This window comes from Erythrobacter sp. KY5 (genome assembly GCF_003264115.1).
In the GTDB taxonomy this organism is placed as follows: Bacteria; Pseudomonadota; Alphaproteobacteria; order Sphingomonadales; family Sphingomonadaceae; genus Erythrobacter.
Map to the genome: position 1 here is coordinate 1,951,136 of NZ_CP021912.1, position 57,198 is coordinate 2,008,333.

At 60.0% G+C, this 57,198-nt stretch carries 52 protein-coding genes and 1 tRNA gene (2 of these 53 only partly in view); 25 read left to right on the top strand and 28 right to left on the bottom strand.

Annotated elements, in window-relative coordinates:
* Together CD351_RS09205 and CD351_RS09210 are read left to right on the top strand one after the other, a co-directional pair.
* Nucleotides 1-3: the 3' end of an SLC13 family permease gene (locus tag CD351_RS09205; protein ID WP_111992379.1), read on the top strand. 1,797 nt of this gene lie to the left of the window's left edge; 3 of the gene's 1,800 nt are visible here — the last part of the coding sequence; the start codon falls outside the window, past its left edge; the stop codon is at nt 1-3.
* Between the two features lie 196 nt (nt 4-199).
* A complete protein-coding gene (locus tag CD351_RS09210; RefSeq protein WP_111992380.1) occupies nt 200-1,582 on the top strand; it encodes an amidohydrolase in 1,383 nt (460 codons plus the stop codon).
* 234 nt (nt 1,583-1,816) lie between these two features.
* Here CD351_RS09210 and CD351_RS09215 read toward each other — a convergent pair whose 3' ends face one another.
* Together CD351_RS09215 and CD351_RS09220 are read right to left on the bottom strand one after the other, a co-directional pair.
* Nucleotides 1,817-2,002, bottom strand: coding sequence for a hypothetical protein (locus CD351_RS09215; protein ID WP_111992381.1), 186 nt, complete (start codon nt 2,000-2,002; stop codon nt 1,817-1,819).
* Between the two features lie 160 nt (nt 2,003-2,162).
* The gene (locus CD351_RS09220; protein ID WP_111992382.1) at nt 2,163-3,761 is read right to left on the bottom strand and encodes an isocitrate lyase; all 1,599 of its coding nucleotides are present in this window, start codon (nt 3,759-3,761) and stop codon (nt 2,163-2,165) included.
* A 154-nt stretch (nt 3,762-3,915) separates the two neighbouring features.
* Here CD351_RS09220 and CD351_RS09225 point away from each other — a divergent pair, with 154 nt between their 5' ends.
* The 6 genes from CD351_RS09225 to CD351_RS09250 all read left to right on the top strand — a co-directional run bounded on the left by CD351_RS09225 (nt 3,916) and on the right by CD351_RS09250 (nt 12,766).
* Nucleotides 3,916-5,253, top strand: a complete 1,338-nt coding sequence (locus CD351_RS09225) for a short-chain fatty acyl-CoA regulator family protein (protein ID WP_111992383.1) — start codon at nt 3,916-3,918, stop codon at nt 5,251-5,253.
* 142 nt (nt 5,254-5,395) lie between these two features.
* Nucleotides 5,396-6,781, top strand: a complete 1,386-nt coding sequence (locus tag CD351_RS09230; protein ID WP_111992384.1) for a TIGR03013 family XrtA/PEP-CTERM system glycosyltransferase — start codon at nt 5,396-5,398, stop codon at nt 6,779-6,781.
* The gene (prsK, locus tag CD351_RS09235) at nt 6,781-8,931 is read left to right on the top strand and encodes an XrtA/PEP-CTERM system histidine kinase PrsK (protein WP_111992385.1); all 2,151 of its coding nucleotides are present in this window, start codon (nt 6,781-6,783) and stop codon (nt 8,929-8,931) included. The genes CD351_RS09230 and prsK overlap by 1 nt, the downstream gene beginning before the upstream one ends.
* The gene (gene prsR / locus CD351_RS09240) at nt 8,931-10,295 is read left to right on the top strand and encodes a PEP-CTERM-box response regulator transcription factor (protein ID WP_111992386.1); all 1,365 of its coding nucleotides are present in this window, start codon (nt 8,931-8,933) and stop codon (nt 10,293-10,295) included. Before prsK ends, prsR begins: the two co-directional genes overlap by 1 nt.
* Entirely contained in the window at nt 10,288-11,766 is a 1,479-nt protein-coding gene (locus tag CD351_RS09245; RefSeq protein ID WP_162627675.1) for a lipopolysaccharide assembly protein LapB, read from the top strand. Before prsR ends, CD351_RS09245 begins: the two co-directional genes overlap by 8 nt.
* A gap of 40 nt (nt 11,767-11,806) precedes the next feature.
* Nucleotides 11,807-12,766 carry a bile acid:sodium symporter family protein gene (locus CD351_RS09250; protein ID WP_111992388.1) on the top strand — a complete coding sequence of 320 codons (960 nt, stop codon included), beginning with the start codon at nt 11,807-11,809 and terminating at the stop codon, nt 12,764-12,766.
* Here CD351_RS09250 and panB read toward each other — a convergent pair.
* On the bottom strand, nt 12,763-13,635 hold the full coding sequence (panB, locus tag CD351_RS09255; RefSeq protein ID WP_111992389.1) for a 3-methyl-2-oxobutanoate hydroxymethyltransferase: 873 nt from the start codon (nt 13,633-13,635) through the stop codon (nt 12,763-12,765). The two genes, CD351_RS09250 and panB, sit on opposite strands and share 4 nt — an antisense overlap.
* 146 nt (nt 13,636-13,781) lie before the next feature.
* On the opposite strand from panB, the gene CD351_RS09260 reads away from it, so the two are divergent.
* The gene (locus CD351_RS09260) at nt 13,782-15,236 is read left to right on the top strand and encodes a sodium-dependent transporter (protein WP_111992390.1); all 1,455 of its coding nucleotides are present in this window, start codon (nt 13,782-13,784) and stop codon (nt 15,234-15,236) included.
* 66 nt (nt 15,237-15,302) lie between these two features.
* On the opposite strand, the gene CD351_RS09265 is transcribed toward CD351_RS09260, so the two are convergent.
* A complete protein-coding gene (locus CD351_RS09265; protein WP_111992391.1) occupies nt 15,303-15,788 on the bottom strand; it encodes a pyridoxamine 5'-phosphate oxidase family protein in 486 nt (161 codons plus the stop codon).
* A 261-nt stretch (nt 15,789-16,049) separates the two neighbouring features.
* Between CD351_RS09265 and CD351_RS09270 the strand changes: the two genes are divergently transcribed.
* The 7 genes from CD351_RS09270 (at nt 16,050) to CD351_RS09300 (ending at nt 25,849) form a co-directional block, all read left to right on the top strand.
* Nucleotides 16,050-16,838 carry an ImuA family protein gene (locus tag CD351_RS09270; RefSeq protein WP_174214311.1) on the top strand — a complete coding sequence of 263 codons (789 nt, stop codon included), beginning with the start codon at nt 16,050-16,052 and terminating at the stop codon, nt 16,836-16,838.
* Nucleotides 16,780-18,369, top strand: a complete 1,590-nt coding sequence (locus CD351_RS09275) for a DUF6504 family protein (protein ID WP_174214310.1) — start codon at nt 16,780-16,782, stop codon at nt 18,367-18,369. Before CD351_RS09270 ends, CD351_RS09275 begins: the two co-directional genes overlap by 59 nt.
* 71 nt (nt 18,370-18,440) lie before the next feature.
* Nucleotides 18,441-18,770 (top strand): PilZ domain-containing protein, encoded by a 330-nt coding sequence (locus tag CD351_RS09280; protein ID WP_111993682.1) that lies wholly within the window; start codon nt 18,441-18,443, stop codon nt 18,768-18,770.
* A 74-nt stretch (nt 18,771-18,844) separates the two neighbouring features.
* Nucleotides 18,845-20,083: a putative DNA modification/repair radical SAM protein gene (locus CD351_RS09285; RefSeq protein ID WP_111993683.1), complete on the top strand. Its 1,239-nt coding sequence runs from the start codon at nt 18,845-18,847 to the stop codon at nt 20,081-20,083.
* Nucleotides 20,083-21,519: a UdgX family uracil-DNA binding protein gene (locus CD351_RS09290; RefSeq protein WP_111992393.1), complete on the top strand. Its 1,437-nt coding sequence runs from the start codon at nt 20,083-20,085 to the stop codon at nt 21,517-21,519. The genes CD351_RS09285 and CD351_RS09290 overlap by 1 nt, the downstream gene beginning before the upstream one ends.
* A gap of 11 nt (nt 21,520-21,530) precedes the next feature.
* A complete protein-coding gene (locus CD351_RS09295; protein WP_111992394.1) occupies nt 21,531-25,106 on the top strand; it encodes an error-prone DNA polymerase in 3,576 nt (1,191 codons plus the stop codon).
* Between the two features lie 83 nt (nt 25,107-25,189).
* Nucleotides 25,190-25,849: an extensin family protein gene (locus CD351_RS09300; RefSeq protein ID WP_234027092.1), complete on the top strand. Its 660-nt coding sequence runs from the start codon at nt 25,190-25,192 to the stop codon at nt 25,847-25,849.
* Here CD351_RS09300 and phoB read toward each other — a convergent pair.
* From phoB to recJ, 8 genes are all read right to left on the bottom strand, one after another.
* Nucleotides 25,846-26,535, bottom strand: coding sequence for a phosphate regulon transcriptional regulator PhoB (gene phoB, locus CD351_RS09305; RefSeq protein ID WP_007164058.1), 690 nt, complete (start codon nt 26,533-26,535; stop codon nt 25,846-25,848). The two genes, CD351_RS09300 and phoB, sit on opposite strands and share 4 nt — an antisense overlap.
* A gap of 145 nt (nt 26,536-26,680) precedes the next feature.
* Complete coding sequence (gene phoU, locus CD351_RS09310; protein ID WP_111992396.1) at nt 26,681-27,349, bottom strand: phosphate signaling complex protein PhoU; 669 nt, start codon at nt 27,347-27,349, stop codon at nt 26,681-26,683.
* Entirely contained in the window at nt 27,349-28,095 is a 747-nt protein-coding gene (gene pstB, locus CD351_RS09315; RefSeq protein WP_234027295.1) for a phosphate ABC transporter ATP-binding protein PstB, read from the bottom strand. The genes phoU and pstB overlap by 1 nt, the downstream gene beginning before the upstream one ends.
* Before the next feature lie 41 nt (nt 28,096-28,136).
* Complete coding sequence (gene pstA / locus CD351_RS09320) at nt 28,137-29,402, bottom strand: phosphate ABC transporter permease PstA (protein WP_111992398.1); 1,266 nt, start codon at nt 29,400-29,402, stop codon at nt 28,137-28,139.
* The gene (pstC, locus tag CD351_RS09325; protein ID WP_111992399.1) at nt 29,395-30,780 is read right to left on the bottom strand and encodes a phosphate ABC transporter permease subunit PstC; all 1,386 of its coding nucleotides are present in this window, start codon (nt 30,778-30,780) and stop codon (nt 29,395-29,397) included. The genes pstA and pstC overlap by 8 nt, the downstream gene beginning before the upstream one ends.
* A 129-nt stretch (nt 30,781-30,909) precedes the next feature.
* Entirely contained in the window at nt 30,910-32,175 is a 1,266-nt protein-coding gene (locus tag CD351_RS09330) for an ATP-binding protein (RefSeq protein ID WP_111992400.1), read from the bottom strand.
* 101 nt (nt 32,176-32,276) lie between these two features.
* Nucleotides 32,277-32,351 (bottom strand) — tRNA-Glu (locus CD351_RS09335).
* Nucleotides 32,352-32,456: 105 nt separating this feature from the next.
* Nucleotides 32,457-34,256: a single-stranded-DNA-specific exonuclease RecJ gene (gene recJ, locus CD351_RS09340; RefSeq protein WP_111992401.1), complete on the bottom strand. Its 1,800-nt coding sequence runs from the start codon at nt 34,254-34,256 to the stop codon at nt 32,457-32,459.
* 83 nt (nt 34,257-34,339) lie between these two features.
* On the opposite strand from recJ, the gene CD351_RS09345 reads away from it, so the two are divergent.
* Nucleotides 34,340-34,822: a flavodoxin family protein gene (locus tag CD351_RS09345; protein WP_111993684.1), complete on the top strand. Its 483-nt coding sequence runs from the start codon at nt 34,340-34,342 to the stop codon at nt 34,820-34,822.
* 178 nt (nt 34,823-35,000) lie between these two features.
* Nucleotides 35,001-35,786 (top strand): hypothetical protein, encoded by a 786-nt coding sequence (locus tag CD351_RS09350; RefSeq protein ID WP_111992402.1) that lies wholly within the window; start codon nt 35,001-35,003, stop codon nt 35,784-35,786.
* Between the two features lie 38 nt (nt 35,787-35,824).
* Here CD351_RS09350 and CD351_RS15940 read toward each other — a convergent pair whose 3' ends face one another.
* Complete coding sequence (locus tag CD351_RS15940; protein WP_234027318.1) at nt 35,825-35,962, bottom strand: hypothetical protein; 138 nt, start codon at nt 35,960-35,962, stop codon at nt 35,825-35,827.
* Between CD351_RS15940 and CD351_RS09355 the strand changes: the two genes are divergently transcribed.
* On the top strand, nt 35,921-36,352 hold the full coding sequence (locus CD351_RS09355; RefSeq protein ID WP_234027093.1) for an AHH domain-containing protein: 432 nt from the start codon (nt 35,921-35,923) through the stop codon (nt 36,350-36,352). The genes CD351_RS15940 and CD351_RS09355 overlap by 42 nt on opposite strands.
* Nucleotides 36,353-36,367: 15 nt before the next feature.
* Here CD351_RS09355 and CD351_RS09360 read toward each other — a convergent pair whose 3' ends face one another.
* Both CD351_RS09360 and CD351_RS09365 read right to left on the bottom strand, forming a co-directional pair.
* Complete coding sequence (locus CD351_RS09360) at nt 36,368-37,372, bottom strand: nitronate monooxygenase family protein (protein ID WP_111992403.1); 1,005 nt, start codon at nt 37,370-37,372, stop codon at nt 36,368-36,370.
* Between the two features lie 49 nt (nt 37,373-37,421).
* Nucleotides 37,422-38,468, bottom strand: a complete 1,047-nt coding sequence (locus tag CD351_RS09365; RefSeq protein ID WP_111992404.1) for an amidohydrolase — start codon at nt 38,466-38,468, stop codon at nt 37,422-37,424.
* A 413-nt stretch (nt 38,469-38,881) separates the two neighbouring features.
* Between CD351_RS09365 and CD351_RS09370 the strand changes: the two genes are divergently transcribed.
* A complete protein-coding gene (locus CD351_RS09370; protein ID WP_111992405.1) occupies nt 38,882-39,073 on the top strand; it encodes a hypothetical protein in 192 nt (63 codons plus the stop codon).
* Between the two features lie 27 nt (nt 39,074-39,100).
* Here CD351_RS09370 and leuA read toward each other — a convergent pair whose 3' ends face one another.
* Nucleotides 39,101-40,774, bottom strand: a complete 1,674-nt coding sequence (gene leuA / locus CD351_RS09375; protein ID WP_111992406.1) for a 2-isopropylmalate synthase — start codon at nt 40,772-40,774, stop codon at nt 39,101-39,103.
* Between the two features lie 335 nt (nt 40,775-41,109).
* On the opposite strand from leuA, the gene CD351_RS09380 reads away from it, so the two are divergent.
* Nucleotides 41,110-41,667 carry a YHS domain-containing (seleno)protein gene (locus CD351_RS09380; RefSeq protein WP_162627676.1) on the top strand — a complete coding sequence of 186 codons (558 nt, stop codon included), beginning with the start codon at nt 41,110-41,112 and terminating at the stop codon, nt 41,665-41,667.
* Between the two features lie 76 nt (nt 41,668-41,743).
* Here CD351_RS09380 and CD351_RS09385 read toward each other — a convergent pair whose 3' ends face one another.
* From CD351_RS09385 to miaA, 8 genes are all read right to left on the bottom strand, one after another.
* Complete coding sequence (locus CD351_RS09385) at nt 41,744-42,175, bottom strand: hypothetical protein (protein WP_111992408.1); 432 nt, start codon at nt 42,173-42,175, stop codon at nt 41,744-41,746.
* 58 nt (nt 42,176-42,233) lie between these two features.
* A complete protein-coding gene (locus CD351_RS09390; protein WP_111993686.1) occupies nt 42,234-43,391 on the bottom strand; it encodes an alpha-hydroxy acid oxidase in 1,158 nt (385 codons plus the stop codon).
* A 383-nt stretch (nt 43,392-43,774) separates the two neighbouring features.
* The gene (locus CD351_RS09395; protein ID WP_111992409.1) at nt 43,775-44,176 is read right to left on the bottom strand and encodes a hypothetical protein; all 402 of its coding nucleotides are present in this window, start codon (nt 44,174-44,176) and stop codon (nt 43,775-43,777) included.
* A 44-nt stretch (nt 44,177-44,220) separates the two neighbouring features.
* Complete coding sequence (locus CD351_RS09400) at nt 44,221-44,817, bottom strand: DUF4329 domain-containing protein (protein WP_111992410.1); 597 nt, start codon at nt 44,815-44,817, stop codon at nt 44,221-44,223.
* 19 nt (nt 44,818-44,836) lie between these two features.
* Nucleotides 44,837-45,856 (bottom strand): ketol-acid reductoisomerase, encoded by a 1,020-nt coding sequence (ilvC, locus tag CD351_RS09405; protein WP_111992411.1) that lies wholly within the window; start codon nt 45,854-45,856, stop codon nt 44,837-44,839.
* Between the two features lie 61 nt (nt 45,857-45,917).
* Complete coding sequence (ilvN, locus tag CD351_RS09410; protein WP_111992412.1) at nt 45,918-46,433, bottom strand: acetolactate synthase small subunit; 516 nt, start codon at nt 46,431-46,433, stop codon at nt 45,918-45,920.
* Nucleotides 46,433-48,157 carry a biosynthetic-type acetolactate synthase large subunit gene (gene ilvB, locus CD351_RS09415; protein WP_234027296.1) on the bottom strand — a complete coding sequence of 575 codons (1,725 nt, stop codon included), beginning with the start codon at nt 48,155-48,157 and terminating at the stop codon, nt 46,433-46,435. The genes ilvN and ilvB overlap by 1 nt, the downstream gene beginning before the upstream one ends.
* 285 nt (nt 48,158-48,442) lie before the next feature.
* Entirely contained in the window at nt 48,443-49,402 is a 960-nt protein-coding gene (gene miaA, locus CD351_RS09420) for a tRNA (adenosine(37)-N6)-dimethylallyltransferase MiaA (RefSeq protein WP_111992414.1), read from the bottom strand.
* Here miaA and serB point away from each other — a divergent pair.
* From serB to CD351_RS09435, 3 genes are all read left to right on the top strand, one after another.
* On the top strand, nt 49,395-50,321 hold the full coding sequence (gene serB, locus CD351_RS09425) for a phosphoserine phosphatase SerB (protein WP_369880229.1): 927 nt from the start codon (nt 49,395-49,397) through the stop codon (nt 50,319-50,321). The genes miaA and serB overlap by 8 nt on opposite strands.
* Nucleotides 50,318-52,198: an acyltransferase family protein gene (locus CD351_RS09430; protein ID WP_162627677.1), complete on the top strand. Its 1,881-nt coding sequence runs from the start codon at nt 50,318-50,320 to the stop codon at nt 52,196-52,198. The genes serB and CD351_RS09430 overlap by 4 nt, the downstream gene beginning before the upstream one ends.
* 141 nt (nt 52,199-52,339) lie before the next feature.
* Entirely contained in the window at nt 52,340-53,164 is an 825-nt protein-coding gene (locus CD351_RS09435) for a Coq4 family protein (protein ID WP_111992417.1), read from the top strand.
* Between the two features lie 32 nt (nt 53,165-53,196).
* Here the strand turns inward: CD351_RS09435 and CD351_RS09440 are convergent, their stop codons facing one another.
* Nucleotides 53,197-53,883: a nitroreductase family protein gene (locus tag CD351_RS09440; protein ID WP_111992418.1), complete on the bottom strand. Its 687-nt coding sequence runs from the start codon at nt 53,881-53,883 to the stop codon at nt 53,197-53,199.
* An 86-nt stretch (nt 53,884-53,969) separates the two neighbouring features.
* Here CD351_RS09440 and CD351_RS09445 point away from each other — a divergent pair, with 86 nt between their 5' ends.
* Nucleotides 53,970-54,761 (top strand): Coq4 family protein, encoded by a 792-nt coding sequence (locus CD351_RS09445; RefSeq protein ID WP_111992419.1) that lies wholly within the window; start codon nt 53,970-53,972, stop codon nt 54,759-54,761.
* Here CD351_RS09445 and CD351_RS09450 read toward each other — a convergent pair.
* The 3 genes in view from CD351_RS09450 to purL are tightly spaced (at most 1 nt apart) and all read right to left on the bottom strand, a layout consistent with a single transcriptional unit that may run on beyond the window.
* On the bottom strand, nt 54,758-56,008 hold the full coding sequence (locus CD351_RS09450) for a TCR/Tet family MFS transporter (protein WP_111992420.1): 1,251 nt from the start codon (nt 56,006-56,008) through the stop codon (nt 54,758-54,760). The two genes, CD351_RS09445 and CD351_RS09450, sit on opposite strands and share 4 nt — an antisense overlap.
* Nucleotide 56,009: 1 nt before the next feature.
* Nucleotides 56,010-56,351, bottom strand: a complete 342-nt coding sequence (locus tag CD351_RS09455) for a DUF6122 family protein (protein WP_111992421.1) — start codon at nt 56,349-56,351, stop codon at nt 56,010-56,012.
* A protein-coding gene (gene purL, locus CD351_RS09460; protein ID WP_111992422.1) for a phosphoribosylformylglycinamidine synthase subunit PurL crosses the window boundary here: on the bottom strand, nt 56,336-57,198 show its 3' end. Its footprint extends 1,393 nt past the window's final position; 863 of the gene's 2,256 nt are visible here — the last part of the coding sequence; its start codon lies off the right edge, out of view; the stop codon is at nt 56,336-56,338. The genes CD351_RS09455 and purL overlap by 16 nt, the downstream gene beginning before the upstream one ends.

The following is a 57,198-nucleotide window of genomic DNA, read 5'->3' on the forward strand; positions in this document are numbered from 1 at the left end:
TAGGCGACCGGACTGAGTGGACCGCTTTCCTACCCGAAGGGAATATGGCAGCGTCGAGGCATGGTAATCGCACGCGCTCCGAGTGGTTTTTGGATGGTTTTTGGGGCCCACGCGGCGAGGCACAGTTTTTACCGCCAGGACCGTGTAACATGCGGTCCACTTCTCAACCAAGTGCCTCAAAACGCTTGGATTGTAGGAAATGGCTCAGAAGAGGGGAAAGACCGACATGATGAAGCATCTGATGGCAGGCGCAGCGATGGCAATGGCGCTATCGATGAGCGCGTCACCTGCGTTCGCCGAGGCCCATATGGAAGCGGGCGCGGACGAGCTTCGCACAGCCGTTATGGAAGACATGCCGGGCCTGTTTGAGCTCTACAAAGACCTCCACGCCAATCCCGAACTGAGCTTCCAGGAGTTCGAAACTGCAGCCAAACTGGCAGAGCGGGCGCGCGCACTCGGCTTTGAAGTGACCGAGGGTGTCGGGCAGACCGGCGTCGTTGCCGTCATGGAAAACGGGCCGGGTCCGGTCGTGATGCTGCGCGCGGACATGGACGGCCTACCGGTGGTTGAGCAGACCGGCTTGCCATATGCCTCGACGCGCACGGCTGTTCCGGCGACTGGCGTCGAAACCGGCGTCATGCACGCCTGCGGCCACGACACGCACATGGCCGCATGGGTCGGCGCGGCGCAGCTGCTGGCCGAGCGCAAGGATCAATGGTCGGGCACGCTCGTCATGATCCTCCAGCCGGCAGAGGAAACGGGCGAGGGCGCTCTCGCGATGCTGGAAGACGGCCTCTACGAACGCTTCCCCAAGCCTGACTACGTGCTCGCCTTCCACGATGCGGCACAGGCGCCTGCGGGCTTCATCGGCTATTCGAAGGGCTATGCGCTCGCCAATGTCGACAGCGTCGATGTGGTCATTCCCGGTATCGGTGGGCACGGAGCCTATCCGCACACCACGATCGACCCGGTGGTGATCGGCGCGCATGTGGTCACGCGGCTGCAAACGCTTGTGAGCCGCGAGATCAGCCCGCTGGACCCTGCCGTGGTGACGGTTGGCAGCTTCCGCGCTGGTTCCAAGCACAACATCATCAGCGATGAAGCGCGCTTGCAGATCACCGTGCGCAGCTACACCGACGAAGTGCGCGCTGCTCTGCTCGAAGGGATCGAACGGATCGCGCGAGGCGAAGCGATGGCGGCGGGCATGCCGGAAGACAAGCTTCCGACGGTGACGGTGCAGGATCCGTACACCCCCTCGACCTACAACACGCCCGAATTCACCGAGAACGTGATGGCAGGATTGAAAGAGCGCTTTGGCGACCGCGTGCGCGAAACGCCAAGCGTGATGGGCGGCGAGGACTTCGGCCAGTTCTACCGCGCCGATCCCGAGACGGTGGAATCGCTGATCTTCTGGGTTGGCGGTGTGCCGATGGACCAATACCTCGCCTCAGAGCGCGGCGAGGTCGAACTGCCAAGCCTGCATTCACCCTTCTGGGCGCCCGATGCCGAAGTGGTGATCGCCACCGCAACCGAAGCGCTTACGGCAGCAACGCTTGACCTGATGCCGAAGAGCGGAGGGTAGAGTTCGACCGGCTGCGCGAGCGGCCGCAAGGGCGACTGCCCGCCCGCATCGGGTGCAGCTCTGCTGCGCGTCTAGCGAAGACGCGCCCGCGGATGCGGGTGCGCAAGCTGAACGCATTACGGCCACCAAGCGGGACGAATCCCTCTCGGTGGCCGTGTTCTCCTCCCCAGGAGAATTGGTGAAGGTATTGAGTCGACCTAGCGCGCGCTGGCGCAAGTGGCCGAAAGCGCTTTCCTACTCGGCGTTGGGGACGTAAGTCCCGAGCCGGTGATGCAAAGCGTTGATCTTGGCGAGCTCGTCACGGTCTTCGGTGCCGCGAGCGTGGCTTTCAAGTGCGCGACGAAGAAGCTTCATGTCGGCGGTCGAAAGCAGCGCGCGGGCGCGTGACGGTTCTTTGCTCGTGGTATCGGTATCGCTCATCTGGTCTCTCTCACTTGGCCCGCTTGAACCCGGGTTATGGTGATACAGCTAATGAAGGTTGTGTTCGGTTCCCGCAAGGCCAGTCTTTGCCGGCCTCGCGGGATACCTCTGTTCTTCGCTACTGCTTATGCAGATTCGAACTGGTTCCCTAAGGCTGCCATCAGGCAGCCTCGAACTGGTTCATGGTGTTGTCCTTGCCGCCAGCCTTGAGAGCGGCTTCACCGGCGAAGTACTCCTTGTGATCATCGCCGATGTCGGAGCCGGCCATGTTCTGGTGCTTCACGCAGGCGATGCCCTGGCGGATCTCTTCACGCTGAACGTTAAGGACGTAGCCAAGCATGCCTTCCTCACCGAAGTAGCGCTTGGCAAGGTTGTCCGTGCTGAGCGCCGCGGTGTGGTAGGTCGGCAGCGTGATGAGGTGGTGGAAGATGCCAGCGCGCTTTGCAGCGTCGGCCTGGAAGGTGCGGATCTTCTCATCGGCTTCGATGGCGAGTTCGGTGCCGTCATAGTCGATGCTCATCAGCCTGTCGCGATCGTAAGCCGACACGTCCTTGCCCGCTTCGGCATAGGCGTCATAGACCTGCTGGCGGAAGTTGAGCGTCCAGTTGAACGAAGGCGAGTTGTTGTAGACGAGCTTGGCATTAGGAATGACCTCGCGAACGCGGTCGACCATGCCCGCGATCTGCTCGACATGCGGCTTCTCGGTCTCGATCCACAGCAGGTCCGCGCCGTTCTGAAGCGAGGTGATGCAGTCGAGGACGCAGCGATCTTCGCCAGTGCCCGAACGGAACTGGAAGAGGTTCGAAGGAAGGCGCTTGGGGGCCATCAGCTTGCCGTCGCGGCTGATGAAGACCTGGCCGTTGGTGATGTTGGCCGGATCGACCTCGTCGCAATCGAGGAAGCTGTTGTACTGGTCGCCCAGATCGCCAGCCTGCGTCGAGTAGGCGATCTGCTTGGTGAGGCCAGCGCCGAGCGAGTCGGTGCGCGCAACGATGACGCCGTCTTCGACGCCCATCTCGAGGAAGGCGTGGCGGATCGCGCGGATCTTCTGGAGGAAGTCTTCGTGAGGAACGGTGACCTTGCCATCTTGGTGGCCGCATTGCTTCTCATCCGAAACCTGGTTCTCGATCTGGAGAGCGCAGGCACCTGCCTCGATCATCTTCTTGGCGAGCAGGTAAGTCGCCTCGGCGTTACCGAAACCGGCGTCGATGTCGGCGATGATCGGAACGACGTGGGTTTCGTAATTGTCGATCTGGTTCTGGATGTCCTTCGCCTTGACCTCGTCACCCGCATCGCGCGCAGCGTCGAGTTCGCGGAACATCATGCCAAGTTCACGAGCGTCCGCCTGCTTGAGGAAGGTGTAGAGCTCTTCGATGGTCTCAGGCACGGTCGTCTTCTCGTGCATCGACTGGTCAGGAAGGGGACCGAACTCGCTGCGCAGAGCGGCGACCATCCAGCCCGACAAGTAAAGATAGCGGCGCTTGGTGGAGCCGAAGTGCTTCTTGATCGAGATCATCTTCTGCTGCGCAATAAAACCGTGCCAGCAGCCAAGCGACTGGGTGTAATTGGCGGGGTCAGCGTCGTAGGCTTCCATGTCAGCGCGCATGATCTTCGCGGTGTACTTGGCGATATCGAGGCCGGTAGGAAAGCGGTTCTGGATTGCCATGCGGGCAGTCGCTTCGGCGTCGATGGCGCCCCAGCTTGGGCCGTTTGCTTCGATAACGCTCTGCATTTGGGCGATGGTATTCTGGTACGTCATGAGAGGTCTCCTGTGTCGAGGGGAGGAATGTGACAAGAAGCGCAATGGCATGGTGCAGTGCAGCGCAACAGGAAAAGTTACAGAATTTCGTGTCTGTATGAGGTGAAATCGGGCAATCCTTGTGTAATGGTGTAAACATATTTACAAAGACGCCATGGCAGAAAGCACACTCCTCGCCGGCCCATCGCTGCGCCGCTTGCGCAAGCGCGAAGGCCTCACACAGGCGGCTATGGCCGCATCACTTGGCATCTCGCCGAGTTACCTCAATCTGATCGAACGGAACCAGAGGCCGCTCTCGGCAAGGGTGCTGGTGCAGGTGATCGAAAGGTTCGACTTCGATCCGCGCGACCTTCGCGAGGATGAAGCGATCGGCGGTGTCGATGGTCTGGCACGGCGCATGGCTGACAAGAGGTTCACCGATCTTGGGATTGACCGGGAGGAGGTGCAGGAGTTCCTAGCTGCCGCACCGCAGGCCGCAGCCGCATTTGCACGGCTCTATGACAATTCGCACCCCGATGCTGAGCGAGCGGAAGATCCAATCGGTGAAGCGCGCCGTGCGGTGGAGCGTTGGCAGAACCACTTTGCCGATCTCGATCACGCGGCGGAGAGCCTGGCAGACGAACTGCGTCTGTCGCGTGATGACATAAGTGCCGCTTTGATTGAGCGCCTTCGTGAGAAACATCGCCTCAGTGTGCGTGTGCTGCCTTCGGAGGTTGTTCCCGGCCTCGTTCACCGGCTCGACCTCCATGCGCGTCAGTTGCAGCTTTCCGAGATGCTGGGCGGGGCTGCGCGCCGCTTCCAGATCGCGCGGCAGATTGCGACGCTGGAGCAGCGCGATGGAATCGAGACCGTGGTCGCGGGGGCCAATCTGACGTCACCGGAGGCTCGTGAGCGCTTTCGTGAGCACGTGACGGATTACGTCGCATCGGCTTTCCTCATGCCATACAGGCGTTTTCTTAGGGCCTGCGAGCAGACAGGGTACGATTTGCCGATTTTAGGCCGGCGCTTCTCGGTCAGCTTCGATCAGCTCGCACAGCGTCTCACGACCCTTCAACGCGTGGGTGAACGCGGCTTGCCATTCTTCAGCGCGCGGTTTGGGCGAACCGGGCGGATGGTTCATTTCACTGCGGGCGCAAGCGGTGCAGCTTATCCACTTGATGGTGCGCGCTGGCCTGCCTGGGCGCCCTATGCAGCGTTTGAAAGCCGTGGGTCGATGCTGACGCAAGCGGTGACTTTCGGAGAGGGTGAGGCGGTGCCGCGGCACTGGTTCACAATTGTGCGAACGGTTGAGGTCGACGGTGCGGCCTGTTCGGCGCGCCGCGCCATCGTCCTGGGATTGGAAGCACGCTTCGCAGGCGAATTGGCACAAGCGCGCGGCGTATCGCTCGACCCGCTTGACGCCGTGCCACTCGGCGTTGGCTGTCCGCGCTGCGGCCGTGCCGATTGCCTAACACCCGCACCTGCAAGACTGTCACTCCAAAATGAGGCTTGAGCTCAGAGGCTTACGTGTTGTTAACCGCTACTATCCAAGGTATTACGCGGCTTCCAAAGGCGTTGTAAAGTTTACCGACACTTAAGCTCTGGCGCTTAAAGAGATCATCGCACCAGACCCCCTCTGAAGGTTTCGCAACGCGATGATCCGCTTGTTCAAGCACTATATTCCTCACGCCGTGATCCTGCTCGGCCTGCTGGACTTTGCCCTTCTGGTGCTAGCTGGAGAGCTGGCATGGCAGGTTCGTGCATCGCAGATCGGGATGGAGCTGGACCCGATTGAGTCGCGCTGGATCCCGTTGCTGGGGTCCGCTTCGGTTGTATGGCTCGCGATGATTTCCGTCGGAGTGTACGGACCTTACGCCCTTCGATCGCTCAGGTTTGCCGGAGCGCGACTGCTGGTTGCGATCAGTCTCGGCATCATTGCGCTTGCTACGATTGACTGGATATTGCCGGGCGAGACTTTCTGGCGCTCGACCTTGCTCTACGCCATGGGCTTTGCGGTTCTCGTACTGGTTGCCGACCGGCTGTTGCTCAACAGCTTCCTTGGTTCGAGTGCATTTCGCCGAAGGGTTATGGTGCTCGGCGCAGGCGACAGGGCGCAGCGGCTGCGCAAACTGTCAGAGAAACCGGAAGCGGGTTTCGCCATCGTCTCCTATATCGCGATGGGCGAGCCGGAGCGGGCGGTCGAAGAAGCGATTGCGCGCGAGGCGATTCACGATCTTGGCCGATTCGTTGAAAACCTTGGCGTGAGCGAGGTCGTTCTCGCGCTGCAGGAACGCCGCAATTCGCTGCCTCTCAATGACCTTTTGCGCATCAAAACAAAGGGTGTGCATGTCAACGACTTTTCGAGTTTCCTCGAACGTGAAACCGGCCGGGTCGATCTCGATACGGTCAATCCCAGTTGGCTGATCTTCTCCGACGGTTTTTCCAGCGGACGCATGTTCTCAAGCGCGGTCAAACGCGTGTTCGACATTGTCGCAAGCCTGATCCTGCTTTTGCTCACCGCACCCATCATCGCTGTGTTCGCAATCATCGTGAAGCTGGACAGCAAGGGGCCCGCCTTCTTCCGACAGGAGCGGGTCGGACTGTTTGGACAACCATTCTATCTTATCAAGCTACGTTCCATGCGCGTCGACGCTGAAAAAGACGGGGCAAAATGGGCCGAGAAGAATGACAGCCGGATCACACGCGTTGGCCGCTTCATTCGCAAAGTCCGTATCGACGAACTGCCGCAGACCTGGAGCGTGCTCAAAGGCGAGATGAGCTTCGTGGGACCGCGTCCTGAAGTGCCGACCTTTGTCGATGAACTTCAGGAACAGATCCCGTTCTATGGTGAACGCCATATGGTGAAGCCGGGCATTACGGGCTGGGCACAGATCAATTACCCGTATGGCGCCTCGACCGAGGATAGCCGCAAGAAGCTCGAATACGATCTCTACTACGCCAAGAATTACACGCCTTTCCTCGACTTCGTTGTCCTGCTGCAAACGGTTCGGGTCGTCCTCTGGCCTGATGGGGCGCGGTAATGGAGGGGCTTTCATCTGTCCTGAACAGCGTGACTGCCCTGTGCTATTTGATCGGGGCGGTCATGGCCTGCGGTTCCGGGCTGTGGATCGCACGCTTTGGCGATGTGTCGCGCCCTGACCGCAAAGCGGTACTCGCCGCGTCCGCGCTTACGGCCATATGGTGCGTTGTCAGCGTGGTCTTCGGACCAGGCGCGCCTGAAGCCGAGCTGGCAGCTACAGCCCGCAATCTTGCATTGATTGACGTCATCTTCCGTCTCTTCGCCGCAGATGGCAGAGATGAAAGCATGAGGCCAATCAGGCCGGTCATCGCGTCGCTCGTGCTTGTCCAGATGCTTCAGCCTGTGCTTCTCTTCGTGGGTTCACAGACCTCCGAATATGAGCAGATACAGCTTGTCATCTTCGAGATTGGCACGCTCCTTAACATGCTCGTGGCGGTGGGTGCGCTGGTGCTGCTGCATAACCTTTATGCCAGCGCTGCCAACGTCTCGCGCCAGATTATCCGGTGGAGCGGCATCGCGCTTGCCGGTATCTTCGCCTACGATCTCAATCTCTTCACTGTCGCCTATCTTGCCGCAGAGATGCCGACATTCCTTGTGTCGGCGCGGGGGATAGTCACCGGGCTGTTCGCGATTGCGCTCGCGATGGGAGCCAATGCAACCAGTGCGGGGCTCCAGTTTCGCCCATCGCGTGCGGTAACTTTCCAGACTCTCTCCCTGCTTGTCATCGGCAGCTACCTGTCAATGATGATCGTCGTCACCCGAGGGCTTGCCCTGCTTGGCGGCGACATTGCGCGGGCGAGCCAGGCGTTGTTCTTGGTGCTTGCGGTCTTGGCCGCAGTGCTTTGGCTTCCGTCGGAGCGCATGCGCGGATGGTTCAGAGTTACAGCCGCCAAGCACCTGTTCCAGCATCGCTATGATTACCGCGAAGAATGGTTGCGCTTCACACAGACGGTCAGCCAGAAATCGAGCGGCAATTCGAGCTTTCATCAGCGTGCATTGAAGGCCATAGCAGACATCACTGACAGTCCTGCGGGCCTGTTGCTGGTGCCCGATGAGGAAGCCCGTCTCGAACTCTCGGCTCGCTGGAATTGGCCTACTCTCGAAGTTCCTGCGCAAGCGACAGACTTCGCACTTGCCGGCTTGCTAGAGCAGCACAATCACATTCTCGATCTCGGGGAAGCACGGGCTGGCATCGATCATGTCGGTGAGCTCGAACATGTGCCCGGATGGCTGATCGAAGCAGAAGATGCCTGGGCGCTCGTGCCCTTGATACACTTCGACCGGCTTGTCGGAGCGATTGTACTGGCGCGGCCGCGCATCGAACGCCGCCTTGATTGGGAAGACTTCGATCTGCTGCGCGTCGTAGGCCAGCAGCTCGCGAGCTATCTTGCCGAGCAGGCGGGACAGCAGGCGCTGATGGATGCGAGCCGATTTGATGAATTCAACCGGCGCATGGCGTTCGTAATGCATGACATCAAGAACCTTGCGAGCCAGCTCTCCCTGCTTTCCGGCAACGCACAAAAGCACGCCGACAATCCTGAATTTCGCGCGGACATGCTGGTGACGCTTCGCAACTCCTCGGAAAAGCTCAACGCATTGCTGGCTCGTCTGGGGCGGTATGGCGGTCAGTCGGCCAATACGCTTCGCCCGATTAATCTGAGTGTGCTGGCGCGTGACCTCGAACGGCGTTTTAAAAGCGCTCATCCGGTTCTGGTAACGCAAGCTGAGACGGTTGAAGTGCTGGCCGATCCTGAAAGCCTGGAACAAGCTTTGGTGCACATTGTGCAAAATGCGGTGGATGCAAGCGGACCGACCGATGCAGTCCACCTCAGCGTGAGCAGCGATGGCATCACGGGACAGATCGAGATCATCGATTCAGGCGAAGGCATGTCGCCCGAATTCGTGCGCACCGGTCTGTTCAAGCCGTTTATCTCCTCGAAACAGGGAGGCTTCGGGATTGGCGCTCTTGAAGCCCGCGAGATGATCAAGGCGATGGGTGGCCGACTGGCAGTTGAATCGCGTGAAGGGATCGGCACGCGCTTCGTTGCCAAGCTGCCCGTTGCTGAAACCGCAAGCCTGCTTTCCCGCGCGAACGGATACGCGGGTACAGCCGCAACCAAATCCCAGCCCAAGAACAAAAAGGTCGCATGATGGCTGACAAGAAACCAACACTACTAGTGATCGAGGACGACGAAGGCCTCCAGGCTCAGCTAAAATGGGCGTATGAGGATTTTGATGTCGTCATCGCCGGTGACCGCGACAGCGCGATTGCGGCGCTGCGTAGTGAAGCTCCAGCAGTCGTGACGCTCGACCTTGGATTGCCGCCTGATCCTGACGGGATCACCGAAGGCTTTGCCGTGCTCGATGCAATCATGGAGCTCAAGCCCGATACAAAGGTGATCGTTGCGAGCGGGCATGGTGCACGCGAGAGCGCTCTGCGAGCCATCGAACGTGGTGCCTACGACTTTTATCAAAAGCCGGTGGATATCGACGCGCTCGGCCTGATTGTCCGCCGAGCATTCAACCTGCACGCCATTGAAAGCGAAAATCGGCGGCTTGTCGCCAACGCCAGTGAAGACAAAACGGTGCTGGGCCGCCTGATCACGGGTGCACCGGAGATGGTGAAGGTCGCACGTACGATTGAGCGCGTTGCCTCTACCTCCGTTTCCGTCATGCTTCTGGGCGCGAGTGGTACCGGTAAGGAACTCCTCGCCCAGGGTCTGCACGATACGAGCAACCGGGCTGACAAGCCCTTCGTCGCGATTAACTGCGCAGCGATCCCGGAAAATCTCCTGGAGAGTGAGCTTTTCGGCCACGAGAAGGGTGCGTTCACTGGGGCGGTCAAAACGACAGAGGGCAAGATCGAAAGCGCCAATGGCGGCACGCTCTTTCTCGATGAGGTTGGCGATATTCCCCTTCCGTTGCAGGTGAAGCTGCTGCGTTTCTTGCAGGAACGCACGATTGAACGGATCGGCGGGCGAAAGACGATCGCTGTCGATACGAGAATCGTATGCGCCACCCATCAGGATCTTGAGCAGATGATCCGGGAAGGCACTTTCCGCGAAGACCTGTTTTACAGGCTAGCCGAGATCGTGGTGCGGATTCCCGGCCTTGCAGAGCGCCACGGAGATGCAGTCCTTTTGGCTAAGGCGTTTCTCAAGCGTTTCTCTACCGAGATGAACCCGGCGGTCACCGGTTTTGCACCAGATGCGCTGGCGGTGATCGATGCACACGATTGGCCTGGCAACGTGCGCGAGCTTGAAAACCGCGTGAAGCGAGCCGTGATCATGGCCGAAGGTAAACTCGTTGGTGCTGCCGACCTCGATTTCGAAGGAGAGGACGAAGAAAGCTCCGACGTTCTCAACCTGAAGGCCGCCCGTGAACAGGCAGACCGGCGCGTGATCCGCCATGCGCTCGCGCGAAGTGAGGGCAACATATCAAGCACCGCCAAATTGCTCGGGATCAGTCGTCCCACGCTTTACGATCTCCTCAAGCAGTACGATCTTCATGCGTAATTTTCTCGCTATTATCGGGGCTGTCGCACTGTGCTCCTGTTCGGGAGACAGCGAAATAGCAGCCTCGTCGTCAATCAGTGGCGGTGATGATTTTCTCGAACTGATCGACGATGCGCGCGTCGCCGTGAATGCCGGGAATCTGAGCGAAGCGGGCCGATATTACGATGAGGCGCGCGCACTTGAGCCTGATAATCCGGGTCTCTGGGTCGATATTGCGCGACTGCGTTTCCGGGGCGGCGAGCATCTGACCGCGATTGAGGCTGCGGATTACGCGCTGGAGCTGGATCCGCAATATCCTTCAGCACTTTTGATGAGGGCCCAGCTGGTGCGCGATGCAAATGGGCTCGCGGAATCGCTTGTCTGGTTTGAGACTGCCGCTCTGGCGGCGCATTCGGACCCGGAAATTCTTGCCGATTACGCCGCAACACTGGGGGAGCTAGGCCGATACAGCGACATGCTGAAAGTTGTCAGGCAGCTGGCCGTCGCGGCACCCAACCATCCGCATGTTCATTTCCTCCAGGCAGTCCTCGCAGCGCGCGCTGGCGACCCGGTCCTGGCAGGTTCCTTGCTCAATCGAAGCGGTCTTGTTGGCAGAGGCGTGGCTTCTGCAATGATGCTCGATGCGATCGTAAATCTTCAGCAGGGCACCTACGACACTGCGGCGGAAACCTTGCAAACACTTGCGGAACGTCAGCCCGCCAATGTGCGGGTAAACGAGCTGCTTGCGCGCGCGCTCTGGCTGGGTGGACGCGATCGCGCTTTGGTTGATCGCTTCGAGGGACAAGCGTCTCGCAACAATGCGTCGCCGTATATCGTGATGCTTGTCGGTCGTAGTCTTGAAAGGATGGGCGATCGTGAGCGTGCCATCCCCTTCATCGAACGAGCGCTTGAGGGGCGAACCGATGACCAGATCATTCTCGAAGGATCGGCACGCCCTGGCGGACGGTTGCCGATAGCCACGGCTGAGTTGCGCGATTTCGTGGGGGCAGGAAGTCTCGCTCCGGCACGTAGGCTGGCAGACATTTTGTTAGAACGAGCCCCATCGTCCGGAGATATCCATTCGCTGGCTGGCGATACCTATCTTGCAAGCGACGAAACGCAAAGAGCACTGGAACTTTACGAAGTCTCGGCACGCGTGCGCCGCTCCTGGCCGCTAACTCGCAAAATGGTCGAGGCATTCATGGCCTATGGCGATCAGGTTTCCGCAGAAGTCCTTCTGACCAGACATATCGCGGGCGATCCTCACAACACCGAAGCGCTCTTGCTCCTCGCTCAGCGCAGCGCCGGGAATGAGGATTGGTTGAGAACTGCGGTCCTTCTCGATACGGCAATCGGTCTTGGTGCAGGTAACGATCTTGAAGTCCTTGCATTGCGAGCCGACGCTGCGCGTGCGCTCGGGGAAGAAGAGGATGCGGAGCGGTTTGATCAGCTGCTTACGCACCTCAAGCCGGGTGAATTCCTGAGCCTATAGCTCGACAAGCGGCAGCCGACAGGGCAGTGGCGCATCGCACATGCGCAATCGCCTTGCCATCTTTGCTGACCCCATGATCGCTGTGCTTCTGTTCGCGACAGCAATGGCATTCGCACTGCCTGCTAGCGGGGATGGGCGCGAAAGTGCTCAATCGGTTTCCAACATCGCAATCTTCGTTCTGTTCCTTGTGAACGGGATGCGGATCGCGCGCGGCGAAATCGCGCGCGGGTTCACCAACTGGAAGTTCTTCGTACCTCTGTTTGCGTTCGTGTTTGTGGCCATGCCGCTGATGGGCCTGGGGCTGTCGCACCTTGCGATTGGCGCGTTGCCGCCGATGGTTGCGCTTGGCTTTCTCTATCTCGGCACGCTGCCTTCGACGATCCAGTCCGCGACGTCCTACACTAGCCTTGCTGGGGGAAATGTGGCTTTGTCGGTAGTTGGCGCCGCGCTCATCAACATAGCCGGGGTGTTCATCACTGCTCCGTTATTCGCATTGCTGGCGGGTAACGAGGCAGCCGACATCGGAAGCGAAACAGTCATCCGGATCGGCGTGATCCTCATACTGCCATTCATACTCGGGCAAATGGTGCAGGGTTGGACGATTGAGTGGTTGAGGGACCGTAAGGCTCAGGTAGCTTGGCTTGACCGCGTCGTGATTGGCATTGCCGTTTATGTCGCATTCTCTGGCGCGGTTGGACAAGGGCTCGCAACTCTGTTCGGCGCGACCGGTTGGGCCATCATGATTGCGCTCGTGATCGCATACCTTATCGCGGCCTCTGGCGGGGCGTGGATCACCGGCGGTTTGCTCGGGATCGAGCGCAAGGATCGTATCGCGTTCCTGTTCGCAGGTGCGCAGAAAAGTGTCGCGATTGGTGCCCCGTTAGCAGCGATCCTGTTCCCCGCCGAAGTGGCGGGTTTCGTCATTGCCCCGCTGTTGCTGTACCACTTGCTGCAACTGATGATCGCAGCGCCGGTCGCCTCAATGCTGGCCGACGACTAGCTCTTCGGCTGGTACGTTTGCTCGTCGGTCGGGAACGTGCGCGTGCGTACCTCTTCAGCGTATTTTTCGACGGTTTTGTCGATGACGCTTGCAATATCCTCGTACCGTTTCACGAAGCGCGGGACGCGCTCGAACATGCCAAGCATGTCTTCGGTGACGAGTACTTGACCATCGCACTGGGCAGAGGCTCCGATGCCGATCACCGGAATTTCGAGTGACTGGGTAAGGGCGACTGCGATAGGTTCCAGTACCCCTTCCGCGACTACCGAAAATGCGCCAGCATCCTCAACAGCTTTCCCGTCGCGAAGGATTTTTTCGTGTTCCTGCTGGCTCCGTCCGCGGGCAGCGTAGCCTCCAAGCACGTTAACCGCCTGTGGTGTCAGGCCGACATGACCCATCACCGGAATACCGCGATTGGTGAGAAAGCTGATCGTCTCAGCCATGGCTTCGCCGCCTTCAAGCTTGACAGCAGCGCAACCGGTTTCCGCCATGATCCGGCTGGCCGTGTCGAAAGCCTGTTCTTTGGATGCCTCGTATGACCCGAACGGCATGTCGACTACGACAAGGCTGTGATAGCTGCCACGGACCACCGCTGCACCGTGCGCGATCATCATTTCCGGCGTGACCGGCAGAGTTGAATCGAGACCGTAGATCACTTGCCCGAGTGAATCGCCGACAAGCAGGATATCGCAGTGCGTATCAAGCAATTGTGCCTGACGTGCGGTATAAGCGGTCAGCATGACGAGCGGCTCTTTGGTCGCGCCATCCTTCTTGTGATCGCGAATGCGCGGGACTGTCAGTCGCTTGCGCGGCTTGGGGGTGGGGTTGGCTCTGCTGGTGCTCGTATCGAGCTGAAATGTGGTCGACATGAGGGCTGATCTAGCGTCGCAACGCGCAAACGACAAACAGGGATATTGCTCTGCCCCCTTGGCGAGAGCGTCGAAACATTGCAGATAGGCGTCAACACAAGACAATGCGCTTGGGGAAGCGCGATCCAAGAGGGATTTTTCTAGACATGGCAGCAGCAGGTTCAGGCCACGAAAATTGGTCGTCACGCAGCGCGTTCATACTCGCTGCGGTTGGTTCGGCGGTGGGCCTGGGCAATATGTGGCGCTTTCCTGCCGAAGCGGGCGAGAACGGGGGCGGCGCGTTCGTTCTGTTCTACATCTTCTGCGTCTTGCTGATCGGTTTGCCGGTGCTCCTGTCCGAAGTGCTGATCGGTCGTCATGGGCAGGCCTCGGCTCCCGACAGCGTTCGCAAGGTTGCGCGCGATTCCAATGCTTCGGGAGGCTGGAGCATAATCGGTTCGTTGGGCGTCTTTGCCGCCTTTTTGATCCTCAGCTTCTATTGCGTCGTGGGTGGATGGGTTCTCTACTACGTCGGTGTGTTCGTGAGCGATCTGTTTCAGACCGGGCTTACCGGGGGTGCTTTCGACGGGCGCGCTGCGGAAGATATCGAGGGGCTGCTTCCTGGTCTGTTCGGCAATGGCGGGTTGATGGTTGGCCTCAATCTCGGCTTTCTGGCGGTGACGATGTTCTTCGTGGCGCGCGGTGTATCGAGCGGTATCGAGTGGGTTGCGGTCTATCTCATGCCGATCTTCTTCCTGCTGTTCCTCGGCATCACGATCTATGGCGCCTTCACCGGCAATTTCAGTGAAGCGGTTTCCTATCTCTTCACGTTCGATTTCTCGAAGCTGACCGGTGAAGTGATGCTGGCAGCGGTCGGGCAGGCGTTCTTCTCACTGTCTCTGGGCGTTGCGGGAATGATAACCTACGGCTCCTATGCCAACCGCGACACAAATCTGGGTCAGACCTCTGGGATAATTGCCGGCGCCGATACGGGCGTCGCGCTGCTCGCCGGTCTCGCTATCTTCCCGATTGTCTTTGCTGCCGGCCTTTCGGCGAGCGCAGGTCCGGGCCTCATGTTCCAGTCGCTGCCGATCGCGTTCCAGGCGATGCCGTTCGGCTCGCTCATCGGGCTTGCGTTTTTCGTCATGGTCTTCTTTGCCGCGCTGACCAGTTCGGTGTCGCTGCTCGAAGCTCCCGTTGCTTTCCTGAAAGACAAGGTTCGAATTTCGCGCGCAATGGCGACGATCCTCGTCGGCGCAGGGGCGGCTTTGCTGGGCGTGCTGGCGTCGCTTTCCTTTAACGACATGGCGGAATTCTACCCGCTGAGCTTCATTCCGCTATTTGCCGAAGCGAATTTCTTCGATGCGCTCGACGGAGTGACGGCCAAGCTGTTCATGCCGATCGGCGCAATCCTGACCTGTATCTTCGTAGGCTGGATCGCGGATGCCAGGTTGATCGATGATGAGAACGGGCTCGACGGGGCGCTGCACCAGACCTGGCGCGCTCTGGTGCGTTATGTCTGCCCGATTGCGCTTTTCCTGATCCTTCTGGCTGGCATCTTCCCGGAAACGGCTGCGATTGTGATGGAAGGGATTGCTGCCCGGTTCAGCCGATTTGGTTGAGCAGCGGTGCATCTAATGAAAAGGGCCGCCTGTAGGGGCGGCCCTTTTCTTTTGCGGTATGGTCGGTCAGAGCGCGACGTTTTCGACGTGCTCTTTCTCGGCTTCGTCGTGGACGTTCATGCCGAGCGCCATCTTGGCAGTGTTAAGCAGGCCAAGATCGCCGCTCCAGATCTCAGCATCGCCGAGGTCCATGCGCAGGAAAACGATGTTTGGATCGTCCTTGCCACCTTCGTACCAGGCTTCAACGAAGTTGTTCCAGAACTGGTCGAAGCGCTCTTGGCTTGTCTCGCGGGTGAGCGTGCCGTTGAAGCGGGCGTACATGTCGTGACCCTTGCCCTGAAAGGTCGCGGTCGCCGCACCGAGCTTGTTGAAGTCGCTATGCGCGTGAGTGAAGAACCAGATCGCGCTGTTGGCGTCCTTGTCGAGCTGCGGGCTCATGGGGACTGCGGTTGCGGGTTGTCCGTCCAGTTGGAGGAACAGGAATGGCGAATCTGCCAGCGCTTTCCAGAACTGGGTTTTGAGTTCGTCGGCTTTGCCTTCGTTGTAACGCATTGATGTATCTCCTTGTCTATCCACTCAATGCGCGGGGAGGGGGCAGCGTTCCATTTCAGGTGTCTGTTGCGGTCATGCGGGCCGAAAAATCGTTGCACTGATAAGTAAATGAGAACATATTAAGAACAAATGAGGCTCGGCCGAGTCTCTCATGATATTCCTATGACCAGTCCTGCTCTTCCTTCCGGGGCGAAAGCCCTGCACGATCTGTCCGTTTCTTCGCGCCCTCCGGCTCACTGCGGAGGGGGCGCTGCGTCATGTCTGTCGGCTCACACCTTGTCGGCAGAGGAAATCGCGGCGATCTCGAAGGCGAGGGAGGGGCGCTGGCAACCCGGACTTCCCGATCAGCCGCTTCACAGTGAAATTTTCACCAGCGCCCGCGACGCGAGCGGGGCCGGACTGGCGCTGGCTCTGGCACGCGATGCGCTCAAGGAGGCGGCTCATTCTGACGACCCGCTCGCCGAAGCTGATGATCGCCGACATATCCTTTGGGTGCAGGATGCGCGTGCGCTGCAGATGGGCGGACGACCTTATATTCATGGGCTACCGGAGGAATTTCGCGAGCGCCTGATCCATGTCGAGGCTCGCAAACCCGAAGATGCGCTATTCGCCCTGGAAGAAGGGCTCAAGTGCCGCGATCTTGCCTGCGTGATCGGTGAGATTGCTAGCAATCCGCGCGCTCTCGATTTTACTGCCTCGCGAAGGCTCAGCCTCGCCGCAGAAAAGCATGGTGTGGCCTTGTGGCTGGTGCGGATCGATGCAGAACCCGACCTGTCTTCGGCGCGGATGCGTTGGCGGGTGCGGCCTGCTGTTTCGGCATCCCCGCGTTGGAACGCCGATGCCCCTGGTGTGCCAACCTGGCAGGCTGAACTGTTCCGCGCGCGCGGCCACGCTCCCGGACAATGGACACTCACTTATGACGAAGGACGCCTCTTTACCCGCAGCGCCTTGCAACCCGCCAACACGCCTAGCCACACCGCCGCGCCGTATTCTGGCCGTCTGGTGCGCCCGACTGTCGGTCGATCGCTGGCGGCTGTCGCTCGCGCCTGAAGGGACAGACAGGAAGGCCTGCGGGCCCGGCGAAGGCGCCGATGGCGAGCCGACCGTACTCATAATCGAAACCGCACACGGCCCGCGCATCCATGCCGTGAATCGCGCAGGGCACGATGCTGGCGCACGGACAGGAATGATGCTTGCTGATGCCCGCACGGTATGTCCGTCGCTTATGACCGCTCCTGCTGACCCGGCGGGCGATCTTGCGTGTCTGGAAAAACTGGCCGTGTGGGCTCAGCGCTGGGGTCCATGGAGCACGCTTGATCCTCCGGACGGCGTGTTGGTCGATGTTACCGCTGCCGCTCATTTGTTCGGCGGTGAAGCGCGCTTGCTGGCTGATGTTGAAACTGCGTTTGCGGGCCGTGGTTTTGCCGTGCGCACAGGTCTTGCTCCGACCGCTGGCGCGGCCTGGGCTTTGGCGCACTACGGTCCGGCCCGTTCGATTTTGTTGGAAAGCGAAAACATGACCCGCACTCTCGCCGACCTGCCGGTTGCAGCGCTGCGGTTGGATGACGACGTGCTCACCGTCTTGCGACGTCTGGGTCTCAAGCGGCTTGGGGAGCTTGCCGACATCACGACCGGAGCCGTGAACCGAAGCGAAGAGGCCGCGCGCGATGCGCTCCATCGCCGTTTCCGCAACCGCAGGTCGCCGAGCGCAAATCCACTGATCCGGCTCGACCAACTTCTCGGCCGCGTGCCTGAACCGTTGCTGCCGATCGTTCCGAAGCAGATGCCGCTCGTGCAGCGCCGTTTGATGGAACCGCTGCGCCATCGTTCTCTGCTTGACCGTGTGCTCGCCGACCTTGCCGAGGATATGGCACGCGAACTTGAAGGGCGAGGCGAGGGGGCGAGGCGGCTCGAACTCGGTCTGTGGCGGGTCGATGGCGAAGTCATCGTGCGACAGCTTGAACTGGCGGCTGCCACACGCGATGCGGGGCACATCACCCGCCTGTTCGAGGAAAAGCTCGACAACATCGATGCAGGGTTCGGGATCGAGACCGTGCGGCTGCGAGCCAGCTGGGCCGAACCGCTGGCCGCAGCGCAGGGCGATGTAGAAGCGGCTGCCGAGCGTCACGGAACCTCGCTTGCCGCCTGTATTGACAGGTTGAGCGTGCGGCTTGGCCCTGACGCTGTGCGCCGACCCGTCCCCCATGCCAGTCACCTCCCGGAGCGAGCGCAAAGCTGGTCTCCACCGCTTGAGATGGCGCCACCGGTCCAGATTGGGCCTGTGGGCGAGAGGCCCCTGAAATTACTCGACAGACCGGAACCTATCGCGGTTCTGTATGCCTCCCCCGATGGTTCCCCGCAGCGTTTTCGCTGGCGCGGACAGGTGCATGAAGTGATGCGTGTCGAAGGGCCGGAACGCATCGCCCCTGAATGGTGGCGGGTGCGCTCTACAGTGCGGCTGCGCGACTATTACCGAATCGAGGATTCCACTGGAGCGCGCTATTGGATCTATCGCCACGGTATTGTCGGTGATGGCAGGGGAGGGATGCCGGACTGGTTTCTTCAGGGCTTGTCCGCCTGAGTGTCCTAAGCGGGTCTTACTGCCAAACTAAGGTTTCCTTTACGCCAATGTGCGATGTGGAAACCATGAATATGCCCACCGTTTCAAGAACTTCGCAGCGACGCCCGCTTCGCCTGATGGTGAAGAGTCGAGTGGAATCGCGTGCTATCAATGTCGATATGATCGATATCTCTGAAGGTGGTTGCAAGATCAGGGGGACGCTCGGCTTTGCCAGTGTTGGGGATCGCGTCACCATGAAGCTCGCAAATCTTCACGCGCCCGTTGGCCGCATCGCCTGGATCGAAGGGCGCATTGCCGGCGTCGCTTTCGAAGGCGAAATCCACCCGGCAGTCCTCGATCATCTGTGCGCAGCGCAGATTCCCGACATTGCTGCCGAAAAGGACAATTTGCGCCGTCTTTGAGCCGCCACACGGCGAGAGGATCGGTTGCAAGCTTTGCATTTGGCAAAATCGATGACGGAACATATAAGGAACATATGTCCGGTGAAACGCTCCGCGAAAAACTCGAAATTCTTGCCGATGCGGCAAAATATGATGCGTCGTGCGCGTCATCGGGAACTGCGCGCAAGAACTCGCTTGGGGGGAAAGGCATTGGCTCGACCGAGGGGATGGGCATCTGCCATGCTTATGCGCCCGATGGACGCTGCATCTCGCTTTTAAAGATCCTACTGACCAATCATTGTATTTTCGACTGCCACTATTGCGTGAACCGAAAAAGCTCAAATGTGAGGCGCGCGCGCTTCACGCCGCAGGAAGTCGCGGACCTCACGCTCAATTTCTACAAGCGCAATTATATCGAAGGGCTGTTCCTGTCCTCCGGCATCGTCAAAAGCGCCAACCACACGATGGAGCAACTGGTCGAGGCCGCGCGCATCCTGCGCGAAGAACACGATTTTCGCGGCTATATTCACCTCAAATCGATCCCTGAAGCTGACCCTGAACTGATCGATCAGGCGGGGCTTCATGCCGACCGCGTCTCGATCAACGTCGAGCTGCCGACCCGCTCGGGTCTCTCGCGCCTCGCACCTGATAAGGACGAGGCACAGATCGAGGGCGCAATGGACAAGACCAAGGCGCGGATCATTCAGGCCAAGGATGAGCGCAAGCGTTTCAAGCACGCGCCGCGCTTCGCACCTGCCGGCCAATCGACCCAGATGATCGTTGGCGCGGATGCGGCGAGCGATGCCGATATCGTGGGCAAGGCGAGCACGCTCTACAAGGCGTTCGGTCTGCGCCGTGTTTATTACAGCGCTTTCTCTCCGATCCCAGATGCGAGTGCGGTGCTGCCGTTGAAACGCCCGCCGCTAATGCGAGAGCACAGGCTATATCAATCGGACTGGCTGATGCGGTTTTATGGGTATGCACCCGGAGAAGTCGCACAGGCGACCGAGGCGGATGGCAACTTGCCGCTCGACATTGATCCCAAGCTTGCATGGGCGTTGAAATTCAGGGAGCAGTTTCCGGTCGACGTAAACCGCGCGTCAAAAGAACAATTGCTGCGCGTGCCGGGGCTGGGAACGACGGCGGTGGCGCGCATCCTCAAGGCACGGCGACATCGGACATTACGGCTTGATGATGTGGCCAGGCTCACCCAGTCGATCGCCAAGGTTCGGCCCTTCCTGTGCACTCTCGACTGGCAGCCGACCATGCTGACCGATCGTGCTGACCTGCGCGCATTGCTCGCACCAAAGCAGGAGCAGCTGGAGTTGTTCTGATGACCGCGATGCAGAACGTCTCGCTCGGTGCGCACTACGCTATCCACCTGCCTGCGCCCGACGATTTCACCTTTTGGCGCGAACGGGCGCGCGGGCTCATCCAGTGCGATGTGCCGCCTGACCGGGTGAGTTGGATCGAGCCCGGGGGCACAGGCGACCTTTTCGCGCTCGAAGGGCCGACGCGAAGTGAAAAGCGTTTGCCGGTGCCCGGTTCGGATGCGCGTCCCGTGCGCGCCAGCAAGCGCTTCCTGAAGCTGGCACGCAACGCTGCGCTCCATTCCGACCCGCAGCGTTTCGGATTGCTGTACCGGATGCTGTGGCGGCTCCAGTTGAACCCGCGTGCGATGGAGGACAGCGCCGACCCGGACGTGCGACGGATCGAGGAACTCGACAAGGAAGTGCGCCGCGACAGCCACAAGATGCACGCCTTCGTTCGCTTTCGCGAAGTGGGCGATGATCATTATGTCGCATGGTTCGAGCCCGATCATCACATCGTTCGCGCTAATGCGGGTTTCTTCATGCGCCGGTTTGCTAACATGCAGTGGTCGATCCTTACCCCGCGCGGTTGCATTCACTGGGACGGCGAGACGATGCGCGAAAGTGGCCCTGCGAGAAGAGAGGATGCCCCGCAGGATGACCCGACCGAGGAGCTGTGGAAGTCCTATTACGCCTCGATCTTCAACCCTGCGCGTCTCAAGGTTGGGGCCATGCTCTCCGAAATGCCCAAGAAGTACTGGAAAAACATGCCCGAGGCCGAGCTGATCCCTGGTCTGATCGCCGGGGCACAGGCGCGCGAGGCAGGCATGGTTGCTGCGGGTGAGCGTGAAGTAAAGGCGGTTCCTGAGAACCTCGCCGCTGTCGCGCAAGGGATCAGCGACTGCCGCGATTGCCCTATTGCCGATTGCGGCACGCGTGCAGTGATGGGCGAGGGGGCTGCTGATGCGCCCTTGATGATTGTTGGCGAACAACCCGGAGACCAGGAGGACAAGCAGGGAAGACCTTTCGTCGGACCTGCCGGGCAATTGCTCAACCAGTGCCTTGAGCATGCCGGGATCGACCGTAGCGCGGCTTACGTCACCAATGCGGTCAAGCATTTCAAGTTCAAGTGGAAGGGCAAACGCCGCATTCACCAGACCCCAACCGCGAAGGAGGTCGATACGTGCCGCTGGTGGCTTGAAGCCGAGCGCAATCTGGTCAAACCGCGCTTGGTCCTCGCTCTCGGCGCAAGCGCGGCGCGCGGGCTGTTGGGCCGCACGGTCAGCATCGGGAAGGAACGTGGCCGCCCGATCCCGCTTGAGGACGGCAGTGAATTGTGGGTCACGGTTCACCCCTCCTACCTGCTGAGGCTCGACGGTCCGGCATCGGATCAGCAGGGACAGCTGTTCGCGCGCGACCTGGCGGCGGTGCGCGCGCGGCTCGTTGAGCTGGCAGAATAGAGTGTGAGCCAATGCCCGACGCCCCGCTTACCCCTGACAAACGCACGCTGGAGATCGATCCTGACCTGATCGACCGTCCTGAACGCGCACCCTTCGTCGAGCTTGGCCTAGTGAGTTGCTTCAGCTTCTTGCGGGGCGCTTCGGACGCGGTTGACCTTGCAATGACAGCCCGCAGCCTTGGCTATGATGCGATCGGGATTGCCGATGCGAACAGTTTTGCCGGCGTGGTGCGCATCCATACAGAGGCGACAACGCTTAAGCTGCGCCCCGTGATCGGCTGCCGGATCGAAACGATCGAGGGGCTCGCCTTCCTGGCCTATCCGAAAGACCGCGCCGCTTATGGTCGTCTCTCGCGCCTTATCAGTGCTGGCCGAATGCAGACCTTGTCGGGTGAATGGCAGGAAAAGGGGGTGTGCGAGATCGACCTCGCAATGCTGTCAGCACATTGCGAGGACATACAGTTGATCCTGTTGCCGCCCGAAGATCTGGAGGCCGAGTTCGCGATCCGGGTACCAAGCAACGTCGTACCGCTGCGTCCCCAAGGTGATGAGGAAGCGGTGCTCATGGTAACCGCTCCGTTTTCCGAAATCCTGCCCCACTTGACGCGGCATCTTCCTTCCCTGCGCCACCTCGCTGCCTCGTACCTCTATCGCGGCGACGACACCGCACGGATTGACCGGCTTGATGCGCTGGCCCGCGAGAACGGCCTCACGCTGCTGGCCACGAATGACGTCCACTATCACGCGCCTGAACGTCGGCCGCTTCAGGACGTGATGACTGCGATTGCGAACAAGACCACAGTGGCGCAGGCCGGGCACCTGCTTCACGCCAACGCGGAACGCCACCTCAAGTCTCCGCAGGAAATGCAGCACCTGTTCGCTCGCTGGCCACACGCGATCCGTGCTGCCCGCGAGGTAGCCGACAATTGCGACTTCAACCTTGAGGAACTGCGCTACGAATATCCCGAGGAGATTTATCCCGATGGCATGTCTCCGCAGGAATATCTCGAAGTAGAGACATGGGCCGGGGCAGAGAGGCGCTATCCTCACGGTGTTCCTGACAGCGTGGAGCAGACGCTGGAACGAGAGCTGGAGCTGATCGCCAGGCTCGACCTTGCGCGCTATTTCCTCACGATCAAGGACATCGTCGATTTCGCCCGCAGCGTTGAGCCTCCGATTCTGTGCCAGGGGCGAGGCAGCGCGGCGAATTCTGCTGTGTGTTATTGCCTCGAGATCACCAGCGTCGACCCGGCCAAGCACCAACTTCTGTTCGACCGCTTCATCTCCGAAGAGCGCAAGGAGCCGCCCGATATCGACGTCGATTTCGAGCACGAGCGGCGCGAGGAGGTGATCCAGTACATTTACAAAAAGTATGGCCGCGATCGCGCAGGGCTCACCGCTACGGTCATCCACTACCGCCCGCGTATGGCAATCCGCGAAGTGGGTAAGGCGATGGGCTTGTCTGAAGACGTCACCGCGAGCCTCGCCAAGACTGTTTGGGGAGGATGGGGACGCGAGATCAGCGAAAAGCACGCTGCAGAGACGGGCATGGATATCACCGACCCGCATCTTCGCCGTGTGCTTAAGCTGACCGAGCAGATGATCGGGATGCCGCGCCACCTCTCACAGCATGTTGGAGGCTTCATCCTCACCGAGGGCTCGCTCACCGAGACGGTCCCGATTGGGAATGGTGCCATGCCGGAACGCAGCTTTATCGAGTGGGACAAGGACGATATCGAGGCGCTTGGCATCCTCAAGGTCGATGTGCTCGCACTCGGCATGCTGACCTGCATCAAGAAATGTCTCGATCTGCTCGAAGCGCATCACGACCGCGCGCTGACGCTTGCCACCGTTCCGCGCGAGGATCCTGAGACCTATGCGATGTTGCGCAAAGGGGATTCGCTCGGTGTGTTTCAGGTCGAAAGCCGCGCGCAGATGAACATGCTTCCGCGCCTGCGCCCGCGCGAATTCTATGACCTCGTGATCCAGGTCGCGATTGTCAGGCCCGGGCCGATTCAAGGCGACATGGTTCACCCCTATCTGAAACGCCGCCGGGGAGCAGAGCCGGTGCAGATCCCCGCACCGTCGCCGCAGCATGGCCCGCCTGACGAGCTTTCGAGCATCCTTGAGCGCACCCTCGGCGTTCCGATCTTTCAGGAACAGGCGATGAAGATCGCCCTGGATGCGGCAAAGTTCTCGTCGCTTGAGGCCAATCGTTTGCGCAAGGCGATGGCGACTTTTCGCTCGCGTGGGATGGTGGATGAGCTTCAGGACATGATGGTCGGTCGCATGGTGAAACGCGGTTACGATCCCGACTTTGCAGAGCGGTGTTTCAATCAAATTCGCGGCTTTGGTGAATACGGTTTTCCCGAAAGCCATGCCGCCTCGTTCGCGCATCTGGTGTATGTATCGAGCTGGCTCAAATGCCATTTCCCGGCGGCCTTTGCGGCTGCCTTGCTCAATTCCCAGCCCATGGGCTTTTACGCGCCGGCACAGATTGTGCGCGATGCGCGCGAGCATGGGGTCAATGTGCTGCCGCCCGACGTGAACGCGTCGCAGTGGGACTGCACCTTGGAAGAGATCGCACAGGCCGATGGCGGTGAAACGGGTCGCCTCGACAAGCATATCGCGATGCGAATGGGCCTTCGCCAGATTGACGGGCTGCCCGAACACATCGCTGCGCAACTGATCGCCGCGCGCGAAGAGGGCGGGGATTATCGCGATGTTGCCGAGCTGCGCGAACGTGGCGGGCTTGGCCCGGCGCATGTCGAGCGTCTTGCCAGTGCTGACGCATTTACCTCTCTAGGCCTTTCGCGCAGGCAGGCCTTGTGGGATGCACGCAGTTTGATTGCGGGACCTGACCTGCCGCTATTCCGCGCCGCGGACGAGCGAGACGAAGGGGCGGAGCGCGCCCGGACACAGCTTCCTACCATGCCACTGTCCGAAGAAGTCGTAGCCGACTACCAGACCACCCGGCTCAGCCTCAAAGCCCACCCGATGTCCTTCCTGCGTGCAGGTCTGGCCGAGCGTGGCTTTGTGCGCGCATGCGACCTCAGGAACCGAAAGTTCCGGTCCATGGTCAAGGTCGCAGGGGTCGTTCTGATCCGCCAGAGGCCGGGAAGCGCGAAGGGTGTGTGTTTCATCACGCTTGAGGATGAAACCGGGGTGATCAACCTCGTCGTGTGGCCTGATCTCAAGGAAAAACAGCGCCGTGTGGTCATGGGGGCGCGGCTGATGGAAGTGCGGGGCCGCGTCGAATATGATGACGAGGTCATCCATGTGATCGCTCACCACATGGATGATGCGACTGACCAGTTATACTCGCTCTCCGACGATATGCTCAACGCGCCGGTTGCACGTGCTGACCACGTGAATTCACCATTGCCGAGTCAGGTTGGTGGCAAGCGTGTCATGAATCCGAGGGATGACCTGATCGAGAGCGATGCCGAAGCGATCCGCCCACGCGATCTGATCGACGAACTGCCCGACGCAGATGGTGCGCCGAGGCGAGGACGGCGCAAACTGCCCAACACACGCGTCCATCCACGAAATGTGAGGATACTTCCGAACTCTCGCGACTTTCATTGACCATGGCCAGAAAATCCAAACCTTTCAGCATCTCAAGAAAAGTCGGAAAGTTTCGCGCCGAGCGAACACTATTGGTCGCGGCGATGCTCGGGATTCTGGCTTATTCCGGCTACATCTGGGTCGAGGCGCATCCGGAGCATAACCCTGCTGCCCCGCTCGACTTGCGGCATCCGGTTGGTATGGCGACTGCGACAAAGCTGGCAGCGCTCAAAGGCGACCTGCAGGAGTGCCGCGCCGTCATTGATCGCAGCGAAGTCGGATATGCTGTGCTTGATCCAGCAGGCGAGGGGCCTTGCATGCGCGCCGACCGAACACGGCTTACCGACTACCCCTTTTCGCCAAACTCGCCGACCATGACATGTCCTGTGGCTGCGGCAATGGAATTATGGCGCACCAAGAGCGTGGAGCCTTTCGCACGAGAGATATTTGGAAGCGGGCTCGCCCAGATCGAACATCTGGGAGTTTATTCCTGCCGTCGCCTATACGGGCGCAGTGAAGGAGCATGGAGCGAGCACGCCACGGGCAATGCGATCGATATTGCGGCGTTCGTGCTTGAGGACGGACGCCGGATAAGCGTTCTAGGCGACTGGGATGGCGATCCGGACGAGGCCCGCTTCCTAAGGCAAGTGCGCGATGGAGCGTGCGGAGTGTTCGCGACCGTGCTGTCGCCTGATTACAATGACGCTCACGCCGACCACTTTCACTTCGATCAGGACGGCCGCTGGACGAGTTTGTGCCGTTAGGCTGCTTCGAGCGCATACCCTGCTGAACGCACAGTGCGGATCGGATCCTTCGCGCCTTCAAGACCGATAGCCTTGCGCAGACGACGAATATGCACGTCGACAGTCCGCAGCTCTATATCCGAGCCGGTACCCCAGACGCCGTCGAGCAATTGACCGCGGCTGAAAACGCGTCCCGGACTCTCCATGAAGAACTTGAGAAGGCGGTATTCTGTCGGCCCCAATTGCAGCGCACGACCACGGCGCTGTACCTTGTGGGCGACCGGGTCGAGCTTGATATCGCCAACCTCAATAGTTTCACCGGCAAGGGCAGGGCGAATACGGCGCATGACGGCGGCGACTCGGGCAAGCAGTTCACGCGGACTGAACGGCTTGGTCAGATAATCGTCCGCACCTGTCTCAAGTCCGCGGACACGGTCATCTTCAGCCTCGCGCGCGGTCAGCATGATGATAGGCACGTGAGCGGTTTCCTTGTCACGGCGCAGCCTGCGGCACACTTCGATTCCGCTCGTGCCTTCAATCATCCAGTCGAGAATGATCAAGTCTGGCACGTCCTCGCTGGCAAGAACCATGGCTTCGTCGCCATCGCCAGTGCAGCGAACATTGTAGCCTTCATTTTGGAAACGATACTCGAGCAGCTCGGACAGAGCCGGGTCATCTTCGACGAGAAGCAACTTGGCAGCGGACATCAAATGTCTCCCACGCGAAGCCCCAGAATTAGACAAGGGCGGTCGCGATCCACATGTTTCATTTCGGCTACAGTTTGATGAATCTCACAGCGCCAACTTTTCCACAATCGTCGAAAATCGCTCTGCACAAGTAAGCGACAGGCTTCTAGCGGTCTTCTTCGGGAGGATAAGAGCCAGTGGCCGCGAAGTGAACCATTTCGGCCACGTTAGTTGCGTGATCACCAATACGTTCGAGATTACGGGCGACGAACAACAATTGAGCAGCGCTCGAAATGGTCGCAGGATTTTCCACCATGTGGCTCACAAGATTGCGGAAAATGCTGTTGTAGAATGCATCGACCTTGGCATCGGTGCTGATGACTTCGCGCGCAAGGCCGGGATCGCGTGCTGCATAGGCGGTAAGCACATCGTGCACCATTTCGCCAGCAAGCTCGCCCATTGCGGGGAGCAGAGTGAGCGGTTCGAAGCGTTCGCGCCCCTCAATCATGCTGACGCGCTTGGCGATGTTTTTCGAATAATCTCCGATGCGCTCCACCACGCCTGCGATTTTCAAAGCCGCGATGACTTCGCGAAGGTCGTCCGCCATGGGCGCGCGCAGGGCGATGATCCGCACGGCCAACTTGTCCACTTCAGTTTCGAGCGCGTCGATCTTCTTGTCACGCTCTACGACGCGATCACCAAGCTCTTCGTCGCCGCGAACCATCGCTTCGAGAGCTTCCTGAATAGCAACTTCGGCAAGACCGCCCATCTCCGCGATAAGGCCGCGAAGCCGGGTGATGTCTTCATCAAATGCCTTGACCGTATGGTCTGCCATTAGCCGTAGCGCCCTGTGATATAGTCTTTGGTGCGCTCTTCGATCGGGTTGGTGAAGATGTCCGATGTCGGACCATACTCGACCATCTTCCCGAGGTGGAAAAATGCGGTGCGTTGTGAAACGCGCGCTGCCTGTTGCATGGAGTGCGTCACTATTACGATAGCATAACGCCCCGAGAGCTCATCGATCAACTCTTCGATCTTGGCGGTCGCAATCGGGTCGAGTGCCGAAGCCGGCTCGTCCATCAGGATAACCTCTGGATCGACGGCGATTGCACGGGCGATACAAAGGCGCTGTTGTTGGCCTCCCGAGAGAGCCGTGCCGGATTCCTCCAGGCGGTCCTTCACCTCGTCCCAGAGTCCAGCACGTGTGAGCGAACGCTCCACAATGACATCGAGGTCGGCCTTCTTCTCACCTAACCCATGTATCTTCGGACCGTAGGCGATATTTTCGTAGATCGACTTGGGGAAGGGATTCGGTTTCTGAAAAACCATGCCAACGCGAGCTCGCAGTTGGACAACATCCATGGCATCGGAATGGATGTCCTCCCCTTCCAGCTCGATCAGGCCTTCGACACGTGCGACGGGAATGGTGTCATTCATACGGTTGAAGCACCGTAGGAAAGTCGACTTTCCGCAGCCGGACGGGCCGATAAAGGCGGTCACATAATCGGGCGAGATGTCGATCGACACCTCGTCGATGGCCTTCTTTGCGCCGTAGTAGACCGAGACATCGCGCGCGATCATCTTCGCGCCTTTGTCGTGCTGAATGCTTTCGTGGACTAGAGTCACCAGGTTTTCTCGAACTTATTGCGCAGGTAAATGGCGAGGCCGTTCATCAGAAGAAGGAACAGCAGGAGGACAATGATCGCAGCGCTGGTGCGCTCGACGAAACCGCGGTCGATTTCATCCGACCATAGAAAAATCTGCATCGGTAGGACGGTCGCTGGCGAGGTGAAGCCGTCAGGCGGCGTGGCCACGAATGCACGCATCCCGATAAGCAGCAGGGGTGCGGTTTCACCCAGGGCGCGGGCCATTCCGATAATCGTTCCCGTCAGCATACCCGGCAGCGCCAGTGGCAAAACATGATGAAAGACGACCTGAATCGGCGAGGCCCCCACGGCCAAGGCTCCATCGCGGATTGACGGCGGAACGGACTTGATTGCGTTCCGGCCTGAGATGACGATTACAGGCATCGTCATGAGTGCAAGGGTCATACCCCCGATTACCGGCGCCGATCGCAGGTTCGGGAAAAGGGTCAGGAACACTGCAAGACCCAGAAGGCCGAAGATGATCGACGGGACAGCCGCGAGGTTGTTGATCGAAACCTCTATCAGGTCGGTCCATCTGTTTTTCGGCGCATACTCTTCAAGGTAGAGCGCCGCGAGTACTCCGATGGGGAAAGCGAGCAGAAAGGTCACGATCATTGTCAGGATCGATCCTTTCAGCGCCCCCCAGATGCCAACCTGCTGAGGGCTGGTCGCATCAGAGCGAGCCAGGAAGCCCCAGTCCCAGTTTTCCGCGAGCTTGCCTTCGCTTGCGAGCTGCTGAGCGAGGGCCTGCATCTCTTCTGACCCTTCGCCTGCGAGACCAGCTGCGAGATCCGAAGATGCGGCGAGCTGGAAGGTCTCGGTACGGTCGATCAGCGATGGGTCTTCTTTCAAAGCATCGGCAACGTCGCGCCATGCATCGCGGCTGACCTGCTCTGCGCCTGCTTCACCAAGCGAACGCTCGGCATAGAACTCGACAATGTCAGGCAGCCCTTGCATTTCCAGGACTTGCGTTGCGCTGGGAGCAGTGAGCGAAACTTCGTCACCGGTCACGCCGCTTTCCGGCATGTTGATCTCGACTGCAAGCTCAGCGCGCTGGAAACCGCCGATGCCATTGGCAAGCATGTTGCCAAGCAGGAAGATCAGCACGGCAATCGAGAACACAATTGCGCCAAGACCGAGGGCACGAAAGCGCCGTTCAGCCCGGTACCGCTGGTTGAGACGTTTGGCGAAGGCTTCGGTGCGGGTCGGGCCGCCGGCTATTGGGGCGCTCTGATTATTCATAGGCCTCACGGAAGCGTTTGACGACGCGCAGTGCGATGATGTTTAGCACGAGCGTCACAAGGAACAGGACAAAACCGAGTGCGAAGGCGCTCAGGGTCGCCGGGTGATCGAAACTGCCTTCGCCGGTCAGCATGGCAACGATCTGGTATGTCACCGTCGTCATGGTTTCGAGCGGGTTGGCGGTGAGGTTCGACGAAGCACCCGCAGCCATAACCACAATCATGGTTTCGCCGATAGCGCGGCTGACGGCGAGCATTATCCCGGCAACGATCCCGGGCAAAGCAGCGGGGAAGAGAACGCGCTTGATCGTTTCGGACTGGGTTGCCCCCATAGCAAGGCTGCCATCGCGCATCGCGCTGGGAACGGCTGCCATCGAATCGTCCGCCATTGATGATACGAACGGAATGATCATGACGCCCATTACGACACCAGCTGCAAGTGCGCTTTCGCTTGATGCACCCGAAATGCCGACCGAAACCGCAAGATCGCGTACGGCAGGCGCGACAGTCAGGGCGGCGAAATAGCCGTAAACAACGGTCGGGATACCTGCGAGGATCTCCAGCGCCGGCTTGACCCATGCGCGCAGCGAGGGCGCAGCGTACTGCGTGAGATAAATCGCGCTCATCAGCCCGAGCGGGATGGCCACGATCATCGCGATAATCGCGCCGATAAAGATCGTGCCCCAGAACAGCGGGATTGCGCCGAACCGTGAACCATCCGGATTGTCCGGGTTGCTCATCGGGTCTGGCCCCCAGAAGGTTCCGAACAGGAAGTCGACTGGCGAGACCATCCCGAAAAAGCGAATGGTTTCAAACACGAGGCTCGCCACGATGCCGAAAGTCGTCAGGATAGCGACCAGAGAAGCGGCGAGCAAAATGCCCATCACAGTCCGCTCAACCTTGGTCCGCGCTCGAAAATCAGGGCGCACGCGCATGAACGCAAAGGCGCCGCCGGCAAATGCGATCAGGACAGTGATAGCATAACCGATGAGAGAATATCGCTGAGTCGCGGTGCGGAATGGCTCAACGAGCGCTTCTGCGCCTTCATTGAACACGCCCGGAGCATACCCGTTCGCAACCGCGCGCGCTTCGGCCAACCATGCTTCGCGCTCAAATCCGAAAGTCGGCAACGTCTCGCCAGCAGATGAGGCAAGGACCGATTGCGTCACGAGATAGGGAGCCATCTGTGTCCACAGCGTGATGAAGGCGAGGACAGGCAGGACGATCCAGATCGCCACGTACCACGCATAATATGTAGGCCGAGCTGCTGCGCGTGTCTCGGGGTTTGCTTTCTGAAAGCTCCACGCCTTGGCTCGGCCTGCAAGCCATCCGGCGAGCCCCAGCCCGACAGCAATCAAGATGAGTGTAATTGGCGACATGAACTAAACCTGGTTCCCCTTGAAGGATTGTCACGCGGTCAGGTTAGCCGCGGAATTCCTGTGTGAGATGCGCCCGACGATTCCCTGTGATGGGCACTCGGTGCCGAATGTAGATAAAATAAGACACCACTAAGACAATGTACGGCTTTCCGGTTCTCGATCCTCGTTTCCGTTTTGGATCGGCATCGCGTCAGAGGATGTGTTGGCGGCTTTCTTCTTTGCCTTCGCGATAGGCAAGCGCACTACCACTCGCGTACCTTTGCCAAGATCGCTGTCGATGTTGAGGCGTCCGCGATGGCGCTCCACGATGTGTTTAACGATCGCGAGCCCAAGACCCGTTCCCCCTGAGGCCCGGCTGCGCCCGGGATCCGTCCGATAGAAACGGCGAGTGAGGTGGGGTAGTTGTTCTGGCGCAATTCCATCACCTTGATCCGTAACGGCAATTCGCGCCATTCCGTCTTGCGAGCGGTCAAGGCGAACCGTCACAGGTGTGTCGGCTGACCCGTATTTGAGGGCGTTGTCGACAAGGTTTCTTACCACCTGTTCAAGCTGCTGCAGGTCGCCTTTGACGAGTGGGTTTTCCAAAATCTCAAGCTTAAGGCGATCAACCCTCTGCGATCCCGCCGCATCACGCGCAGCGCGTTCGGCCAGCGCCGCCAGCTCAAGCCTGGTTTCTGGTAGGTCGTGCTTTTCGGCTTCCACACGCGAAAGGCTCATCAGGTCGCTGATAAGGTTTTGCAGCCTCTGTCCCTCGCGCTCGATAATGCCGAGAAACTTTTGTGAGGTGGGAGAATCGAGGCTGTCGCCGCTTTCGCGCAGGGTTTCGACATAGCCAAGGATTGCCGCAAGTGGAGTGCGCAACTCGTGACTGGCATTGGCCACAAAGTCTGTATGAGCCCGGCTTATGTCCGCCTCGGCCGTCTGGTTGATCAGCTCGATAACCGCGAGGTCCTGATCCACCGACTGGTGGTTGATCAGCCAGATATCCTGACGTCTAACAAGCCCTCTTACGATAGCCTGCCCATTTCGATTTTCGCTCAAAAGCGAGATCGCTTCGGGCTGCCTGAATGCGACCCTCGCATCCTGGCCAATTATGTGCTGGCCCAGCATCCTGCGCGCGGCACGGTTGGCGATTGCGATGGTGTTGCGTTCGGTGACCAGCAGGGGAACGGATGAGTTCTCGATCAGCTTGCGCATTGACTGGGTGCTAAACGGGGCCTCGACAACGACACGTTCCGGCTCAGGTGGACGGCCAGAGGCGAGCAGAAGAGAGCCGATCCAGACGATGGTCACAGCTAATGCAATTGCGGCGTCCAGCCCCTGCAAGAGCATCGCCACAAGCGCGGCCAATGCGAGCATGATACCAGCGAGTGGAAAGGTCTGTTTGAGGCCCATGGCGCGGTGGCTCTACAGCGCTGCGCGAAGGCGCGAAACCCCGCGCGTGCAAAATGCACGCTTTCCAGAACAATTCTGCAGGGAGCGTCGCAACAAAGAGGTGGTGACCCGTACGGGAATCGAACCCGTGTTTCAGCCGTGAAAGGGCCGCGTCCTAACCGCTAGACGAACGGGCCACGCTCGTTGCGAGAGCGCGCATCTAGGGGGGCATTTCGGATGGGTCAAGCCCTGTGTGTGTTGCATTGTAGAAAAATTTCGCGCGCGCACAATTTTCCGTTACGTCAGTCGGCGAAAGCGGCGTCTTCAAGGTGCAGTTCGGCAGCCGGTCGTGGCCCCCAGTCGTCGATTTTCACCCTGCCGGCAAAGTGAAACTGCCGACCCTTGCTGCGGTGAATCAGGGTTTGCGCCATTTCAGTCTCCGCTGCCCGGAAGGCGATGGCTTTGAAGGACTGGCCATCGCCGCCGCTGGCGATCACTCGCAAGTGGTCCTTGCCCACGATGTCGGCCTTGACGATGCGCACAGGCCCCACGGCCACACGCGGTGCGGGCCATCCAACACCGTATGGGCCTGCCGCTTCAAGTGTGTTTACGAGGTCTGGAGTCAGGCCTCCGGGCGCGAGGCTAAGGTCAAGCTGCATCACTTGCGACAAGCGGGCCTTATCAACGTCGCGCGCAAGCCGTTCATCGAGGAACTCAGTGAAGGCCGACAGCTTGTCCTGAGCGATGGTGAGCCCGGCAGCCATGGCATGACCGCCTCCAGCCACAAGCAAGCCTCCTTCGCGTGCCGCGATAATCGCCGCGCCAAGATCAACGCCGCTGATCGAACGTCCCGACCCTTTCCCGGTGCCATCGGATGGATCGAGAGCGATGACGATCGACGGTTTGCCGGTCTTTTCCTTTATGCGGCCCGCGACGATACCGATCACCCCCGGATGCCACCCGTCGGCGGAAAGGACCTGAACCGCCATGTTGTGCTGCCCCTCAAGCTGGGCTTCGGCAGCTTCCTGAACTTCGGCTTCGATAGCCCGGCGTTCCTCGTTCAGCGCCGATAATTGTTCTGCGATAGCGCGGGCCTCTTCGGGGTCGTTCGTCGTCAGAAGGCGCACACCAAGCGTCGATTCTCCGATTCTTCCTCCGGCGTTGATGCGCGGGCCGAGAGCGAAGCCGAGATCGGATGCGATGGGCGCGCGTTTCAAGCGGCTTGCGTCGATCAGGGCTGCCATACCGATGCGATCGCGTCTTGCGAGTATCTTCAGTCCTTGCGACACGAACGCACGATTGAGGCCGTGCAGTGCAGCCACATCAGCGACTGTACCCAAGGCAACCAGGTCCAGCAGGCTCATCAAATCAGGTTCGGTCCGGTTCTCGAAATACCCCTTCGCTCGCAGCGTTCGCACCAGAGCGATTGCCAGCAGGAACGCGACCCCTACCGCGGCAAGATGGCCATGGGAGGCGGCAAGATCGCTTTCATCTAGCCTGTTCGGATTGACTAGCGCTGCGGTCGGCGGGAGCTCCGCTGCGCATTTGTGGTGGTCGACCACGATGACGTCGACCCCTTCGTCGCGCGCCATGGTAAGCGCTTCGTAAGCCATCGCTCCGCAGTCGACAGTCACGATCAGGCTCGACCCGTCCCTGGCAAGCTTGACCAATGCTTCACCGCTTGGGCCGTATCCCTCGAGAAGCCTGTCCGGGATGTAATACCCGGCGTCCACACCAAGAGAGCGAAGCAAATCGACCAGCAATGCAGAGCTAGTCGCGCCATCGACGTCATAGTCGCCGTAGATGGTGATCTGCTCATCATTCAGCACTGCGTGAGCGATCCGCTCAGCAGCGCGTTCCATGTCGCGGAATTCGGCAGGGTCGGGCAGGAATTCGCGCATGGTCGGTTTCGCGTGTTTCGCGACTTCATCAGGCGCAACTCCGCGTGTCATCAACAGCTGCGTCAGGATGCTCTTGTCCAGCTCCTGCGAGCCCATCGCCGAACCCGTGCCAAGCTCCATGTTCCGACCTCGCCATAGCCATGCCTTGCCGGCCAGTGATTGGGAAACTCCAAGAACATGGGATAGGGAACGCGTGGTCATACTCATCGCCTTACCCAATGCGCGGGCAAGCTGACAGGGTGAGGGCATTGACAATCGACAGCCCATTTGGCGAGGCGTTCGTCATGAGCAACGATCCTCACCTTATCGTCATCTGGCATAGCCGAACGAATGCAAGCGAGCAGATGGCCCGCGCCGCAGCAGAGCATGAGGCAGCAAGACTGGTTCGCGCGGATGACGTGACGAGCGAGGATTTGTTGCGCGCTTCGGGATATCTCTTCGTCTGCCCAGAGAACCTTGCGTCGATGAGCGGCGCCATGAAGGAGATGTTCGACGCCAACTATTACAGCGTCTTGGGCAAGATCGAGGGGCGCCCTTACGCGTCGATCATTGCGGCGGGTAGCGACGGACACGGCGCTCAACGGCAGCTCGACCGGATTGCCACCGGGTGGCGGCTGAAGCGGGTGGCCGATCCGATGATTGTGGTTTTCGGTGCCCAGACGCCGGATGAGATTTGGGCAGCAAAGACGGTTCCAGACAGGGTCTTGCGAGATTGCCGCGAGCTTGGAAATGGGCTAGCTGAAGGAATTGTCGTAGGGGTATTTTAACCCAGCGATAGTCTGGGACGCGCCAGGCAGACTGCGAGCATGCGCGAGCAAGCGCAACAGTCAGGCCACTTGCGCACAGCATCGGGGGGCGCTGACTTTGGTAAGACGTTATGCCGAAGGGCAGACAAGCAGGGGGATTTGGACGATCGCTGAGTCTTCCAAGCCGGCACCTCACGGAGTGTTTCTGCTGTTTGCCAAAGGCAAGCGGCCTACGATCGGTGACATCAAGGAATTCGCCGCAAACAGCCCGTCCGTGTCGCTCGTCCATGACCCGAGCGCCGGCGCTCCGATCAGGCTGGCATCAGACCATGGCGAGACAGTCGCGGAAGACGGGTCAGGTGCCCGATTGGCGCATGAAGGATCGTGGGTGGAACTGCTTCGTGAGGGGCTGGCATTCGATCTGGATGGGCTCGCGCCGGGTGATGGATTTGCCGTTCCTGAGGTCGAGCATCTTTTCGACCTTCAGGAGCAACCAGGGCCTGCTCGTTTTGAAGCGCTTCATCTTACTCCCGGACATCATCTGGCAGGTGGTGAGCGCGCCATGCCGGTTGCGAAGGGACTGATTGCGCTGGCCTGCGACCTCGTTCAGCATTTCTCCGGTATCGAAGCGGTCGCATGGCCTCCTGCGAGGAGCGCCAGCAGCCGTCAATACTTCGAATCGGTCGTGACCGCCTGGCTTGGTGGCGGCCCGTTTCCGGCGCTCGGCCTTACGGCTTTCCGGCAGACCTTTGACGGCGCGCTTCAAAGCGTCGGCCTCGATTTCTGGCTGGATCAGGAATTGCGGATCGAACCCCCGCTATCGACCGACAAGGTGGCTTCAACCCGACTTGGAGTTCGCCTCATCAATCAGCTTGTGATTGTCGGAGGCGTGGAGGGAAGCGAACGTATCGTGGCGCCCGACGGCAGTCGGCTCGTCCTTCGACCATCGCGCAACGGCAAGTTCATTCGGGTCTGGCGCGAATAGTCAGCATGACCGGAAGCCGTGTCGCGTGGAGGGTCCGATCATTCGATCGCCGAGCCGGTCGAGCATCCCTTCCGCGCGCCGCGATTTCCTTTCGTGCGGTCAATCGCCGTGGGTCGCCGGATCATGATCCCGGATTGCAGCGGCACCATCTTCTCCCCCGTCAGTTGCTCGGTCAACGATGTTTCGGGCCGCTTTTTCAAGCGCTTGGTCGCAAGAGGGTCGGATTTGATGACTTCAGGCGCAATGGCTTGCTGTTGCCCGCAACCGACGACGCGACCTTGCGCACTGGTATGCCACTCCGTCGCGGGCCGCACCGGCATTACAACGAGCTTGTCATCGAACGCGTCGGGCGGATCGAGGAAAGCTGGTCCGCGACGCAACCGCAAGACACGGAGCTGGCTCTGCTCGAAGCGCTCGAACGGCTCGCGCTGCTACAGACAGCGCTCCGCAATCGCCTGCTGAGTGAGCGCAGACGCATGATCCTGAACCAGAAGGACCCCTTGGGTCAGGGGTTCGACTTTGCCGAGCTGGACGCAATGGCTGAAGCGCTCTGGCGCGCGACCTGATCGCGCCTGGTCGGTTTACTCCGCCGCTTCTGCAAGAGGTGCCCAGGCAGAGTAGTCCGACTTCGCCGCCAGATCAGCTTTCGCAGCGTGGTACTCACGCTCGAACCGTGCGACCATGTCTTCGACCGTGCCGACCGATTTGACAGTGCCGATGCCCTGACCCGATCCCCAGATGTCCTTCCAGGCCTTGGCCTTGGTGTTGCCGCCCGATCCGAAGTTCATCTTGGACGGATCGCTCGTCGGCAGGTCGTCGGGGTCGAGGCCCGCATTCTCGATCGAGGATCGCAGGTAGTTGCCATGCACGCCGGTGAAGAGGTTAGAATAGACGATACCTTCCGCGCTGCCATCGACGATGCCTTGCTTGTAGCCTTGGTCGGCATTGGCTTCCTCGGTCGCGATGAAGGCGCTTCCGGTATAGCCGAAGTCTGCGCCCATTGCCTGCGCTGCAAGGATCGACGATCCGTGCGCGATTGAGCCCGACAGGGCGACCAGACCGCCAAACCATTCGCGGATTTCGCGCATCAGGGCGAAAGGCGATTGCGTACCAGCGTGCCCGCCGGCGCCAGCAGCGACCGGGATCAGGCCGTCGGCGCCTTTCTCGATAGCCTTGTTGGCGAAGCGGTTGTTGATCACGTCATGCATGCTGATCCCGCCCCAGTTGCGGATCGCATCGAAGATCTCGGTGCGCGCTCCCAGCGAGGTAATGACCAGCGGCACCTGCCACTTCTCACAGGTCGCCATGTCCTGCATCACACGGTCGTTGGAGCGGTGCACGATCTGGTTCACCGCAAACGGCGCTGCCGGACGGTCCGGGTTTTCGCGGTTGTGCTTGGCAAGCTCCTCCGTGATCTGGTGCAGCCACTCGTCAAGCAGTGACTGAGGGCGCGCGTTCAATGCAGGGAAGCTCCCGATGACACCTGCCTTGCACTGCGCAATCACCAGTTCGGGTCCGGAGACGATGAACAGCGGTGAACCGATTAGCGGCAGGCGCAGACGATCGAACGGGGCGGGCAGGGTCATGGGTGTTCTCTCCTGAAACTTTGTCCACGCGGTAGGTTGCAAATTGCAACTACGCAAGCACCTCTTCTATGCGGTAGAAACGCGCAGCGTTCCCCGCGTAAAGGTCCGCCTTCTCATCGGCGCTTGCACCCGACGTGATCCGTTTGAAGGTGTTCCACAGAACCGGATAGGTCGCGCCCCAGCGGTCGACCGGATAGTTGCTTTCGAACATCGCCCGTTTCGTACCGAATGCTTCGATGCAGGTCTCGATATACGGCTTCCAGAGGCGAGCGAGCTCTTCCGAGCCGATCCCGGCTGCCGGACCTTGTTCGGGCAGGGCGCAATTGTGCATGGCAAGGCCCCCCAGCTTGACCATCACATTCTCGCATTTGCCGAGTTCGATCATGTTCTCGCGCCAGACGCCGAAGCGTTCTTCGAGCTTGCCGGAGTAGCTCGCCATTCCAAGCGGCGTGCCGCAATGATCGAGACAGATTGGAGTATCGGGGAACGTGTGTGCGAGGTCGATCACATCGGGGATTTGCGGCTCGAGTATCCACGCATCGAAGCTGAGGTCCCGCTTGCCCAGTTCGGCGAACCCTCTGCGGAAACCGGTGTCGAGATACCGTTCAGGAGGATGCGCGAAGGGAGGGCCAAGAACCTCTGGATCGGCGTCCCATGCACCTGCGTGACGTATGCCGCGAAACCGGCCCGGCGCGGCAGCCTGCAATCCATCGAGCACTTCACCAGCGCTTTCGCCCAGCATCAGATCGGCGTGCCCTACAATTCCGGCGCACAGCTTCGCGGGGCCGTACAGACCGCTTGCGCTTTGAGCGGCGACCCCGTTCACGTACTCGACTTCGCCTATGACCTTCTTCGCCTCGCCATAAGCGCTGTTGTAGAACGCACCGCACTCCATGAAGACGCTCGCCACGATGTTGTGGCCGCTTCCCGAGACGTCCGCGCTGAATTGGTCGAACGTGTAATGGGCGACCGGTACCAGTGTCTCGATGAAGCGGTGGCGCGGCTCTGGGAACATCGGCATCATGGCACGCAAATCCCAGAGGTGATGGTGCGGATCGAGGATCGGCAATTCGGGTTCGAGGATCACTTCGGTCACGGTTTCGGCTTTCCTTTCGCAGTGATTTGCAAGGCCCTTGTTTTACAGGCACTTGGTTGAGAAGTGGACCGCATGTTACACGGTCCAGGTGCAAAAAGATCGCGGCCGATTGATGGGGGTGCAATTTCAAGCAATTCGTGGCCGAATGTAATGTGCATGCCCAGTGTGTAGCGCGAGGACAAGCAGTAGGAAACGACGGCGAGAACGTGGCCGGTCTATCGGAGCCCAAGGGTAAAAGAAGGACGCGACTTGCCGCGAACTCGCATTTTTACGAAGCGCAGGACGCAGCGCGGAAAAATGCGTTTCAGCTCGCAAAACTGTGATATCTTTGAAAAAGGGCATTGAATTGCGCTCATTGTCCTTTACCAACTGGTAAGTGGGTCGCCAAAAACCAAAGAAAATTGGGTTGAGGCATGAGCAAACACGATGAGTTACGTCGCCTGCGCGAAGATCTTCGCAAATGCGAGCTGGAGGCGGCGCGGTTGAAGCTGGGGTTAGCGACCGACTATTTGTCGCACGCTGTCGAACACGTCGAATATGTGCAGTCAATTACGCCGCAAGCGCCGTTATTGCGCGCGGTGGGCGGTTCCGACCGGGAACTGTGATCCGGGAGTTTGTGCCGGCGAGGCGGTCTATACAGACACAGCCGAATTCGCAGCACTGAGCACGGCGCGGACGCTCGCAGTGGCAACATCCTCGTCGATGCCGCAGCCCCAGACAGTGCGTCCATCTGGGTCCACACATTCGAGATAAGTGGCCGCGTTGGCATCGGTTCCGCTGCCGAGCGATTGCTGCGTGTAATCCACCACTTCGAGTTCGACGCCAAACACTTCGCGGACCGTAGCCATGACGCTCGAAATCAGGCCGTTGCCGCGGCCCGAGACGCTTTGTTCCTGTCCATCAACGGCGATCTTTCCGCTGAAAATGCGGGTTCCATCGCTTGCGCGCGTTTCGTTGTAGTCGACGAGCTGGAAATGCTTGTCGGGCGTTTGCACATGGTACGCGCCCTTGAACGCCTGCCAGATGTCTTCGGCGCCCAGCTCGCGTGAGCTTTCATCGGCGAGGCGCTGCACATGCTTGGAGAAATCGCGCTGCATCGACTTTGGCAGCTTGAGCCCCTCGCGCTGCTCCAGAACCCAGGCAAAGCCGCCTTTGCCGCTTTGCGAGTTAACGCGGATCACCGCTTCGTAATCGCGGCCCAGATCCGCCGGGTCGATGGGCAGGTAAGGGACGCGCCAGAGTTCGTCGTTCTGGCGTTCCTGCGCCTCGAAGCCCTTCTTGATCGCGTCCTGATGACTGCCGGAGAAAGCGGTGTAGACCAGCTCGCCGCCATAGGGGTGACGCTGATGGACGGGCAGGTCGTTGCAATATTCAACCGTCTCGATCACGCGGTCTATGTCGGAGAAATCTAGCCCCGGATCGACGCCCTGCGTGTACATGTTAAGCGCCATCGTCACGAGGCAGCAATTGCCCGTGCGCTCACCATTGCCGAACAGGCATCCCTCGACCCGGTCCGCACCAGCCATCAGGCCCAGTTCGGCGGCAGCAACGCCTGTTCCCCGGTCGTTGTGGGTGTGAAGCGAGATGACCGCGCTCTCCCGGTTTGGCAGGTTGCGGCAGAAATATTCGATCTGGTCGGCGTAGATATTGGGTGTCGACGCCTCGACCGTGGCGGGCAGGTTGAGGATGATCGGGTGTTCGGGCGTGGGTGCGAGCACCTGCATCACCGCCTCGCAAACCTCGATGCTGAAATCGATTTCCGCGGTCGAGAAAGTTTCGGGCGAATACTGGAAATGCCAGTCGGTATCGGGACGCTTGGCCGCTTCGTCGCGCATCACCTTGGCGCCTTGCATCGCGATCTCGCGCACTTCGTCCTTCGACATGCGGAACACGATGTCGCGCCATGCGGGACTCACCGCATTGTAGAGGTGGACGATGGCCGCGCGCGCGCCTTCGAGGCTTTCAAAACTTGTGCGGATCAGGTCTTCGCGGCTTTGCGTGAGGACCTGCACGGTCACGTCGTCTGGGATCGTGCCGGATTCGACAAGATGCTTGATAAAGGTGAATTCGGTCGTGCCCGCGCTTGGGAAACCGACTTCGATTTCCTTCACGCCGATCTCGACGAGCAGATCGAAAAAGCGCGCCTTTTTTACCCCGTCCATCGGGTCGATGATCGACTGGTTGCCGTCGCGCAGATCGGTCGAGAGCCAGCGCGGCGGGCTTTCGATCACGCGTGAGGGCCATTGGCGATCGGGCAGGGCGATCGGGGTGAAAGGGCGGTATTTGGTCGCGGGATTTTTCAACATAGGTGTGGCATCGGCTCAAATAAGGAATGGTGAGGATGGTGCTGGCCCCTGAAGCGCCGGGCCGCACGCTTATCTCTCACGCGTGCCAGCCCTATCGCGCCCAGGGGCGCATAAGTCGTAGGAGAAGGGCTGCGTTGCCGAATGTCATGGTCACTGTGTTGCCTATCTTGAACCGCCTTGCAAGCGGGGAGATGCGCATAAATCTCCGCCGTCGGACGGATCGGAGAAATTTTTTGTAACCTCCAGGGGGTGCTGGGCGAACTGGGTCATGTCACCGGCAAACAGGCAGCCGGATGACGCGAGTTTTTGAATTACCCCCACAGGAGGATACCCCAATGAAGAAGTCCCTTTTTGCACTTGGCCTGCTTGCCACCACTGCCGCTTGCGGTGGCGCTGCGGAAGCTCCCGCCACCGAAGGCGACACTGTCGCTGCAACCGAAGTCGTCGCTGAAACCGGCCTCTACGCCGACCTTGGCGGCGCGCCCACCGGTCCCGTCTATCGCGAAAACAAGAGCGATACGCTCGCCGTTTCGGGTTACGACGTGGTCAGCTATTTCACCGGCGACGGCGTCCCGGTCGAAGGCACCGAGGACATCACCGTGCGCTATCAGGGTTATGACTATCGCTTCGCCAGTCAGGAGAACGCTGACACTTTCATCGAAGACCCGGCCAAGTACGCCCCGGCCTATGGCGGCTACTGCGCATGGGCGCTGGGTGCCAACGATGCGCTGGCACCGGGCGATCCGAATGTCTACGAGATCGTCGATGGTACGCTTTATCTGAACTTCAGCGAAGATGTTCAGGGCCGCTGGCAGGCAGACATTCCCGGCTTCATCGAAAGCGCGGACGTGAATTACCCCACCCACTCGCCTGATGAGCACTATCAGGACTGATACGCTCTAAGCCCTCTCGGGCTGCAGAGAGACCCCGCTGCTCGCAAGAGTGGCGGGGTTTTTCTGTTGGCAAATCTCATCCACACCGCGCGTCGCGGATGACGCCGAGATTGTCGAGCATCAGGTTCAGTCGCGGATTAGTGGGGTCAGGCCGGACATAGGGGCTGCCTGCGGGAATGAAGCGCACTTCGCTTGCCCCGGCGGCCACGGTCATGATCTGCGCGCGGGTCGCATCGTCGGCGGGCTTTCCGATGAACGGGCCCATTTCGTTGGCCCCGCATGTCGCGCTTTGCGGATCGGTGGCAGTGCCGGGTGAGTAGGCTCCCTCTGCCGCACCTTCGAGCGGAGCGGCAACGGTGGGGGCAACCGTGGCCTGCGCATTGGGAGCGCCGCCATTGATGCGGGCGGCAAAATCGTCGGCGCTGTTGGACGTGTCTGGCTCCTCCCCGCCGCAAGCGGCAAGCGCGAGCAGGGTGGGAACGGCGATGATGGCAGAGAGCTTGGTCATGGCGTGTCTCTTATGTGAAAATGCGTGGCAGCGCTAAGGCGCTTCTACCGTTACAACATCATGACAGCGAACGCGCGCGCAACCTGTCGCTTGTCAGCTGATCCACGCTTGTCACTCCCATCAAGCGCATACCGCGTTCGATCTCGTCCTTCAGAATGTCGAGCGCGCGGGTAACGCCTGCTTCACCCGCAGCCGCCAGCGCGTAGAGGTAAAGCCTGCCGCCCGAGGCCGCCGTAGCACCGCCGCACATGGCTTTGAGCACATGCGTCCCGCGCCTGACACCGCCGTCGCAAATTATCTCGATCTCGCCCCCGACCGCATCGACAATTTCGGCCAGCTGGTCAAAAGGCGCGCGGCTGCCGTCCAGTTGCCTGCCGCCATGATTGGAGATCATGATCGCATCGGCGCCAATCTCGACCGCGCGGCGTGCATCGCCCGCGCTCATCACGCCCTTGAGCACGAAAGTCCCGCCCCATTGTTCGCGAATGGCGGCGGCGGTCGACCAGTCCATCGAGGTGTCGAGCATCGTGTTGAAATATTCCGCAATGCTGACCGCCTCGCTCGACCCTTCGCTGACATGCGTATCGAGGTTTGGCAGGCGAAACTTCCCGCGAAAGAGATAGTCAAGCGTCCAGCGCGGGCGCGTGGCGTAACTCCAAACGCTTGCGGGGGTGAAGCGGGGCGGGGTGGTGAAGCCGCTCCTCAGGCACCGTTCGCGCTTGCCCGATACGATAGTGTCGACGGTCAGTGCCAGCGCATCGAAACGGGCCGCCTGGCAACGCTCGATCATGTGAGTGTTCAGCCCCTTGTCCTTGTGGACGTAAAGCTGAAACAACTTGGGACCGGAAGTCAGCGCGGCGATCTCTTCGATGCTGCGCGTTGCAAGGCTGGAAATGCCGAACCACAGCCCGTGCTTTTCAGCCGCCCGCGCAACCGCCGTCTCGCCCTGCCAGTGGAACGCGCGCTGAACGGCGGTTGGCGACAGCATCAGCGGCAAGGCGCTCTGGCGCCCCAGGATCGTGCAGGACGTGTCGATCTTCTCCACTCCGGCCAGCACGTCGGGCACCAGGTCGATGCCGTCGTAACTCGCCGTGTTGCGCGCCTTGGTCAGCTCGTCATCTGCTGCGCCGTCGATGTAGTCGAACACCGGGAAGGGCAGCCGCGCTTTCGCCAGCTTTCGAAAGTCATCGATATTGTGGCAGTCGCTCAGCCGCATGCGCATCCCGTCCTGTTGTGCCTTGGTCAGCGTCTTAGCCAAAGCGCGCCCGGTGTCGAGAGAATGCCGCCGGATGCAGGCCCCCGGATCGTTTTCGAATTTCTTGTGCGGCAGGTGTCACCAATCGGCACGACCGAACGAATAGTCATGTGTGCGCCCGCTGCCTGACGGGTGCGCGCTTGGGTGTGGCCGGGGAACGTTCCTCCTAATGCCTCGGTCACATCCTTTTTCGAATGACAAGAGGAACAGCGCGATGGCCAGAGGAACGGGCCTGACCGCAAACAGAAAACGCCCGCGGGACCGTTAAAGTCTCGCGGGCGTTTCCTCCTGCGAACGTCAGAACCTCTGATCGGTGCTGCGTTGCTATTTGGTTTGTCGAGCAATCAGCCGCAGAACACCTCGGTGATGGTGCTGTCTTCATCGGCTCGGATGTTGAGGCGGTCTGGATTGGTCGAGCCTGCTTCGGCTTCCGCTTCGACATCGACTTCCTCGCCTGGCTCGAGGAAGCGCACGATCGCCTGCGGTTCGATGGCGTCCAGCAGAGCGGTGCGGCTTTCAAGGTTCAGCGTCTGACCGACGAATGGCTCGGCAAGATTGGCGCGGCAGGCGCTATCGATTTCGCCCACTTCTTCGGCGGCAACTTCGGGTTCCGGCAAGGCGCGCTCGACAGCGGCCACATCGACCGGGGCATCAGGCATGGGTTCTGCGTCGGCGCTGGTCGCCTCACCGCAAGCCGACAGGGCAAGCGGAAGGGCGACGAGAGCGGTGATGGCGGCAGTTTTCATAGTCATGTTCCTAGCAATACACGAAAAGGGGTGAAAGTTCCGCATCAGCACTCCGACCGTGCGAAGGAGAAACGCTCTTCCAGCTGGGCGAGCGTGTAGGTTTGGGCGATCATGTCACCGGGGCAGGGGACATAAGACGGGTCCTGCGTGAGGCAGCCTTCGCCGCACACCATGCGAGCGGTCGCAGTTTCATGGTCGATATGCCAGAGCCGCCCGCCGGGGGTCGCGACATATCCATCCATGCCGCTTGCGACGTCGCTCCTTATGTCGATGGTGGAGGGGACTTCGCCGTCATAGGCTTCCGAATGTTTCCCGTGCGTGTGGAAGCTTGCAACGGGAACCATGCCCGGTTCGTCGAAATAGGCGATGTTGCAACTGGCCTGTTCGCCGGGGCGCGAGTTTGTCGCGCCGAGCGTTCCATCGCTGGTTTCGAAGACGATCCCGCAAAGCTCGATATCGCCGGCGAAGCTTTGAGGTTGAAGCGCGTCCAGCCGTTCTTTTGCGAAGGCCTGCACTTCGGGCTGAGCAATGGTCGCGACGAGGGCGTCAGTGCCTTTCACATTCAGATAGGCACGCGCCACGATCACCACGAAGGCGAGCGCGCAAATGGCGTAGATAATGCGGGTGGTGGACGAGTTCATGCGCCCACCACCCGTGCCTTTAGTTCTTCGTCTTGTCGACCAGCTTGTTGGCGCTGATCCACGGCATCATTCCGCGAAGCTCTGCGCCGGTTTTCTCGATCGGATGCGCCTCGGCGCGCTTGCGAGCGGCCTTCAGCTCGGGCTGGCCCGCGCGGTTGTCGAGCACGAAATTCTTTACGAAGCGACCCGACTGGATATCGTCGAGAACGCGCTTCATTTCGGCCTTGGTCTCATCGGTGATGATGCGCGGTCCGGTGGTGATGTCGCCATATTCTGCGGTGTTGCTGATGGAATAGCGCATGTTCGCGATGCCGCCTTCGTAGAGCAGATCGACGATCAGCTTCGTTTCGTGGAGGCATTCGAAATAGGCCATTTCAGGCGCATATCCGGCTTCGGTCAGCGTTTCGAAACCGGCCTGGATCAGGTGAGTGATGCCGCCGCATAGGACAGCCTGTTCGCCGAACAGATCGGTCTCGCATTCCTCGCGGAAGTTTGTCTCGATGATGCCGCTGCGTCCGCCGCCAACACCCGATGCATAGGCAAGGGCAATGTCCTTCGCAGAGCCGCTCGAATCCTGATGGACGGCGATGAGGCAGGGGACACCGCCGCCGCGCTGATATTCGCTGCGAACGGTATGACCGGGGCCTTTGGGCGCGATCATGATGACGTCGATATCCTGCGGCGCTTCGATAAGGCCAAAGTGGATGTTGAGGCCGTGGGCAAAGGCAATCGCGCTGCCCGGCTTCATGTGGCCGGCGAGATCGTTTTCCCAGATCGCTGCCTGGTGCTCATCGGGCGCGAGAATCATCACGATATCGGCCCACTTGGCGGCTTCTGTGTTGGAAAGCACCTTGAAGCCTGCATCTTCGGCCTTCTTGGCGGTGGCAGAGCCTTCGCGCAGCGCAATCGCTACCTCTTCGACGCCGCTGTCGCGCAGGTTCTGCGCATGGGCGTGGCCCTGCGAGCCATAGCCGAGCACGGCGATCTTCTTCGATTTGATCAGGCCAAGATCGGCGTCGGCGTCGTAATAGACTTTCATGAAGGTTCCCTCTGATTGATTTGCGAATTGGTTGAAATTCTGGCGGTGGACGTGGGCAGCTTCAGGCCTCTTCGGCTCCGCGCATCATGCCCACCACGCCCGAACGGCCCACACTAACGAGGCCAAGCTCTCGCATCAGGACGATGAAGCTGTCGATCTTGTCAGGCGCGCCGGTGAGTTCGAAGACGAAGCTTTGCGTGGTCGTATCGACGACTTTGGCGCGGAACAGTTCTGCGATCCGCAGCGCCTCGACCCGCGCTTCACCTTTGCCAGCGACCTTTATAAGCGCAAGTTCGCGTTCAACATGCGGGCCGGCAGCCGTGAGGTCGGTGACCTTGTGAACGGGCACAAGCCGATCGAGCTGCGCTTCGATCTGGTCGATCACGTGCGGCGGGCCATTCGTTACGACCGTGATGCGGCTGACCGCGTGATCGTCCGTGATATCGGCCACGGTAAGGCTGTCGATGTTGTAGCCGCGCGCGGTGAACAGGCCGGTGATCTTGGCAAGGATACCGGGCTCGTTATCGACCGTAACGGTCAGAACATGACGTTCGCTCTCGGCGCTTTGGATTTTCATCACACAAGAGCCTTCGCTTCGTCGTCCATCGTCCCCTCGACGCTGTCGCCATAAAGCAGCATGTCGGTATGCGCAGCGCCGGACGGAATCATCGGCAGGCAATTGGCATCCTGGGCAACGCAGCAATCGACGATCACCGGACCATCATGCGCCATCATTTCCATGATCCCTGCATCGAGCCCGGCTTCCTCCGTGATGCGAATACCCTTCCAGCCATAAGCTTCGCCAAGCGCGACGAAATCAGGAAGGCTGTCGCTGTAGGAGTTCGAATACCGGCTCTCATAGGTCAGTTCCTGCCACTGGCGGACCATGCCCATATATTCGTTGTTGAGGATGAAGATCTTGATCGGCAGGCGATACTGCGATGCCGTGCCAAGCTCCTGAATGTTCATCTGGATCGAGGCTTCACCGGCAATATCGATCACCAGCGCGTCCGGATGGCCCAGCTGTGCGCCGATGGCCGCCGGCATACCGTAGCCCATGGTGCCGAGCCCGCCGCTGGTGAGCCACTTGTTGGGTTCATCGAAACCGAAATATTGCGCAGCCCACATCTGGTGCTGGCCCACCTCGGTCGAGACGATGGGCTTTCTATTCTTCGTCAGAGCGTAGAGCCGCTCGACCGCCTTTTGCGGCATGATGGCGTTCGGGTTCTTCTTCGACCGTTCGGGATAGGAAAGGCACTCACGCGCGCGCCATCCGGCGATGCGGGCTTTCCATTCGCCAAGATCACGCGGTTTGCGCGTTCCCCACGCTTCGACCAACTGGCCAAGCACGGTCGCGCAGTCGCCGACGATCCCGATATCGACCGGTACAGTCTTGTTGATCGAGCTGCGGTCGATGTCGATGTGGATTTTCTTGCTCTCGGGCGAAAAAGCATCGAGCCGTCCGGTCACGCGGTCATCAAAGCGCGCGCCGACGCAGACCATCACGTCGCACTTATTCATCGCCATGTTGGCTTCGTAAGTGCCATGCATACCCAGCATGCCGAGCCAGTCGGGATGAGTGTTCGGGAATGCGCCAAGCCCCATCAGCGTCGATGTAAGCGGCGCGTTGGTCAGATCCTGCAACTTGCGGAGCAGCTCGCTGGCTTCGGGGCCTGAATTGATGACGCCGCCGCCTGTGTACAGGATCGGCGCATCTGCGTTTGCGATAAGGTCGACAGCTTCCGCAATCTGGTCAGCGGGCGCGACCATTTGCGGCGCATAGCGATGCGATCCGGGCGCGACGTAGGAACTGCTTTTCGACGGGACCGCAATCTGTACGTCTTTGGGAATATCGACAACGACCGGGCCCGGGCGGCCCGTCGTGGCGATGCGGAAAGCTTCCTCGACCGTTGCGACAAGGTCGGCCGGGTCTTTGACGAGGTAATTATGTTTGGTGCAGTGGCGGGTGATGCCGACCGTATCGGCTTCCTGGAATGCATCGGTTCCGATTAGCCCGGTGGGAACCTGTCCGGTGATAACCACCAGCGGAATCGAGTCCATATACGCATCGGCAATTGCGGTGACCGCATTGGTTGCGCCAGGCCCGCTGGTGACGAGAACGACGCCCGGCTTACCCGTCGCGCGCGCGTACCCTTCGGCGGCGTGACCCGCGCCTGCTTCATGGCGCACGAGAATGTGGCGAATGCGTTCGTCTCCGAAAAGCTCGTCGTAAATGGGAAGGACCGCGCCGCCCGGATATCCGAATACGAATTCGACCCCCTGATCGACCAGGCATTCCATCAACAAGGCGGCTCCTGAACGCTGCGCCACTTTTATTCTCCTAGATATGAAAACGGCCCGAAGCGGATATTCGCATCGGGCCGGTCAGGATATTCGTGTTTCACAAATTCCCGGTCAGCCCGTTACCCCTACAAGAATGACAATAAGCATGACCGAAACCTCAAAACTGCTGTGCGCTACGCCGTGTAGCGGTCTTTTGTGACAAACCCAAGTGCGTAGCCTCTCGCGAACCGAAGGGCTGTGTTGGAGAGCGTCGCTATAGGTTAGAATATAACGCGTCAATGATTAAGTTTGAAATAATCCTGCAAAAATGGATTTGGTGTCGATATTTTGGGACTCGACACGGTTCCAATCTTCCGGACACTGATTGCGCAGCCACGTGAATTGGCGCTTCGCATATTGGCGCGTGGACCGGGCACCAGCCTCAATCGCCTCTTCCTTCGTTGCTTCGCCGCGGATCATGGCTGCGATCTCGGGTACGCCGATTGCGCGCATTACCGGAAGGTCGGGTGAAAGATCGCGGGCGAGCAGAGCCTCGACCTCTTCGACCGCGCCGCTATCGACCATCGCAGCAAAGCGAACGTCGCAGCGGTCATAGACCCACTGACGCTCCGGCATCATCACGATAGCGTGAAGCGATACCTCGTCGCCGAGCCCCCCGGTCTTGGCCTGCTGCCAGTCGCCGAGTGTCACACCGGTCGAACGCTTCACTTCGAGCGCCCTTGCGATACGCTGCGTGTCACCCGGCTCCAACTCGGCAGCGCGCACGGGGTCTTCAATCTGGAGCGCCGCATAAGCGACCTGCTTTTCCATTGCGCGCACGACCTCGCGCACTTCTGGTTCGATTTCTGGGATGGGGGCGATGCCTTCGAGCAGGACTTTGAGATACATCCCCGTTCCGCCCACGAGTATCGGGACCAGGCCGCTCGCGTGACAATCCTCGATCTCGGCTTTCGCGCGGGCCGCCCAGTCTGCGGCCGAGCACGCTTCTGCCCCGTCCCAGGTACCGTAGAGTCGATGCTCGCACACGTCGCGCTCTTCCGCGCTTGGGGCAGCGGAAAGGATCGGGATATCCGCGTAAACCTGCATGGAATCGGCATTGATGATCACGCCGGTCCGTCCGGACTTTTCCAGCTCTTTGGCAAGGTCGAGCGCATTCGCGCTCTTGCCGCTCGCGGTGGGCCCTGCAATGAGCGCGAGAGGCCGCGCGTCAGCGGTGCTGCTTGGAGATTTCTTGGTGCTCATCGCGCGTCTGATAGCAGACCAGTCGAAATGGGAAACACAGCGCGATGAAATGGACCGCGCCTTACCGAAGGGCGTCGGTCGCATTCACGCGATCGGTAGAGCGATAGCGCCGGCTCAGTTGCGGCCCGACTCTTTCGTAAAGTTGCCGATTTCACCAACCGTTCTGGAGATGCAGTTCCCGTTCGATGACGCCGGCCTCGCTCACAAGATAATCAAGACGCATTTCGCGCCCACAGATTTTCTGTACAGCGATGAACGCATCAAGGTCCCCAGCTTGTTCATCTCGGACATGGATTCCACCATGATCGGGCAGGAATGTATCGATGAGCTTGCCGACTACGCCGGGATAAAGCCGCAGATCGCCGAGATCACCGAACGCGCCATGCAAGGCGAGCTCGACTTCGAAAGCGCGCTGCGCGAGCGAGTAGGTCTGCTCGAAGGGCTGGAGGAAAGCGCGATCGACCGCTGTCTGGCTGAGCGGATCAGGCCGACACGGGGCGCAAAGACGCTGGTTTCGACGCTCAAGTCGCTGGGTTGTCGCTGCGTGCTGGTGACGGGCGGGTTTCACCATTTCGGCGACCGCGTGGCTGAATGGCTCGGGTTTGACCGGGTGGTGGGCAACCGGCTCCAGGTTGCCGATGGCAAGCTGACCGGAAAGCTCGATGGGCCGATCTCGGATGCGAGCACCAAGCTCGCCGCGCTCAGGCAAGAAGCCGAATACCTGCCCGAAGGTGCGACCATCCTCGCCAGCGGGGACGGGGCAAACGACATCCCGATGATCGAAGCGGCGCATTACGGGTTCGCTTACCGCGCCAAGCCCCTTGCGCGTGCAGCAGCAAATGGCCGGGTCGACAGCGAGTATTTGACCGCGATCCTTTCTCTCCTCGGCATCGACCGTAAGGACTGGGTCGAGGCTTGATTTCAGCCGCTCCACACCGCAGCGATTATCGCCCCGATATCGAGGGGTTGCGCGCGGTTGCTGTCGGGGCGGTGCTGCTGTTTCACCTTGGCTTCGAAACCATCAGCGGCGGCTTCATCGGAGTCGACATTTTCTTCGTCATCTCCGGTTTCCTGATCGGCGGCATAGTCTTTCGCGAGATCGAGGGCGGCACTTTCAGGTTTGGCGCGTACCTGATGCGCCGTGTGCGCAGGATCGTGCCGGTTATGCTGCTGGTCTTGGCAGCGGTGACAGTCGCGGCCTGCGCGGTGCTTATGCCGACCGAGCTGGAAGGCTATGCGTGGAGCCTTGGATTTTCAGCGCTCTTCCTCGCCAACTTCCATTTCTGGCTTCACCGAGGGACCTATGCCGAGTCCGAGCATGAAGTGCTGCTCCACATGTGGACACTGGGAGTTGAAGGGCAGTTCTATCTTGTCCTGCCGCTTATCCTGATCGTGTTGATGCGCTTTGGGCGGATGGGCGTGCTAGTTGGTCTTGCAGCTCTTGCAGTTGCGTCGGCTGCTGCATCGCTGCATTATCCGGCGGCAAGTTTCTACATGTTGCCCGCGCGGCTGTGGGAATTCATTCTCGGAGTGTTCATCGCGGTTGCGCCACTTCCGCTCGTTCATCTGCGCTGGGTCAGGGAACTGCTTGGCGTGGCAGGGTTAGCCTGCATCGCCTATGCGGCGCTTGCTTTTCATGTCGATACACCATTTCCAGGATGGCGCGCGGCGATCCCTTGCCTTGGCGCTGCGGCTGTCATCGCAGCAGGATCGGGTGGGGAAACGTTGGTGGGCCGGGCGCTGCAAGTCACGCCGATGCGCTTTTTAGGTCGGATATCCTATTCCCTGTACCTGTGGCATTGGCCGGTGATTGTCCTGTTGCTGCTTGGTCTTCCCGCTGGCGAGCTCGACCTTGAATTGCAATTGATCGCAGCAGGCCTGTCTGTCGCGCTGGCTGCTGCGAGCTGGAAGTTCGTTGAAGAGCCGTTTCGGAGAGGCCGCGTTGGAAGAGCCATGGTCGGGCGGGGGAGTGCAGCTGTCACTGCGGGCCTTGTCGCTATAGCGCTCGCACTGTCCTTCACGTCAGGATGGCCGCAGCGGTTCACCGAGCGCGGGCAGGATCTCGCGGCGTATATGGAGTATCCGATCAACGACGTGTTCGGGTCGGGCCAATGCTTCATTCACCATCGAAGTCAGACCTTCGATCAGCAGGCATGCCTTGTGCGCGGCGACAACAAGCCGCGCGTTCTGCTGATGGGAGACAGTCACGCGGCGCATCTCGCACCGGGTCTCATCGCGAGTTTTCCGGGCAGCGCCGTCAGCCAGGTTACTGCCGCAGGATGTCGCCCCCTTATCGAGCAGCAGCGCGCAACATACCCTTTCTGCGGCGAGCTTATGATGAAAGCCTATTCCGACTATGCGGCGGAGCACGGTTCGGACCTGATCGTGCTGGCCGGTCGCTGGGAGCGGGGTGACCTGCCGGGGCTTTCGTCAACGCTCAAACAGCTAAAGCGGGAAGGGCGGGCGTTGCTTCTGATCGGGCCAGCGGCAGAGTGGTCGCAATTCGTCCCGCGGCTTTTGACCCTTGCGCAGGAGCGGCAACAGGACACCCGGCTTGCCGACTCAATGCGGCTTGAGGAGCGCGGCGAGCTGGACCGGGACATGGCCGCGATGGCCGCAGAATTGGGTGTGCCCTATGCGTCCATTCACACGATGCAGTGCGACGGGGAGCAATGCCGGTATTTCTCGCCTGACGGTGCGCCGCTTTTGGTCGACAACAGTCATTTCACCTTCGAGGCAAGCAAGCTGTATGCCTCACAGATTGAGCATCCCGCGCTAATTCGCGCCATGGATTGAGCGCTCAGCGCGATGAGCCGGTTCTAGGTGGGTCTTGATTGAATACCTAATTCTGCTATTTACATAAGTGTAAGTAAGAGGTGCTAGCGGGTCTTTTATCGCCCAACCCCAGCACCGCCCACGCGAAGAAGGCCAGCCGCCATGACCGATTGTTTCGATCTGTTTGCATCCGACGGCACCGTCCTGCGGGACCCGAACCGTCCAGAGCCGCGCTATTCCCTGCCGCGCGCGATCAAGAATTTTCGCCTTCTGATGAAGGACAAGGAAGACACCAGCCTTGTCTTCAAGATTTATGAGTCGCTCCCTTCGAAGCAATTCATGCCGCGAGTGAAGAACCTGACGCTTTCGCAGCATGGCCAGTATCTGCGCGAGACCGAGCCCAATCTTCCCGAAATTCTCGACAACCATGCCGAGCTTCGCAAGACGCCCAAGGGGTCGCTGGCTCACGCCTATTGCGACTTCATGGAGACAGAAGGCCTGACAGCTGCTGGTCTGGTTGCCGAAGCGGACAAGCTTGGCCGTCCGAAATACGATGACCTCGTTCAATGGTTTGGCGATCGCTCGCGCGACACGCATGATCTTTTCCACGTGCTGACCGGTTATGGCCGCGATGCTTTGGGTGAGCAGTGCGTATTGCTGTTCACGCACGGCCAGTCGCCGACGCAGGGCCACCTGCTGATCGGCTATGCCGGTGCCGCCAATATCAAGAAGATGGTCTGGGGTTCGAACGCGCCGGTCATGGGCGCAGTTCGCCAGGCAAAGGCCACCGGTCGCGGCGCAGCTCGCCTGATTGAACAGCCGATCCGCGAACTGCTCAAGCAGCCGGTCGACGGCGTGCGCAGCGCGCTCAACATTCCCGAGCCCACACAGTATCGCGAATGCCACCGCATCTGGCGCGAAGAGGGCATCGACCCGTACAACCTCCTCGCAAGCGAAAACACTCCGCAGGAATTGGCTTCGGCCTGATCCGCGTCAGAGCACGAGGTGAGAAACAGCCGCTAGAGCCAGCTTGCAATCTGGCTCAGCGGCTTTTTCTGTAGGGCGTGCGCCGGGACAGTTGCGTCGTCTGACGGATGGCCGACGACAACGATCATCAGCGGTTTTTCCCATTCAGGCCGCTCGCACGCTTCACGCAGAAAACCCATGGGTGAGGGCGTGTGCGTGAGAGTGGCAAGACCCGCTTCGTGCAATGTCGCGATAAGCATCCCGCAAGCAATCCCGACACTTTCATTGACGTAATAGTTTTGCGTCTTGCCATCCTCTTCGATCCCGCCCTTTCGCTGGGCGAAGACGACGATCAGATAGGGCGCAGTTTCGAGGAACGGCTTGTCCTCGTCAGTGCCAAGGTCCTTGAGAGCGCCGAGCCATTCATCGCTCGCCTTGGGATCATCGCCATCGGCACCATAAAAGCGCCGTTCTTCCGCCTCGGCAGCCTCGCGGATGGCGCGTTTCTTCTTGGGCGAGGATATGACGGCAAAGTGCCATGGCTGGTGGTTCGCGCCGTTGGGCGCGGTGCCGGCCGCTTCGATTGCTGCTTCGATCACTTCGCGAGGGACCGGCGCATCGGAGAAATAGCGGCAGGTCCTGCGTTCTTTCAGCCGGTCGCGAAGTGCCCTTGCGCGAGCGATGCTTTCATCGTCTGGCAGGGTTTCGAGCGAATAAGGGACTGTGTCGTGTTCTTTCATCGCTCCCGTATTCCTGTTTCTGCGATGCGAGGGAAGTGGACAATTAACTTACATCGATGTAAGTAGCGTTGCAGGAGGAAGCTCAGATGCCCTTGATTAATCGTCCACTGGTATCCGAAACCCGCGAACTCACGGGATTTCAGCCACTTAAAGTGCTGCACCACTTTGGAAAGCTGGTCGAAGATAAAGAGGATACCGAGCAGGTATTCCACATTATCGAGGCGACCAAGGGCAAGAAAAGCGTGCGCCAGGCTTGGGATTTTATCCAGTCGCCCGAAGGCCAGCATTTCCTCAAGACCGAAGTCGATATTCCGGCGATGCTCGACGATCATGATCGTTGGGCCGATTTGCCGGAAAACTCGGTCGGCAAACACTATATGGCCTTCATGAAGCGCGAGGGGCTGACCGCAGCGGGTCTTGTTGCGGAGAGCCACAAATGGGCGCCGCCCGAAGATCTGCCGCAGGACCTGACGCAGTGGTATTTTGACCGCTTGCGCGACACGCACGATCTTTTCCACGTGCTGACCGGATATGGCCGCGATGCGCTGGGTGAGGCATGCCTTCTCGGATTTTCCTATTCGCAGAACTACAATCGCGGGATCCAATTCATCGCGTTTGCCGGCGCGCGCCAGATCAAGAAAGTCTCGGGCACCAAGGCTCCGTTATACGCCGCAGTGCGTGAGGGGCAGCGCCTTGGCCGCGCAGCGAAAAAACTGGCGCATATGGATGTCGAAGCTGTGATGCGCGAGGACATTGGCGAGGCTCGCGGGCGTCTCGGCATTGGCAAGCCTGTGCTTTACCGCGAATGCCTGCGAATTCTCGAAGCCGAAGGCACTGCCACCGCTGATCTAACCCTGACAAACGCCGAGGCGGCCTAACTTTCCGCAGGTTCCGGCGTCGCCTTTATCCGGGAAATGTTCCACGCGGCAATACACAGGGCGGTCGCACCGAACAAAGCTGCCAGGAGATATGGCGCACCGGGGAAGTACACCCCTTGTGCATCGGCGAAAGTGCCGAATGCGCGCGTCATGATCAACGGGCCAATGATGCTGGTGATGCTCATGGTGCTCGCGACTGCGCCTTGCAACTCGCCTTGCGCATCGTCGGCGATCCGCTCGCTCATCATTTGCTGTATCGCTGGAAACGCGATTGCTCCCAGGCTGCCGATGACGATGCCGATCACCATGAAATAGCCCGCGGGCGCGAACGCAAACATCAGATTGGCAGGAAGCGATATGATGAAGCCGATAAGGACCGTCCGCGCAGCGCCAATGCGCGCGATCACCTTCCCCGTCAGTGCGCCCTGAGTGATCGCTACCATGACCCCGTAAAGCGCTACGCTGAGACCGATCTGGAGCGTGCTCCACCCGAAAACCAGATCGGTGTGATAGGCCCAGACGGACTGGTGCGACTGCGCTGCCATCTGCATGAAGAAGATCACCGTCAGAAACCCGAAGACGACCGGATGGCGTGCCATCTGGATCAACGTGCCGAGCGGATTGGCGCGCGTGATGGAGAAACCACGGCGCCGATCAGGCGGGAGCGTTTCCTTCAGCAGCCAATATCCGGCAATCGCTCCGCCGATGGCGAGCATGGAGGCGGCTATGAAGGGCAGTCGCACGTCGATTGATCCGAGCAACCCTCCAATACCTGGCCCAATGACGAAACCCGCAGCGCCAGCAGCACCCATGATGCCGAAGAACTTTCCGCGCTCTTCGGGCCTTGCCACATCGGCAATCGCGGAGTTCGCCGCAGCCCAGCTGGCCCCCATGATTCCCGACAGGATGCGGCCCACGAACAGCCAGAACAGCGTCGGAGCCCAGGCCATGATCGCATAATCGACACCCAGCATGAACAGCGTGAACAGCAGCACTGGACGCCGTCCAAAACGGTCGGAAAGCCCACCGATGATCGGCGCGAACGTGAACTGCATGACGGCATAGGCAAACAGCAGCCATCCGCCGATCTGCGCTGTCCGGTCGAGCGTTTCCCCGGTCACTTCTTCGAGCAGCCCCGGCAGCACGGGCACGATCAAGCCGATCCCGACCATGTCGACGAACACGATCAGCGCGACGAAAAACAACGTCGTCGTGTTCGCAGGAGGTTGGGCGCTTTGCTGGCTCATATCAAAGCGCAGTCATCGCGAAGCAGTCGCCTGCGTCAACACAAAGGTGCCAGAGCGCTCCAAGCCCAAAGGCGCGCACCCACCATCTGGGTATGATCAGCATCAGCCCGTATACGAGCGCCGCTTCCCAGCCGTGGAGCAAGTGAAAGCCGACCGAACAGCGCCCCGGATCAAAAATCGGATCGGCAAGCAGATGGTCGAGATCGATCAGGTTCGCCGCGACCATCACGACGCCAGCTCGTTTCCAGCTGTCCCGCCAGATCACGGCAGCGATCAGGAACGGGACGAGGAAATGCCCGCCATAATGCAGAACGGGCTGGAGTAGCTCTATGCTTCCATCCATTCGGCGAAGAAGCTCTGGTGCGCAGCGCGAAGGTCAGCGACGCTCACGCCGAGCAGGCTGTCTCCTCCGACAGTTCCGATACGGTGGAAACCGACCATTTCGGCTTCTGGAATGTCGGGGCCTTCGGCAACCATGCGGTTGAAGGCGTCGGCATTTTCGGGAGAGACCGTCAGCACATAGCGTGCCTGATCTTCGCCGAACCACCACTGCGCAGCTGTATAACCTTCGTAACCGTCGACGAGATCCGCGCCGACATCACCGGCCAGAGCCATCTCGGCAAGCGCGACGGCCAGACCGCCATCGGAAAGGTCGTGAACTGCCGAGAGCAGGTCCGCGCCGATGAGTTTGCGCACAATCTGGCCTGCGCCGAATTCGGCTGCGAGATTTACCGGCGGCGCACGGCCTTCATCGCGGCCTTTGACAACATCGAGCCACATCGACTTTCCGAGATGTGAGCGGGTCGGATCGGGCTTTGCCCAGAATTCAGGTGCGAGAAGGTAGATCGCGTCGCCTTCGGCCTTGAAGGCGGGGGTCACCATCTTCGACGCATCTTCCAAAATGCCCACACCGCCAATGGCCGGCGTGGGGAGGATGGCCGAACCGCCGCCCGTTGCCTTGCTCTCATTATACAGGCTGACATTGCCCGAGACGATCGGGAAGTCGAGCGTGCGGCACGCATCGCCCATACCTTCGAGAGCGTGGACGAACTGGCTCATGATCTCGGGACGCTGCGGGTTGGCGAAATTCAGGCAATTGGTGACGGCCAGAGGTCGCGCGCCTACCGCGCACAAATTGCGATAGGCCTCCGCAATGGCCTGCTTGCCGCCTTCGTACGGGTCGGCATAGA

What these genes read in the sequence shown, in the direction of transcription:
- CD351_RS09210 (WP_111992380.1), top strand. Translation starts at nt 200, where the DNA reads ATGGCTCAGAAGAGGGGAAAGACCGACATGATGAAGCATCTGATGGCA.
- CD351_RS09215 (WP_111992381.1), bottom strand. Translation starts at nt 2,002, where the DNA reads ATGAGCGATACCGATACCACGAGCAAAGAACCGTCACGCGCCCGCGCG.
- CD351_RS09220 (WP_111992382.1), bottom strand. Translation starts at nt 3,761, where the DNA reads ATGACGTACCAGAATACCATCGCCCAAATGCAGAGCGTTATCGAAGCA.
- CD351_RS09225 (WP_111992383.1), top strand. Translation starts at nt 3,916, where the DNA reads ATGGCAGAAAGCACACTCCTCGCCGGCCCATCGCTGCGCCGCTTGCGC.
- CD351_RS09230 (WP_111992384.1), top strand. Translation starts at nt 5,396, where the DNA reads ATGATCCGCTTGTTCAAGCACTATATTCCTCACGCCGTGATCCTGCTC.
- prsK (WP_111992385.1), top strand. Translation starts at nt 6,781, where the DNA reads ATGGAGGGGCTTTCATCTGTCCTGAACAGCGTGACTGCCCTGTGCTAT.
- prsR (WP_111992386.1), top strand. Translation starts at nt 8,931, where the DNA reads ATGGCTGACAAGAAACCAACACTACTAGTGATCGAGGACGACGAAGGC.
- CD351_RS09245 (WP_162627675.1), top strand. Translation starts at nt 10,288, where the DNA reads ATGCGTAATTTTCTCGCTATTATCGGGGCTGTCGCACTGTGCTCCTGT.
- CD351_RS09250 (WP_111992388.1), top strand. Translation starts at nt 11,807, where the DNA reads ATGCGCAATCGCCTTGCCATCTTTGCTGACCCCATGATCGCTGTGCTT.
- panB (WP_111992389.1), bottom strand. Translation starts at nt 13,635, where the DNA reads ATGTCGACCACATTTCAGCTCGATACGAGCACCAGCAGAGCCAACCCC.
- CD351_RS09260 (WP_111992390.1), top strand. Translation starts at nt 13,782, where the DNA reads ATGGCAGCAGCAGGTTCAGGCCACGAAAATTGGTCGTCACGCAGCGCG.
- CD351_RS09265 (WP_111992391.1), bottom strand. Translation starts at nt 15,788, where the DNA reads ATGCGTTACAACGAAGGCAAAGCCGACGAACTCAAAACCCAGTTCTGG.
- CD351_RS09280 (WP_111993682.1), top strand. Translation starts at nt 18,441, where the DNA reads ATGCCCACCGTTTCAAGAACTTCGCAGCGACGCCCGCTTCGCCTGATG.
- CD351_RS09285 (WP_111993683.1), top strand. Translation starts at nt 18,845, where the DNA reads ATGTCCGGTGAAACGCTCCGCGAAAAACTCGAAATTCTTGCCGATGCG.
- CD351_RS09290 (WP_111992393.1), top strand. Translation starts at nt 20,083, where the DNA reads ATGACCGCGATGCAGAACGTCTCGCTCGGTGCGCACTACGCTATCCAC.
- CD351_RS09295 (WP_111992394.1), top strand. Translation starts at nt 21,531, where the DNA reads ATGCCCGACGCCCCGCTTACCCCTGACAAACGCACGCTGGAGATCGAT.
- CD351_RS09300 (WP_234027092.1), top strand. Translation starts at nt 25,190, where the DNA reads ATGCTCGGGATTCTGGCTTATTCCGGCTACATCTGGGTCGAGGCGCAT.
- phoB (WP_007164058.1), bottom strand. Translation starts at nt 26,535, where the DNA reads ATGTCCGCTGCCAAGTTGCTTCTCGTCGAAGATGACCCGGCTCTGTCC.
- phoU (WP_111992396.1), bottom strand. Translation starts at nt 27,349, where the DNA reads ATGGCAGACCATACGGTCAAGGCATTTGATGAAGACATCACCCGGCTT.
- pstB (WP_234027295.1), bottom strand. Translation starts at nt 28,095, where the DNA reads ATGATCGCGCGCGATGTCTCGGTCTACTACGGCGCAAAGAAGGCCATC.
- pstA (WP_111992398.1), bottom strand. Translation starts at nt 29,402, where the DNA reads ATGAATAATCAGAGCGCCCCAATAGCCGGCGGCCCGACCCGCACCGAA.
- pstC (WP_111992399.1), bottom strand. Translation starts at nt 30,780, where the DNA reads ATGTCGCCAATTACACTCATCTTGATTGCTGTCGGGCTGGGGCTCGCC.
- CD351_RS09330 (WP_111992400.1), bottom strand. Translation starts at nt 32,175, where the DNA reads ATGGGCCTCAAACAGACCTTTCCACTCGCTGGTATCATGCTCGCATTG.
- recJ (WP_111992401.1), bottom strand. Translation starts at nt 34,256, where the DNA reads ATGACCACGCGTTCCCTATCCCATGTTCTTGGAGTTTCCCAATCACTG.
- CD351_RS09345 (WP_111993684.1), top strand. Translation starts at nt 34,340, where the DNA reads ATGAGCAACGATCCTCACCTTATCGTCATCTGGCATAGCCGAACGAAT.
- CD351_RS09360 (WP_111992403.1), bottom strand. Translation starts at nt 37,372, where the DNA reads ATGACCCTGCCCGCCCCGTTCGATCGTCTGCGCCTGCCGCTAATCGGT.
- CD351_RS09370 (WP_111992405.1), top strand. Translation starts at nt 38,882, where the DNA reads ATGAGCAAACACGATGAGTTACGTCGCCTGCGCGAAGATCTTCGCAAA.
- leuA (WP_111992406.1), bottom strand. Translation starts at nt 40,774, where the DNA reads ATGTTGAAAAATCCCGCGACCAAATACCGCCCTTTCACCCCGATCGCC.
- CD351_RS09380 (WP_162627676.1), top strand. Translation starts at nt 41,110, where the DNA reads ATGAAGAAGTCCCTTTTTGCACTTGGCCTGCTTGCCACCACTGCCGCT.
- CD351_RS09385 (WP_111992408.1), bottom strand. Translation starts at nt 42,175, where the DNA reads ATGACCAAGCTCTCTGCCATCATCGCCGTTCCCACCCTGCTCGCGCTT.
- CD351_RS09390 (WP_111993686.1), bottom strand. Translation starts at nt 43,391, where the DNA reads ATGCGGCTGAGCGACTGCCACAATATCGATGACTTTCGAAAGCTGGCG.
- CD351_RS09395 (WP_111992409.1), bottom strand. Translation starts at nt 44,176, where the DNA reads ATGAAAACTGCCGCCATCACCGCTCTCGTCGCCCTTCCGCTTGCCCTG.
- CD351_RS09400 (WP_111992410.1), bottom strand. Translation starts at nt 44,817, where the DNA reads ATGAACTCGTCCACCACCCGCATTATCTACGCCATTTGCGCGCTCGCC.
- ilvC (WP_111992411.1), bottom strand. Translation starts at nt 45,856, where the DNA reads ATGAAAGTCTATTACGACGCCGACGCCGATCTTGGCCTGATCAAATCG.
- ilvN (WP_111992412.1), bottom strand. Translation starts at nt 46,433, where the DNA reads ATGAAAATCCAAAGCGCCGAGAGCGAACGTCATGTTCTGACCGTTACG.
- ilvB (WP_234027296.1), bottom strand. Translation starts at nt 48,157, where the DNA reads ATGGAATGCCTGGTCGATCAGGGGGTCGAATTCGTATTCGGATATCCG.
- miaA (WP_111992414.1), bottom strand. Translation starts at nt 49,402, where the DNA reads ATGAGCACCAAGAAATCTCCAAGCAGCACCGCTGACGCGCGGCCTCTC.
- CD351_RS09435 (WP_111992417.1), top strand. Translation starts at nt 52,340, where the DNA reads ATGACCGATTGTTTCGATCTGTTTGCATCCGACGGCACCGTCCTGCGG.
- CD351_RS09440 (WP_111992418.1), bottom strand. Translation starts at nt 53,883, where the DNA reads ATGAAAGAACACGACACAGTCCCTTATTCGCTCGAAACCCTGCCAGAC.
- CD351_RS09445 (WP_111992419.1), top strand. Translation starts at nt 53,970, where the DNA reads ATGCCCTTGATTAATCGTCCACTGGTATCCGAAACCCGCGAACTCACG.
- CD351_RS09450 (WP_111992420.1), bottom strand. Translation starts at nt 56,008, where the DNA reads ATGAGCCAGCAAAGCGCCCAACCTCCTGCGAACACGACGACGTTGTTT.
- CD351_RS09455 (WP_111992421.1), bottom strand. Translation starts at nt 56,351, where the DNA reads ATGGATGGAAGCATAGAGCTACTCCAGCCCGTTCTGCATTATGGCGGG.